Origin of the sequence: Halopseudomonas laoshanensis, assembly GCF_008365385.1 — a bacterium.
In the GTDB taxonomy this organism is placed as follows: domain Bacteria; phylum Pseudomonadota; class Gammaproteobacteria; order Pseudomonadales; family Pseudomonadaceae; genus Halopseudomonas; species Halopseudomonas laoshanensis.
Map to the genome: position 1 here is coordinate 743463 of NZ_QOVF01000001.1, position 57671 is coordinate 801133.

A 57671-nucleotide genomic window follows, 5' to 3' on the forward strand; every position below is an offset into this window, starting at 1 on the left:
ATGATGACCACTGGCAAGATCCAGTTTGCAGAGTCGGAGGGCACCTTTGTCCTTAAATTCGTGGGTGACGTGCGGCTGACACTGTGTGCGGCGTTGGACGCTTATATCGAGAAAATCTTCAGCGTACTGACCTTTAACGCCATTATTATCGATTTGACAGAAACCGATGGCATCGACAGCACCTCCCTGGGGTTGCTTGCCAAGCTGTCGATTCTGTCCAAGCAGAAAGTAGGCTTTCTACCGACGTTGGTCTCCAATCAGGAAGACATGAATCGCCTATTGCAGAGCATGGGTTTCGATCAGGTGTTCAATATCGTCAGTGAAATCACACCGACTGACGCCGAGCTTGAGGATTTGCCTGGGCAGCTGTTATCCGAGAATCTGGTTAAAGACAAAGTACTCGAGGCCCACCGTATTCTGATGAACCTCAATGAGCACAACCGCGACGCCTTCCGTGATCTGGTCAGCGCCCTCGAATCAAGCGGCTGATCTGGCCCGCTTTAGCAGCAGTTCTTCCAGTTTGACTTGATCGGCCGCAAAGGCGCGTATGCCTTCGGCGAGTTTATCCGTGGCCATGGCATCTTCATTGTGCGCCCAACGGAACGCCGCCTCGTCCAGTACTTCACGCTCGTCGCTGCTTGGCTGAGTCAGAACCTCGGAAGGCTTCAACTCGCCTTCCTCCTCGGCCAGCTGTTGCAACAGTGCCGGGCTGATGGTCAGTCGGTCGCAGCCGCTCAGAGCTTCAATCTGCCCAATATTACGGAAACTCGCACCCATCACCACGGTGCTGTATTGGTGCTGTTTGTAGTAGCGATAGATGCGTGCCACCGATTGCACGCCGGGATCTTCCTGACCCTGAAAATCCCGCCCGTCACGCTGTTTGTACCAGTCGTAGATACGACCGACGAAGGGCGATATCAGAAACACCCCTGCATCTGCACAAGCCTGAGCCTGGGCGAAGGAGAAAAGCAGGGTGAGGTTGCATTGAATACCCTGTTTTTCCAGCTCGGCCGCGGCCTGAATGCCTTCCCAGGTGGAAGCGATCTTGATCAGCACCCGATCTCGGGTGACCCCCGCTTCCTCGTAACGCTCTATCAGTCGATGCGCCTTGTCCAGCGTCGCCTGGCGATCAAAAGACAAGCGTGCATCTACCTCAGTGGAAATGCGTCCGGGAATCAGCTTGATGATTTCACTGCCGACGCCGACGGCGAAATGATCGCAGGCATCGGCAATTGGGTTGAAACCGGACGCTGACACGCTCAGGGCGCGGTCCAGAAGCTGGTGATACTCCTCCTGCTGCGCGGCTTTAAGCAGCAGGGAAGGGTTGGTAGTGGCGTCTACCGGCTGCAGGCTGCGAATCGCCTGTATGTCACCGGTATCGGCGACAATCAGTGTGTGCTGTTTGAGGCTGTCTAATTTGCTGGTCATGATCGGGAGCCCGTTAAAGAAGTTACCCCGACCTTACCTTATGCTCGCTGCGCGGAGCAATGCTGCCTGCTGGCGTTCGCTCATATCAGTCAGCAACTGATCGTAGAGCGCTAAAGGATCCGAGGTTTGATGTATGGCACTGCTCAATTGGCGCCTGAAATGCCGCGCGCCGGGCAATCCCTGGAATAACCCGAGCATATGCCGAGTAACATGATTCATGACTCCGCCGCGAGCCATATGCCGGGCAATGTATGGACGCATGGCGGCCATTACCTCAAGCCTGTCGGGAGCAGCATGAGCATCACCGTAGAAGCGCTGATCGACCTCGGCGAGCAGGTAGGGGTTGTGATAAGCCTCGCGGCCGACCATGACGCCATCCAGCGTCTTCAACTGCTCGGACATCACTTCAAGGTCTGTCAGCCCGCCATTGATGATGATTTCCAGCTGGGGAAAGTCGCGCTTGAGCTGCTGCACCACCTCATACCGTAGCGGCGGGATATCACGGTTTTCCTTCGGCGACAGGCCTTCGAGAATAGCAATGCGGGCATGCACGATGAATGTATCGCAGCCTGCCTCCTGTACCTGGCCGACGAAATCGCACAGCTGCGCATAGCTGTCGTGGCCGTTGATACCGATGCGATGCTTGACCGTTACGGGCACACTGCAAGCCTGGTGCATCGCCCGTACGCCCTCGGCGACCAGCCCCGGATGGGCCATTAGACAGGCACCAATCATGTTGTTCTGCACCCGGTCGCTGGGGCAGCCGACATTCAGATTGACCTCCGCAAAGCCGGCTTCTTCAGCCAACGCAGCGCAAGTCGCCAACTCCGCAGGATTACTGCCGCCCAGTTGCAACGCCAGCGGCTGCTCCTCTGCGTTATAACCGAGAAAACGCGAACGCTCGCCATGAATTACTGCGCCGGTGGTGACCATTTCGGTATAGAGCAGAGCGCGGCGGCTGATCAGACGGGCGAAATAGCGGTAATGTCTATCACTCCAGTCCATCATCGGCGCAACGCAGAAACGCCGGCTCGGGCCGGGGCGGGTCAGGGAGGGAGTTGATGGTGAATCTGTATGCATCTTTATTGCCTGTTTGGTGCCTGGGCTTCAGCGTGCCAAGAAGTGCCACTCGGTTACCGCCCAGGTGAGAGACCTGGTGATGTCGTATTAGAGCCTGGTAAGCCCGACGTAGGGCGGACATAACCGCCCGCCTGGCGCACATGGTTGAAACTGGAGTATCGGGGTTCAGAAGGCGTAGTTTATCAGGAAAGCTGCAGCCAGGCAGGTGGGTCAGGCAATCACGCCTCGGCTCGGTTGATCAGGCTTGCTCTGGTTTTTGCAAGCCCCTCTAGAACGGCTGTTTCGGAGAAATGCCATTTATTTGTCGGCATGAAAAAAATGGTGATATTTTTGACGCGATCCTTGGTAGTATGCGATGTCTTTTTAATATCACCCGCACTCATCACAAGGACGAACAGAAGCGACATGGACCAGAAAAAACATGGATGGATCTGGGCTTACAGTAAAGCGCGCAGCTACCATCTCTCATCGCTGCATGCTGGCTATCGCGCCACGCGTTTTTTTCTGACCGGAGATACCGGGGCCTTTTCAAGTCATGGTGGCTGGAGACGCTCGCGTATCACCCGCCATTAATCCATGGACCCCGAGCGTATTTTCAGCTTTGTGAAGTTCGCTTCTAGCGTCGCAATAGACGTTTGAAAAGCCCTGGCGCGGGTGCACTGAACGCCTGCAACAGGCCCCGCGCATCAATCCGCCTTGCTTCCTTGTCAAACGCCAGCGCCTGACGTAGCGCAGGCCAGCAGTGGGCAGGGAGGTTGGCTGGCTTCTGCAGACTTTTATCCTGTTCCATGGTTTTAGCCTGTTTGGCCGTCAGCCGGCTATAGGGATGCAGACCGCTGCTCAGTTCATACAGCACGCAAGCTAGCCCGTAGATATCGGAGGTGCTGGTCAGGCCTTCACCATTGAGTAATTCCAGCGCGGCATAACGCGGAGTCCAGGCGGCAATACGTTTGCGGCTGAGTTTTGGCAGGCCATTGAGCAACCCCTGAACCGGTTGGCCGAGGCCAAAATCAAACAACCTTAGACCGTCCTTGGCGAGCATGACATTGCTCGGCTTGAGGTCGCCGTGCAGCACGCCGCGATCATGGGCACAGGCCAGTGCCTCAAGCAGCGGCAGGGCAATGCCGCGGAAGTCGTCCCAGGGCAGACCATCGGGATGGCTTTCAAGCAGCTGGTCCAGGGTCGGTCCCTTCAAGGGTTCCATGGTAATAAACGCGCGCTGGCTTTGCGGATCGACATCGAATGCAAACAGGCGGATCACGTTGCTGTGACGCAGACGGCTGGTCAAGGCGAACTCGGTATACAGCAGCGCATTGGCATCGGGGTACTCAGCGAACTCCTCGTTCAAGGTCTTGATCGCGACATAGGGGTCGGGATCGCCATACTGCTCGCGTAGCAGATCTCTGGCCCGGTACACCGCGCCCATGCCGCCGACTCCCAGCAGGCGCTCGATCTTGTAACGTTTGCAGAGAATCTCGGGTAGCTCGGTGGCAGCGCTGGTCTGCGTACAGACCAGCGCTGCTGACACCGCCTCTGGACCTTCTGTCGAGCGATCGAGAGACGATGAGGATGGCTGGACGGACGAGGAGATCATCATTGGCTCCGACGAATTCATGGGCGCACCACAACGGCGCTGATATTGTCTCGGGCCGGGCCCTCGAGTGCTTCCTTGAACAGGCGCTGCACAGCGTGTTCGGTGCTGTCTAACGCCAGGGCGTCCCCAATCGCCGTGCGGCTCAGATCCTGATAGAGCCCGTCGCTGCATAACAGCAGGGTGTCGCCCGGGTACACGGTGAAATCCACCACGTCGAGCATCAGCTCATCGTTGGCGCCCACCGCACGGGTTAATGCTCTGGCGGACGGGTGGCTGGCCGCTTCTTCTTCACTCATTTGCTGCTCCTCCATAAGCTCTTGCATCAGGCAATGATCGCGAGACAATTGAAACAGCCGGCCACTGCGCCACAGATAGCAACGGCTGTCTCCGGCCCAGACACAAATGGCCCGCTCGCCTTCGGCCAGCAGCATGACCACGGTGCTGCCCATGATGCTGTCCGGACGGTCGGCGGTGACGGTGATGTCATGGCCCAGCAAGCGATTAACCCGATAAAGGCAATCACGCACGCCTAGCAGGCGTTCATCCAGACTGAGCTGATCCGGCAGTTCCAGCATCTCTTCGATGATCAGGCGGCTGGCCAAAGCGCCGTTCTGGTGACCGCCCATCCCGTCGGCGACCACCCACAGACCGCGCTCGGGCAAGTCCAGCACCGCATCCTCATTGCGTTTGCGTACTTTGCCCTTGTCGGTTCTGGCTGTGCTTTGCCAGAGCATGTCGACCTCCAGCATCAGAGTCGAGCCGGCAGGCTGAAGCCGCGCAGCAGACTGAGGTCGAAAGGGTTGGGTGAGCGTTGACTATGCAGCAGATATTGAGCGCGCATGCCGTCAAGGTTAGCTCGCAGCATCAGCACGTCACGATCACTGTGGTGCTCTACGTCCATCAGATCTAGTAGCCGGAATAGCGACCAGGGCCCGGTATTCTGCTCAATGCCCACGCGTCGCCCGCCGAGGTCCTCGACCATCAGGCTGGTACGTCCTTCGCTGTTCGCCGCTGGCCACCGAAACGCCGTTTGTACGATAGGACCATGGCGATACTCCATGCTCTGACCGCCAAAGCGGAAGCTGGCGCGACCCAGGCTGGAGTCCAGCGAATGCGGCTCCAGTTTGAACAGAATCTGCGGCTCGTCCGGGTTTTCGGCGAAGAAGCTGCGGCGAATGGTTTGCAGGGTGGTCATCTGTTTCAGGAACTCGCGCGACACCGGCAGGCTGCGGCCGTCTACCCGGCGCAACTGGAATGCGCCACTGTTGTCGCTGACGAAGCCGGCGAGGTAGCGCTCGAAGAAACTGTCTGCGGTGCCCTCGGTTTTGAAGAACTCGCGGAAGTCCGCCAGCGCAACATCGCTTTCGCTATTGGCTGCAAACGGGTAGCGCTTGCCTACGGAGTCGGTGTAAGCGCTGTAGAGCTCACTGCGATAGCGTTGATTGAGGTACTGATACGCGTCATTGAGTACCAGCATCCAGCTGTCGGCCGCCAGTGCCTTGAGCCACTCGGCCATGGGCGCAGGAAGGCTGTCCGCGCTACTGCGTAGCTGGTTGATCGCATCATTGCGCCCCTGCATGCGCGAGCGCGCCATATCGAAGGCTGCCTGGCCCGGCACACTGGCGTTGGCCAGACCGCTGAGCTGTAACTTCAGCGCATCCAGCGCCTGAAGCGCACTGGTCATCTCCGGACCCGGACCGCCTTGTTCGTCCAACAGACGGTGCAGCGACTCGAACTGACGTGCCAGATTCTTCCGCGCGGTGGCTGGCAGGCTCTGGGCCACCGCGGCCTGACCCTGCTCGACCGCTGCGGCTGCAAGACGCCCGGTACGGCCGACATGTACTCCGGCTTTCTGCGCGGTCGCGGTGAGATCCTTCGCGGACACATCCGTGTCCAGCATGCCGCCCAGCAGCGTATTGTCGCGCACCTCTGTGAGCAACAGCATCAATGGCGAGTTGGCTGCCGTCAGACCGTTAAGCTGCGAGGCGCCAAGGGCGGCGCTGGCAAGAGGCTCAAGGTGCAGCAGGGCGAGCGCTTCGTTCCAGTGACTGGCGTAGTCCTGAAAGTACATCTGTTCCATCTCGACCATCAGACGGCCAAGATCACTGGCACTGAGGCGCTCACTGTCGCCAAGCACCCAGTTATCCTGCAAGATTTCGCGAACCAGTTCGCCGCCCTCGGCCATGAAGGTTTGTTCGTAGCCGTCGCGGGTGAAAAAACCGGGAATGCTGTTGTCATTACTGCTCAGCAGTCGTGCATGCGGTCCCAGGCGTTGACCCAAACGATACTCAGGCAGACTCGCCGCCTGATCTCGTAGCATCCGATACACCACCGTCGCCAGAGACTCGCTACGCAGTTCCTGGCGGGCGTCCGCTACCAGTTGGTCATTTAACATGTAAGGGGTAAAGGGCTGATTGAGCAGGCGGGCAAAATGCGTGTTCAAGCCGTTCTGTGTTTCGGTGTCGCCGCGGTAGAGAAACGACCACTCGGTGGCCATCCAATCCTGTAGATAAGGAATTTCTCGACGCTCTTCCAGGTTCAGCATCAGATAAGCGCGCAGGCTGCCGAGCAAACTTTCACGATCGGTCAGGCTGGTGCGGATCTGACTTTCCAGTTGCTCGCCAACGCGCGGTAACAACAGGTTTTCCAACTCGTGTCGATACGCCCGCTGGACTACTGGATCTACCTGGTTACCTTGAAACAAGCCGCCGCGTTGCAAGGTGCCGGCTTGGTCCTGTGGCGGGAATACGCGGGTAGCGGCGTAGCTGCTGTCCAATGCGGCGAGCACTTCAGCAGCGTCGTCGTGGAGCCGGATCTGTTGTTTGTCTTCGGTCAGCGCCTGAGCCACTTCGCGCAGGTGCTCCAGCCGCTCGTGATTGTTGGAGAAGCTACTGCCCCAGACAATGCCGAATACCAGCAGACATCCAAGGGCTGCGGTGTACATCAGCCTTTGGCGCCAGTTGATGCGTTTGACCTCGCGCTCGTCCAATCCGGCCAGATCGGCTTCGGGGAAAATGACCCGGCTCAGCAGGTTCTTGATGAAGCGCCCGTGGCTGGCATGGAAGGTCGGCAAGCCGGCTCGGCTGTTCTGACTTAGCGAATGCTGATGCGCCGAGTCCACTACCTGGGGCGCACTGGTCAGGTAAAACCCGCGCAATTGACTGGCCCGCTGATAACGGTTGCCGGAAAAAGCCAGTTCGATAAACAACCCCAGGTGTTCTTCGATCTGACCGAGCTTCAGTGGGAAGTCGAGAATGCGGCCACGGCGCTGGTTGTCGCGCTCCTGATGCATGCGCATGACTACCTGACTGTTGAGCCGCTGCATCAAGGATTCGAACTCGCCGCGCACCACCTGGATGTCAGTACCATCCTGGTTCTTGCGGAAGCTGACACCCAGTACCTGATCGCTTTCCTCGCGCGACAGCTGATCGAAGAACTCATTGAAACCGCTGATGCCATCGGCCTTGCTGATGACCAGATAAACAGGCACATCGGCGCCCAGACGCTGATTGATTTCCTGCAGGCGCAGACGGGTCTGGCGCGCCAGACTTTCCAGTTCCAGTTCGCTGCCACGCAGCAATAGCTCGGCCGGGACGTTGATCAGAACCCCATTCAACGAGCGCGGACGGCGACTGCGCAACAACCCCAGCAGACTGAACCAACCGGCTGCATCCACTTCGGGATCCGGTTGGCTCAGGTAGCGCCCGGCGGTGTCGATGATCACTGCATGCTCGGCGAAATACCAGTCGGCGTAGCGGGTGCTGCTGACGTCGCGGGTCAGGCGCTGCTTGTCGCCCTTGTTCAGCGGGAACTCCAGACCGGAGAAATCCACCAGGCTGGTCTTGCCGCTACCGGTCGGACCAAGCACCAGGTACCACGGCAGTTCGCGCCGCCAACGCTCGCTGCGGCCGCTGTACAGGCTGGAGCGGCGCATGGTGCGCATCGCATCCTTGAAACGGCCGGTCAACTGCAAATGCTCTTCGACGATCAGTTCCTGGCGCTGCTGACGCACCAGATAATCCTCATCTTCGGCATTGGCTTTTTTCTCCACGCCCGCCCGCCAGCTGACATAGACCATGCACAGGCCCCAGATCAGAAACATCAGGCTGATGGTCAGCAAGCGGCTGCTGGCTGATGCCCAGAAACGTTTGTCGCTGATCGCCAGCAACGGGCCGACAAACCAGACCAGCAGGGCTAGCGCAAATACCAGGCACAGGCTCCATACCCAGCTTTTCCGGAAGAACTTTCCGGCTTTGAGGAAAAAGGACTTCATATCAGTTCATCCCTGAAGAGTCGTTTGGTTCATTGATTGCGGTGACAGCCGACGGCGGTTCCATAGTCGTATTCTGGGTCTGGGCAAACGGTTTTAATGCAGCGTCGCGCTGCTCGGTGAGCATCCAGTTGAAAACCCCGAAAATGACGCCCAGACAGATCAGCGTGAACAGGGTGACCAGCCACAACGGCACGATACGGATCAGGCGCCGGCGATTTTCCGTGAGCCCCTGCCAGTGCGGCGAAATATCCCTGGGCACGTCGCCGCGCAGCTGGCGGATCTGGCGGTACAGGCTGTCGCGCAGCGCTTCCAGTTCCAGCGTGCCGCGCGGCAGCACCCGGTATTTGCCCTCGAAGCCGAGCGACATGCAGATGTACATGAGCTCCAGCATCGGCAGATGCTTGACCGGGTCGCGTGACAGGCGCTCAAGCAACTGGAAGAACTTCTCACCGCCGAAGGTTTCGTTGTGGAAGCTGCTCAGCAGGCTCATCTGTGACCATTCACTTTCGTTACCCCAAGGCGTGGTCACCACAGCCTCGTCTAGCGCGGTGCAGAGCACATAACGCGCGGCCATTACCTGGCTGCTTTCGGCGCCGTCCTGCAGGGCTCGGTGTTCGAAGCGTTTAATCTCTGAAGAGAGGCGGTCCTTGAGGGCGAACAGGTCCTCGCGCTCATAGCTCTGCTGCAGGCGTACCATTTCCGAGAGCAATGCCGAGGCCACGGCGACCAGCGGGTTGATGCCCAGATTGAGTGTCTCCGCCGGTCGCAGCCGTGCGGCATACACCATGCGCTCTTCGAGCTTGTCGAATTTTTGCGGTACCACAGAGTCGGTCAGCGGGCTTTGCGCCGCCGAGGTGCCCTGGCGGTTGACGATGACCGTATGATCATCCTGGTGGTAATCCATTTCCCTGATCATGGCGGTCAGCTCCTGATAGCCCAGAATTTCAGCTCAAGCCCGGTGAACTCACCGGACACATGGAAGGCAAAGCCACCGGAGCGCTCCAGTTGCGAGAGCTCTTCGGAGCTAAGCTCCAGCGCAAAATAGGTCTTGCCGGAATGGAACGGGATTTGCCGTGGCGCGACCGGTAGCGGCTTGACCTTGATGCCCGGCAAATGCAGATTGACCAGTTGGCGGATGCGTTCGACCGGGCCGATTTTCAGATGCGACGGCAGGCGTTTACGCAGCTCTTCCGAGTCGCAATCGGCGCTGGCGGCGAGTACGAAGGAGGCGCTGCCGAGCAGTGTGTGGTCCTGCAGCGGCGATACCTGGATGCCGTACTGGCGTTGCTGCAACACCAGTTCGACCGCGTGCTGTTCGAGCACCATTGAGAGTACCTGGCGTATCGCATCCATCAGCTTGCGAAAGCTCTGACCCAGATCGTTGTGTTGATAGCGGCTATCCAGACGTGGGCGCTTGGTCTCGCTGGCAAAGGTCGAAAGCTCGCCGAGCAGCCCCAGCAACTCGCGGTACATCTGTTCGGGATGTACCTGCTCTATGCCCTGGTAATGCCGCAGCACCGGCTCGTGCCGGTTGATTAACTGCAGCATCATGAAGTCACCAACCTCGGCGCCGCCGACTTTGCCAGTAGCGCGAATGCGCTCGGCCAGAATGTCGCCGCGGTGCGTCAGCATGCTGATCACTTCCTTCATGCACGATTGCAGAAAGGGGCTGGCGTGAAAGTGCAGGTAGGCGGGCACAAAATCCGGATCCAGGCTGACCGCGCCGTCAGGGGTGGTATCGAGGATGTCGCAGATCTTCAGTTTCACATAGGCGTGATCGTTATGCTGCTCGCCGAGCAACAGACGAAAGTCCGGCAAGCCGCAGCTGACCTGACTGCTGCTGCTGTCCCCGGCATTGGAATCGGCAACCTGGCTGTCAAAGGCGGTATAGCGCGCCAGTACGTCACGCTGTTCGGGGCGTCGGGTTTCGACATGGTTGCCAGTAACCAGGGGCAGAGCCAGGTACACCGGACTATTGCTGGTATTGGCCGGTACATCCATTGCCAGCGCTTCGCGCTCATTACCCAATTCGAAGAAACTGCCATCGGGTAGCAGGCCGCTGGCCTGGCTGATGACCAGCTTGCCCATATTGAGGAACTGGGTATCAATCTCCAGGTTGAAAAAACCCCAGGCGTAATGGCTCATTCGCCGGGTACGGCTGGTCAGTTGGTGATCCAGGTAGCGGTCGTTCTGCTGGAAGTGTTGCGGGCGCAGCAGCATGCCTTCTTGCCAGACGACTTTTTGGCTCATCATGGCTTAGTCCTTGTCCTTGTCGTCGCTGTCCAGCTCCCGAATCCCTTCGGCATCCAGGCGCAGCTTGATCTGGTTCAGGCCTTTTTCTTCCAGCGGAATAATGAAACGCCAGTTGGTATCGGGCAGATTGCGATAAGCGGCGAGTACGGCTACGTAGCGGCTGCCTTCCTGGACCGCCAGTTTCAGCTCGCGTTTCTCGCCGGGGCGCAGCTCCAGCTCTTCGATGGCGATCAGGTCCGGGGACAGTGCTTCGCGCGGGCGCTGATAGAGGGTGAAAAAATCCGCATTTTCGAAAGCAACCGGATGCTTGAGTTCCATCAGGTGCAGGACGATGGGTGAAGGCCGATCGGTCAGGTCGGGATTGAGCTGGCTGCTGCCTTCCAGCGTCAGATCCAGTTTGGTCAGGTCGGAATAGGGCGACACCGTTGAACAGCCGGTTAACACAAACAGGCTGGTGGCCAGGGCCAGAAGAATAGCTTTATACATGGTGGTCATCCTTGATGATCGGTGTTGAGAGTGGCAATCAGGCGGATCTGCTCTTCATAGGCGACAACGAAATCACGCGCATATAGGCGCTGGCTCCAGTTGTCATCGCGTTGCAGCGCTTGATACAGGTGGGTGTAGGCGCGCCAACGGCTGCCTGCGGTGTTCATCAATGACTTGTTCTCGCGCTCGAAGCGCAGCGTCAGTTGCTCTGGCGACAGGTGCTCAAGAATGCTTTTTACCGCCGCTCGGCTGGCGGCAATCAGCGCTACCTGATGCGCCTGCAGATCCCGGAACGAACGATTGATGGCCTGCTCGGCGGGCATCTCGGTCGCGGCGGGACGCAACAGGCTGCCCATCGCCTGACGGCTTTCGCTGCTGAATTTCAGCGGATTGGTACTGACCTGTTCGACGCTGGTCACTGCCAGTTTCATCTCGGCTTTCAGCTCATTGCGGTTGCGCAGGCTCTGTTGCAGGCTCCCGACGCTTTGCTTGAGAAGGCGCGCGGCCTTGAGTGCCAGCGCCTGGCGCTGCGGTTCATCCAGACCTTCCAGACTGACGCCTAGCGCATCGCCGAAGCTCTGCCAGAACGGCTCAGGTTGGCCGGCAGGAGCGGCTGCCGGCTGGGGCGCAGGCGGTGCCGGGGCGGGGGCGGCGACCAATTCGGGCACCGTCAGATTCTCCATGTTGATGGGGGCGTAGTCGGGTGCTTGCGCGGGCTCGGCATGCGCGCTTTGGCTGAACATCGCCAGGTCGTCACCCGCGGCGTACATGGCTTCCTGTTGGTCCAGCGCGTTGAGCGGATCCAGGTCGAGGAAGGCATCGTCCGGGATGATGCTGCCGGCGTCCTGCGGGCGGCCCAGATCCTCGCTGAAGACGGCGGGGTCCTGCATGACGCGGGCGCGGATCTCGAAGTCGCCGAACGCGTAGAGGGTGCCATGTTCGATGCGCTGCGGTTGCCCCTTGGGCAGCGGCGTGTTGCCGGGTTTGAGCAGAATGCCGTTGCTGCTGGTATCGGTCAGAAAGAAGGCACCGTCCTCGAAGCTCACTTGCGCGTGCCGCCCGGACACTACGCGTTTGCGGTCGGGAATGACCCAGTCGCAATCCTCGGCGCGGCCGATAATGCCTCCCGCCTGGCGGAAGGTCTTGGTGACCGGCATGCCGCTGATAAACTGCTCAGAGCCGACCATATCCAGAATCAGTTCCATGATGCTGTTCTCCTTTGCGGCTACTCGCCGCGGTTTACCGACTGCGGGTCACCCAGGGGGCGGTAATCATCGTCGTTGAACTTGTGGTTGCCCGAGCAGGCGCTCAGGCTGACGGCCAACAGGAGCAGGGCGACGGGCCAGTAGCGACGTGTGTTCATGGGTACTTCCTCGTTTTCGGGCGGCTTGATGCCGGTACTGTTTAAAAAAGGGATGGAGGTTAAAAAATCGGGTTTGCGCGGTTTAGGCATTGTTCTTCCCTCTGCTGGCCTTGAGCTCTGCGGGGCAGATATTCAGCCGCTGCATGCGGTATAACAGCGTGCGGCGGGGTAGCCCGAGTTCGGTGGCGGCGCTGGTCTGATTGCCCTGATTCTTGCGCAGGCAGTCCACCAGCAGGTTGCGTTCCACTCGCTCCATGCGTTCGCGCAGGCTCAACTGACCTTCATTGTTCGGGGAGCCAGGCAGGTTGAAGTGCTCAGGCAGCAGCAGGTTGCCGTCGCACAACAGCAGGGCGCGGGCGATCAGGCCTTTGAGCTCGCGTACGTTGCCGGGAAACTCGTGACTGGCGAGCTGTTCCAGTGCGGCATCGGACCAGCGGCATTGTTCGCGTTGCAGGAATGAACACGCCGCTTCGACGAATTCGCGCGCGAGCAGCAGAATATCCTCGCCGCGTTCACGTAATGGCGGCAGGTGGATGGGGAAGTGCGTCAGACGATAGAACAGGTCTTCGCGAAACAGCCCGGCTTGCACTTGCTCCAGTAATTGATGGTGGGTCGCGGTGACCACGCGCACATCCACTTTGTGCGTTTCGTTGCTGCCAAGCGGGCGCAGCTCGCCTTCCTGCAGCACCCGCAGCAACTTGGCTTGCAGCAGCAGCGGCATATCGCCAATCTCGTCGAGAAACAGCGTGCCGCCATCTGCGGCATCGAACAGTCCCTTGTGATCGCGGTCAGCGCCACTGAAGGCACCTTTGCGGTAGCCGAACAGTTCGCTCTCAAGCAGATTTTCCGGCATTGCCGCGCAGTTCAAGGCGATAAAGGCTTTGCTGCGGCGCAGACCGAAATCATGGATGGCGCGGGCGACCAGTTCCTTGCCGGTGCCGGTCTCGCCAGTGATCAATACCGTAACCGGGTTGTGCAGCACTTTGCTGATCAGGCTGTAGACCTGCTTCATGCCGGCACTTTCGCCAATCAGACCGAAGTGCTCACGGCTTGGTGCAGAGATCTGGGTGGCCACGGCGGCCGGTTCCGCCAATTGACGTGGGCGACCAAGCAGTTGCATTTGCGCAACGGCGAAATTGCCCAGCATTAGCAGCGCCTCATCCATTTGCCCGAGTTCACCAGGAGTGCGGCTGGCGGTGACCAAGAGGCCGCGCACGTGCTGCTGTTCATCGGTCAACGGCAAGCACAGCAAACTACCCCAGGGTTGATCGCCGTCAGGCAGAAACGCAGTACTGTGCAGATCGGCATCCAGGTTGTTCATTAGCAGCGGACGGTTCTGGCACAAGCAGTATTGCAGCAGATGCATGTCGGAATAGTCGCTGGATACGCTGACACTCTCGGGCATCTGCAGTTGCCCCTGGTACCACTGGGCGCAGAGCGAAAGACGCGTCTGGGTGACGTCCAGCAGGTACAGTTGGCTCAGAGTGCAGTCGCTGAGTTGTGCGCAGGCTTCCACCAGAGCGCTGGATAACGCGCTCGGAGTACGCAGCACTGACAAGGCGGCGAAGCGTTCCAGCATTGATTCGGCGAACTGCAAGGGTCGCGGTATCTGGGCAAACATCTGTGCGGTCGGGACGTCAGTCGAATTCACAGGTCACTGCTCCTTCGCTGTCGAGCGTGGCATGTGCGCGGTGCACTGCTTCGCCGCTGGCCATGGCTTCCAACAGGCGATCAACTGCCAGCGGTTGCAGTTGCTGGTCTATCAGCCGGTCGATCAGCCGGGCACCGCTGTCGCTGCGGGCGCACCGCGCAGCGAAATGATCAACCAATGCCGGGCAATGCGTGAAAGTCAGGTCACGACGCTGCAGGCGTTCTCCGAAACGCGCCAACTTCATGTTGATCAGTTGCTGCAGTACTTCACCTGCAATCGGGTAGTAGGGCACCACTTGCATGCGGGCCAGTAGCGCGGGTTTGAAATGCTGACTCAGGCTCGGGCGGATCGCCTCTTCCAACTGCTCCGGGTCCGGCCGTTGCGCGTCCTGGCAAAGGTGAACTATCTGTTCGCTGGCCAGGTTCGAGGTCATCAGGATCAGCGTATTGCGGAAGTTGATTTCCCGGCCTTCGCCGTCATTGGCTACACCCTTGTCGAATATCTGATAAAAAATATTCATCACATCAGGGTCGGCTTTCTCTACTTCATCGAGCAGTATTACCGAGTAAGGCTTCTGCCTGACGGCTTCGGTAAGCATGCCGCCCTCGCCGTAGCCGACGTATCCGGGTGGCGCGCCGATCAGCCGCGATACCGTGTGCTTCTCCTGAAATTCGGACATGTTGATGGTGGTCAGAAAGCGCTCACCGCCATACAGCAGGTCAGCCAGCGACAGGGCGGTTTCGGTTTTGCCGACGCCACTGGGGCCGACCAGCAGGAATACGCCGACTGGCGCGTCAGCTCGGTTCAAGCCGGCGGCGCTGGCGCGCATCGCCCGATCCAGCGCTGCAACTGCCTGCTCCTGGCCACGCACGCGCTGACGCAGGTTATCGGCAAAGTGGCTGACACTGGCGTTGTGCTCCCGGGCCAGTTGCGACAAGGGCACTCCGGTCCAGTGACTGATCACTTCGGCGATCAGCCGGGGGCAGACCTCGTGACTGACCAGGCGCTCTTGCGTTTGCGCCTGCGCCAGCTCGGTTTGAGTCTCGCGCAAGCTAGCTTCCAGCGCTGTAAGATCTTCTCCGTGTGAACTGTCATCAGCGCGCGCGGCAGCGCATTGCTGACGTAGCTCCAGCAAACTCTCGGCGAGTGCTTTTTGTGTCAACCAGCGAGCTTCCATCGCAGTAATGCTGGCATGGTCTTCGTCGAGCGTACTTTGCAGCCCGGCAAGTTCATCAGCATTAATGGCCAGCCCCGCCTGATGGTCGCGGGTGCCTGCCAGCAGTTGGCGTTGATTTTCTGCAATCCGAGTGCGCAACCTTTCCAGCGCGTCTGGGGCGGCTGCGAGGCTGATCCGCACTCTGGCGCAGGCGGTGTCCAGCACATCAACAGCCTTGTCCGGCAACTGCCGGCCTGCCAGATAACGGGCGGATAGTTCGGCGGCGGCCACCACTGCGTCATCGCGCAGGTAGATGCCATGGCTTTTTTCATACACCGGCGCCAGGCCACGCAGGATGGTGACCGCTTCGCTGATGCTGGGTTCGTGCAACTGCACCGGCTGAAAACGTCGGGCCAGGGCCGGGTCTTTCTCAAAATACTGTTTGTATTCGCTCCAGGTAGTAGCGGCGATGGTGCGCAGCTCGCCGCGCGCGAGTGCCGGTTTGAGCAGGTTGGCCGCGTCGCCACTGCCGGCCTGACCGCCGGCACCGATCAGGGTATGGGCCTCATCGACAAACAGAATGATCGGCGTGACCGAGGCTTTGACCTCATCGATCACACCCTGAAGGCGTTTTTCGAATTCGCCCTTGATGCTGGCGCCGGCCTGGAGCAGGCCGAGATCCAGGCAGTGCAGCTCCACCCCTTGCAGCGCAGCGGGCACTTCGCCTTGTACTATGCGTAATGCCAGGCCTTCTACCACGGCGGTCTTGCCGACCCCGGCTTCACCGACGACGATGGGATTGTTCTTGCGCCGGCGGGCGAGGATGTCGATCATCTGCCGAATCGCTGCATCGCGACACAGCACAGGGTCCAAGCGACCGTCGCGTGCCTGCTGGGTAAAGTTGTGGGTGAAGCGGCTTAGCGCGGAATCCGCACCTTTGGACGGTTGCGGCACGGCTTTTGTGGCTTGCTGGGCCAGCGCGTAATCACGCAAGCGTTCAGCATTCAGCTTGCTCAGCAGTGGCTGCAACTGGCTGCCGGCGTAACGCAGCGGGTTACGCAGTAGCGCCAGTACCAGTGCGGCCTGATCAACCTGACTCTGGCCCAGCTCGAGACTGGCTACTAAGAGCGCATCCTGAAGCCATTGCACCAGCTCCAGTGAAAAGGCCGGGTTGCGCGAGGCGCTGTCTTCAGTGCAGGGTTGCAGGATCCGGGCAAATTCACCGGCATCCAGTTGCGCATCCTGCAGCGCGCGGTGCAGCACGCTGTCATTGCGCTCCAGGAGCCCGAGAAGCAAGTCCTCGACCAACACTTTGCTGCCACGCCGCACCACACAGCGCTCGGCGGCGGCTTCCAGGTCCTGCCGGCTTCGGGCATCCAGCGCCTGTACCAGTTGTTGTAAATCTACATCGATCATGAGGTTATCAATCCTTTAATAAGCTTTGCTGCTGAGCGTTACCGCGGGGTCCGCACAGGCGCCCAAGGCATCGGAGCCTAGCCAACTGGTCCAGCCCAACAGGCAGGGGCTGTCGGCTTGCAGGCGCGGTTCGCGAACGGCGTTTTTGCACAACTGCAGGCGGATGTCGTAATCCAGCGGATCACGTAGTGCGAAACGCACCAGCGCGCAGAGCCCGCGAAATTCGGTGCCGGTCGGTAGAAATTCATGAAAGCGCTCCCAATCCAGCTGTTGGATATGGATGCGAAATTTGCCGCTGCGGTCGCGCACCTGGTCACCCAGGACCAGACTCTCGCCGAGCGCACTGTTGGCCAGACCAAGACGGTTGTGCTGTTCGGGCTGAACCTCGACCTGGCGCTCCATGCATTGTTCGATATGCAGCGCCTGATGTCGGAAGTAGTAGCGCAGCACGGATTCGATAACTGCAGCGGATTGCACGCGCAGGCTGAGCAATCCGAGATAGGGCAGTAGACGCTTCCAGTTCAGCTCTGAATTAGAGCGGATCGACTCGCCACCGAGCCCGATAAGCGAGAACAGTTGGGAAGAGAAGGGGTCCAGAGCGCCGCTGGAGAAGCGTGAGTAATAACGATACTTTTGCCAGATCGGCAGCAGCAATCGTTGCAGGCGATTATTGAACAGGTCGAGAAATTCGCGGGTCGGATTGCCCTCGGCGGTATCGCCTAATGCCTGTTCAGCGTAAAACGCCGGCAGGGGCGATCCAGCGCCAAATAGACTGATCAGATTGAGTCGCAGCCGTGCACGGGTTTCGCCGTTCTCACGGAAAAACTCCACCCGTTCTATATCGCTGCCGGGGAAGCCCATACTCGGATTTGCCTGGAACTCGATCAGGTTGTAGAGCGCGTCTTCGTTGTGCTCGGGATACTCGTTGCGCAGCCGCTCCATTACCTGCAGCACACCCTGAAACAGGCTGTACTCGCGGATATTGCGACTCAGCAGGTTCAGAGCAGGGGCTGTTGCCCCATGCGTGGTGTCCATTGGTAAATCTCTCCTTTGCTGCTGCGCACGATCAGCTCGTGATAGGAATTGAGGCTGGCGTACAGCGCGAAAAATTCGTTCAGAATGGAGGCGAACACGAACAGATCGCCTTCACCCAGATAGCCGTCAGTGTCCATCTCCAGTTGGGTGCGCACGCCGCGTATGGGTAGGCCGCGATAGAGCCTGTCGACGCTGCTGTGGCTGATGTTCTTCAGACCGTTGAGCAGGCGCTGGCTGACCTTGGCGGCGTGCTGGTCGTAATGGCGTGGCAGGTCGTAGGTTTCAAGAATCACCTTGAGCGCCTCGACGTTGGCCAACGACAGGTAGTTCAGTGACATATTGCTGATCAGCTTCCAGAGAAAATCCTGCTGCAGCGGCGGTGCATAGCTCGCTGTTACCGCGCTGATGTTGCGAAATCGCAGAAATTCCGGGGTGCCCTCGCTGGAGCGGCAGATTGCGCCGAGTGGCAGCTGTAATGGCAGGTTCTGGTTGGTGCAGGTCAGCTCCACCGACAGCGTCTCGTGCTGCTCGAAGCTGCGCATGCCGAAACTCAGGTAGGTGTCCATGCCGTCATCGAGCAACGAGGGGTTCTGCCGTAGGCTGTAATAGGGGCGCGCCTCGGGAAAGTCGAAGCTGGCGTCATGCTCGAATGACTCGAAGGGTACGTATTCCTCGTAGCCCATGCCGCCGGGCTTCCAGCCGGTCACCCGGTCGACGGAGAACACGCCGCAATGTGCACTTTCATATTCGGCCGGGCGCAGCATGTATCTGTCCTGGCGACCGTCGAGACGAATGGGCGTGGCATCATGGGCGAACAAGTTGACTATGGGTGTGCAATACAGACGAATATTGTCCAGCGTCGGCTTGATCCGCTGCGAGCCCGAGCGATTGAGTTCTATACGCAATTCAAAGCCGCCGGTGCGCTTAAGCAGATCCTCGGAAAAGCCTTGAATGGCTTTCAGCCCGCCGATGTCGACGAACAGGAATTTCTCCTGAAACGCGAAGTACTCCTGTAAGTAGCGGTAGCCGCGAAAGGTATTGACCGGGTAGGGCACCAACGCTTCATCTTCGGCAAAACCGGCCGGCTTGATCAGGCTGCGATCAAGTTTCAGGCCCGGCACAGGGCGGTCAAAGCTGTCTTTCAAGGGTTTGCCGGCGCTGTCCAGCAGCACCAGCTGGATATCCTCGGTGTGCCGCAGCAGGCTGAGATATAACGTCTGGCTGATATAACGTTCACCGGCCAGGTGCAGGCGCAGGTTATCCAGTTGAACATCGGCGAGCTTGCCGCCATTCACACCCAGCCGCAGGCTCAGCAGTGCGCCGTCACCCTTGACCGAATAGTCCACGGCGCGCATCGCCAGGGCGGTCAGCTCGGTATTGGCGGTGGTCCTGAAACGGCAGGCTACGCCCTTGATCGGATTGGATTCCACTGGCGTATCGCGGGGTACGATCACTGCTGCGCCGGGTGCCGACATGGGCTCGAACTGCAACATACTGAAAGCCGGCAGCGGGCGCATATAGTTGGGCCAGAGCAGGTACATCAACGAGTGCGTCAGCTCCGGCAGCTCGTCATCGAGCTTTTGCCGGAGGCGCCCGGTAAGAAAGGCGAAGCCTTCCAGCAGACGCTCGACGTCAGGATCACGGCCGCTCTGGCCCAAAAACGGGGCGAGCGCCGGGCTGCGTTCGGCAAAGCGCTTGCCGAGCTGACGCAATGCGGTCAACTCACCTTGATAGTAATGATTGAATGACATTCAGCCAGTCTCTGGTATTCGCGGTGTTCGAAAATTCTTTGGTGGCAAATCGGTGCCGCGCGACACGCGGCACTGCCTGCTTCTACTGAACCTGCACCTGACCACTGCCGTTAAGCCGTGCGGTAAAGCTGACCGGGCGGCGTTGGCCGTCCAGATCAACCATGCCTTCGAGCGCAAACGCGAGGTTCAGAGGGTCTTGCTCACGGGGCAGGGCAACCACCCTGACCTGAGAAAGACGCGGTTCGTAGGCTTCGATAAAGCTTTCGATGGCGACGCGTGCCTGTTGCAGCGAATCGTGCAGCGACAGGCGCATGTCATTGAGGTCGGGCAGCCCATAATCCGGCAGTGCCTGAACACTGCCGGCGCGAGTGCTGAGCATCTTCGCCAGGTGCGCAGCAATTGAAGCGACTACCGCCTGGTCGACACTCAGGCTACTGCGTTTCGCGGAGTCGCCGGCCAGGCGCTCGAACAGGCTGCCGTAACCCATGGGTTATTCCTTTTCCATCTTGCCGACCAGCGACAGGGTGAAATCCGCGCCCATGTACTTGAAGTGCGGGCGCACACTCAGACCGACCCGATACATGCCTGGCTGACCTTCGATATCGCTGACGGTGATCTGCGCTGCACGCAGCGGGCGACGACCACGCACTTCGGCATTGGGGTTGTCCTGATCGGCCACGTACTGGCGGATCCACTTGTTCAGTTCCAGCTCCAAATCGGTGCGCTCCTTCCAGGAGCCGATCTGTTCACGCTGCAACACCTTCAGGTAATGAGCCAGACGGTTGACGATGAACAGGTAAGGCAGTTGCGTGCCCAGGCGGTAGTTCAACTCGGCTGCCTTGCCTTCTTCACTGTTGCCGAAGAACTTGGCTTTCTGCGTGGAGTTGGCGGAGAAGAACGCCGCGTTGTCGCTGCCCTTGCGCATGGTCAGGGCGATAAAACCCTCGTCGGCCAGTTCATACTCGCGGCGATCGGAGACCAGCACCTCGGTCGGAATCTTGGTCTCAATTTCGCCCATGCTTTCAAAATGATGCAGGGGCAGATCTTCCACCGCGCCACCGCTTTGCGGGCCGATGATGTTCGGGCACCAGCGAAACTTGGCGAAGCTTTCGGTCAGTCGAGTAGCGAAGGTGAACGCCGTGTTACCCCACAAATAGTCTTCGTGGTTGTTCGAAACGTTTTCCTTGTAGACGAAGCTCTTGACCGGGTTGTCTTCCGGGTCATAGGGGTTGCGCAGCAGGAAGCGCGGTAGGGTCAGACCCACGTAGCGTGCGTCTTCCTTCTCGCGGAAGGCCTGCCACTTGGCAAACTGCGGGCCCTCGAAGTGATCTTTAAGATCCTTGATATCCGGCAGGCCGGTAAAGCTCTCCAGACCGAAGAATTTCGGGCCGGCAGCGGCGATAAAGGGCGCGTGTGACATGCTTGCAACGCTGGCCACATGCTGCAGGGTTTTCATGTCCTGAGAGCTGGGGTCGAAGTAGTAGTTGGCAATCAGTGCGCCGACCGGCTGACCACCGAATTGGCCGTACTCTGCAGTGTAAACATGCTTGTAGAGTCCCGATTGCACGATTTCCGGGCTGTCTTCAAAGTCTTCGAGCAGGTCCTGTTTGGACGCGTTGATGACTTCCAGCTTGATGTTTTCGCGGAAATTGGTCCGATCGACCAGTACCTGCAAACCGCGCCAGGACGATTCCAGCGCCTGAAAGCTTGGCTCGTGAAGGATTTCGTCCATCTGCCGGCTCAGTTTGGCGTCGATCTCGGCAAGCATGCGATCGACCATGGCCTTTTTCACCGGCTCCTTGTCATTCTGCGGTTTCAGCAACTCCTCGATAAACGCGGACACGCCGCGTTTGGCGATGCCATACGCCTCGTCGTCCGGGGTCAGACGGGTTTCAGCGATGATGCTGTCGAGAATGCTGACTTCTCCGGCCTTTTGGCCGCTTTCTGCTGCTGCACGGGTACTCATGAATAAGCGTCCTTGTTTGGGGGATCGGTTAGGTGATCAGGCTTTGGGCTGGTCTTGTGAATCCAGGCCCAGTTCGGCGAGTACCCGCTCACGGGAGTCATCGTCGCTGAGCACGCTTTCGATCGCCTTGCGGAACGCGGGTGCGTTACCTAACGGGCCTTTCAGGGCCACCAGCGCGTCACGCAACTCCATCAGTTTCTGCAGTTCCGGTACCTGAGCGACCAGGCTGGCGGGATTGAAATCTTTCATGGAATCAATCTTCAGATGCACATTCAGGCTGTCATCGGCGTTTTCATCGTTGTGCAGGCGGTTAGGCACCACGAAGTCGAGCGTCAGCTCCTGTTTGGCCAGTACCTCATCGAAGTTGCCCTTGTCGATCGCGATGGGCTTGCGCTGTTCGATGCTGCGGTCATCTGGACGCTGGGTAAAATCCCCTAGCACCATCAGTTTCAGCGGCAGTTCGACTTCTTCCTGGGCGCCACCATTGGTGGGGGTGAAAGTGACATTGACGCGTTCTTTGGGCGCTACTGAGCCGTCTTTGGCCATGATCTTCTCCGTTACAGTTATGGCCCTGAGGCCTGGTCGAGTGCCGCTTCAAGGTCGAGGTGGCACAGCCTTTGGTAGATCTCGTTCTTGCGTTCACGCAGGGCAGGGCTGCTGGGCAACTTGTCGCAGCATTCGAGCAGTAGTTGCAGTACGCTCAGGGCGAGATCGGGTTCCCAGCGCTCAAGATCAGAGCCTTGGAGAACCTGGTAGAGGGATTCGAGTTGGTGGCGCGCCAGGTCGTACTGCCGGGCCTGAAAACACAGGCGCGCTTGAGCCAGTTGCCAGTTAAACCGCTCGCGCTCGCCTGCAGTGTTGGGCATCGCCTGCTTGATCAACTGAATGCCGGCCTTCAGCGAGCCTTTGCGCAGTTGCTGGGTTGCCGCTGCGAGGGCTTCTTCCCAGGGCGGCTGTGCGCCTTCAGTGCCACTGTTTGCCTGGCCTTCGGCGCGCGGGTCATTACTGCCGGTATGCGACACGATATGCGCGCTGATCCAGCGGCGGGTTTCGTCATCAGCAAAGGGCGTTTGATCGTGGAAACATAGCTGCTCCAGACCTGGTAGCCGTTTCAGCAACATCGCCAGTTGGATTTCCACTTCATACATGGCCGCCTGTGCATCCAGGGCTTGCAGGCACTGCCAGGCTATAAACTGACCATCGAGCCAAAACGGTGAGCGAGCCAGACTGGCTTCCAGGTCGACCAGCAGTCCGCTGAACTGGGCCTGCGCCAGACGCTCGCGGTAACTTGTCAATCGATCGGCCGGCAGTCCTCTGAGTGTCGTGCAGTTCTGCGCATCGTGTTCCGGTAGGGCGTCGATCGGCAGCCATAACAGGGTGCGGGCAAGGCGGAAAGCGCGAGGATCCGTGGTCATTTCCTGTAGCCACCAGTTGCTCAGAAGCCGCGCCTGGTCCTGAATGCTGCGCAGACACTTGTGCGCGTCCCGGCTGTCGTTCACCGCGTTGGGCATGTCGCTATTGGCGTTAGTGATCGGGATGATTTGTGCGCTGTTGGCCGAGGTTGATGCCGGGGCAAGGTTGCCGTTGGCGCTTTGAATTGGCGGCTCGGGGGCCTTGGTCAATGTTTCGAGCCGTCGGCATGTGGGCATCAACAGAGGCGCCTGGTCGGCAAAGTGGCTGGCCAGGCATTGGTCAAGTTCGCGTAGTTGCTTACCCAGCCGTTCCAGTGTCTCCGGCTGTGCTGCGCCGGGTTGCAGCTCGGAGATTGCTTGGTCGATGCGCGGTATCAGCCAGCTGAATGCAGCCAGGCGGGTTCGCGGCTTGTGCGGGTGCAGGGCAGGCCAATGTTGGCTGCACAAGTAGTTGAGCGCACCGAGTCCCGCTTCCAGCCCGGTGACAGAATCCACCTGGTAAAGGCTCCAGCTGAGCCAGACCGCGGCGCGCAGATCCTTGGATTGGGATTGCAGCAGGGCCTCGCAGCCGTCACGTACCAGCATCCAGTCCGGGCTTTGCTTGTCATGCAGGGAATTGGCTTTGTTCAGCTCGTTTTCCAAGCACTCAAACTCAGTCGAATAGCGCACATCATCGCCGTAAAAATCAGCGTCACTGATGGGCTTCTCAGCCAACTGTCTGTAATGGTTTGCGAGCATAACTGAATCATCAATCCCTGATCTGAGACTCGTTAATCGGGTAACTTGAACGCCAAGTAACCAATTACTAGTCAAGTTGATCGTACAACTTCCATTGAACCAATAAGTTTTATTAACAAGCGCGCAAAAAGTTGCGCACTTTATTAACTGCGCAACTTTCTGCGCACTCTTCTATGTGCAACAAGTTGCGCATAGGTGATGAACGGGGTGTATCCTAGTCGCGGCGAAAGTGAGTAGCAAGGCGATAAACTGTGAACTGTTTTGCTTTCTGGGTAATTAAATATTAACAGCGAAAATGGCGCCAAAATACCATCAATCCCCGTCAGTCCAATTTTCATGGCACGAATAGTCATGTTTTTGTACTTGCCTGGAAAATGAAAAGTTGGCTGTATATTATTGAAATCAATTAAAATATTAGAGTGAGCCTAGGTGGGTGAGAGCGAATTTGTCGCAAATCGAGACGGCTGAGTGACTTTGGTCGAAAATGCGAACTGTATCGCATCGTGAGTGTGGAGTTGTTGATTGTTGGGCGTTTATTGCGGTTGGATTTTCTGCTGCAAAAATACGGACTTCTGCTTTTAATCTATTGATATGCAGAATAATAAGAAATCAAGTTGCGAAGGCGTTTTCAAGATAGGGATTTAAAGTGCATGCAGTAGACTACTGCATGCACTGGATTGCTGGCTAATCAGTACATCTGGGAATAGCACAGCGTCCGCTTTCCGGAACTGCGCTGGATGGGCTAACCGTTTCGCTGGCACAGGCTTGAGCGGCTCTGGCGCTCGCCGCGCAGCCCGTAGCTTCAAGTGCCACAGCGAGATTGTTCCAGCCGGGTTTGAAGTCCGGGAAATCAGTAACCAGCGTACGAAAGTGCTCAACGCTGATATCCGGCTGCTTCTGAGCCCAGGCCACGTTACCCAGGCCAAAGCGGGCAGACGGCTGTTCAGGCCAGGTGCTGAGGGCTGTTGCGTAGGCTTGCCTGGCGCTGTCCAGTCGGCCGGTCTGTTCCAGGTCGCTGGCTGCTTGCAGATACACCAGCGGCTGCGCGTCAGCGGGCAACTGGTGGGGCGGCAGCATGACCCTGGCCCAGCGGTCTGCTCTATCCCAGGTGCGCATAAAGACCTTGAAAGGCTCGCGTTGGGCTTCGCTCAGGCCGCTGTGCACAATCATCTCGCGTTTTTCCAGGTCATAACCGACGACTACCGCATAGTGCCATTGCGGAAACCAGTTAAACGCCAGGTTCTGCATGATCAATACCGGGTTGCCGGCATCCACCTGAGCCATGACGGCCTTGAGCTCGCCTTCTACCGGATACACCAGCAGGTCGCGTTCACGTGAAGCCGAGACCAGTTCCACTTGGAGCGTGCCTTTGCGTTCAGGGATATACACACGATCCTTGAGCTGGTCGGGAGTGTCTGGCAGGCCGCGATGATTCAGCACCATGGCCAGTGCTGCGGGGCCGCATTGGTAAGCGTCCTGCGCATGAAAGGGGACCTGATCCAGATAGGTGCTGGCAGGAAGATCAGCCAGGGATTCAGGTGAAGGGACTGCTGTGGGTCGACTTGCGCAGGCTGACAGCAAAGCTGCCAGCCCGAGCAAAACCACAAGGTGGGTTAAGCGACGCACCTGATTAGCGGTTGATGCAGTTTACAAACTTGTAGATGTTGGTAGCACACAGCAAGTCGGTAATGATGAAGATCACCAGGAACAGCACGATCACACCGAGGATACCGGCACCAGCAGGGGCTTCATCCAATTGCGCATTGAAGTAGGCCAGTTCATCAGCAGTCAGGCTGTTGATGCGCTGCTCTACCTGATCAGGGGAGACACCCATTGAAGCCATTTTCTCTTGAACAGCTTCGTCTGACAGCATGCTTTTCAGCGCTTCGCGGTCAACACTAACCTGTTCGTTGGCGATCACTTCCTGGGTACCGATCATGCTGGCCTGAGCATGTACGCTGGTGACGGTCGTCAACAGGAACAGTGCGGTCAGCATGATGGACATATAACGCTTGGTAGATTGCATGAAAGTCATAGGGCCTACTCCTGATTTTTTTATCTTGAGGCTTCCGTCAACGGTTGCCTTATAAGCGCCGGATGTTCCGACGCTTACCCCGTAGCATAGCCCTATATAAGGGCGGCTACCTTTGGATTGACAACGCAGACGCTGCCGTGTTCCATCTTTTGTTACAAAAACGTGATCCAACACACTGATTTACAACACGGAATTACCAGCCAAGTTTATCTCTGAGGCTGTAGTACAAAGCGCCCATCGCGGTGAAAGGCACGCGTAGCATTCGGCCGCCAGGGAAGGGGTAGTGCGGCAGCGTGGCGAAGGCGTCGAAACGTTCTGCCTGGCCGCGAATGGCCTCGGAAAGAATCTTGCCGGCCAGGTGGGTGTAGGTCACGCCATGGCCACTGCAGCCCTGGGAGTAGTAGATGTTGCTGCCGAGCCGACCGACCTGAGGCAGCCGCGACAGGGTCAGCAGAAAGTTGCCGGTCCAGGCGTAGTCGATCTTTACATCCTTGAGTTGCGGAAAGGTTTTGATCAGATTGGGTCGGACCAGAGCTTCCACGTCCGCCGGGTCGCGGGCACCGTAAACCACGCCACCACCAAAGATCATGCGCTTGTCAGCGGATAGCCGGTAGTAATCCAGCAGATAGTTGCAGTCTTCGACACAGTAATCCTGGGGTAGCAGCGACTTGGCCAGTTCTTCGCCAAGTGGTTCGGTGGTAATCACCTGGGTACCGCAGGGCATTGATTTAGCAGACAGTTGTGGCATCAGATCACCGATGTAGGCATTGCCGGCAACCACGACAAAATCAGCGGTCACCTGGCCTTGCTCGGTATGCACTACTGCTTTGGCGCCTTGATCCACGCGGGTGACGCGAGACTGTTCATGAATGACCCCACCCAGCGATTCCACTGCGTCTGCTTCACCCAGTACCAGATTGAGCGGGTGGATATGACCGCCGCTCATGTCCAGCGAGCCACCCACGTACAGATCGGTATTCACTACCTCGCGTATCGCTTTGGCGTCGAGCAATTGCATCTGCGTGTGGCCGTAGCGTTCCCAGAGTTTCTTCTGCCCCTCCAGGTGGCTCATCTGTTTATCGGTGACCGCCGCAAACACGCCGCCATCCTTGAGGTCACACTGAATCTGGTATTTGGCCACGCGCTCACGGATGATGCGCGCGCCTTCGAACGCCATTTCGCCGAGCATTCGCGCTTGCTCGGCGCCCAAAGTCCGCTCGATGACATCGATATCGCGACTGTAACTGTTGACGATCTGCCCGCCGTTCCGCCCAGAAGCACCGAAGCCGACCTTTGCCGCCTCCAGCACGGTGACACGAAAGCCATGCTCGAGCAGAAACAGTGCGGTGGAAATACCGGTATAGCCTGCGCCGATCACGCATACGTCGGTTTCATGCGCGCCTTGCAACGCCGGGCGATCCACCTTGTTGTTGGCGGAGGCGGCGTAATAGGAAGAGGTATGCGATGTATAGGCCATAAGGTACCTGCCATGTTTGATATTTTTTACAAGATCGGCTGATGCTACCTACGGCAGGGCTTTAATTCCAGAGGGTGATCAAAAAAAATGACAGCATCAAGGGGCTGCTGGCGGGTTCTTGGGAAGTGGACGAACCAGCAGAATAAATATCATGGAGCAAGCCAGCAGAATGCCGATCAGGTGGAAGGCATCGTTGTAGGCCATGATCTGTGCCTGCTGATGGACCTGGTTGTTGAGCATCATCAATGCGGCCTGGGGGTCGCCCAGTTGCTCGGTCAGAATGCCCAAGCGTTCCTCGACCGCCGGATTGCCTGGCACTATGTGTTCACGCAGGAAATCGAAGTAGTGCTTGGCGCGGCTGTCGAGGATGGTCGCCAGCGCGGCAATACCCACGGCACCACCCAGGTTGCGCAGGATATTGTACAAACTGGAGGCGGAGCCAGCTTGCGAGGGCGGAATCATCGCGGTGGCCAGGATCGACATGGGTACCAGCACCATAGGCTGACCCAGGGCGCGGAAGATCTGTATGCCGATAAACTGATCGCCGGCGAAATCCAGGCTTAAACTGCCGCTGAAAAAGCTGGCGAAGGCAAATAGAAAGAAGCCGGTAGCGCAGATAAAGCGCGCATCCACGTAGCGCATCAGAATCGGCACCAACGGAATGATCAACAACTGCGGCACGCCCATCCACATGATGACCTGACCAATCTGCAGCGCATTGTATTGCTGGATTTGCGCCAGGTAGACCGGCAGCACGAACACGGTGCCGTAAAGCCCCACACCCAAACCGATATTGGCCAGGCTGCCGAACAGAAAATTACGATCCTTGAACAGGCGCAGGTTGATCAGCGGGTTGTCCCGTGAGAGCTGCAATATGACGAAGCTGACCAGACTGACAAAGGCAATGACCGCCAGCACCACCATCCAACGCGATTCGAGCCAGTCCTCGCGATGACCTTCCTCAAGAAACACCTGCAGGCAACCCAGACCCAGGGCCATGGTCACAATGCCAGCGTAGTCGCCCTGTTTCAGCAGTTCCCAACGCGGGGCGGATTTCTCCAGGCCGTAGAGCAAGCCGCTGATCATCAGTAAGCCGGGCACTACATTGATGTAGAAAATGTACTCCCAGCCATAATTTTCGGTCAGCCAGCCACCAATAGTCGGCCCGATCGAAGGCGCGAAAACCGCGGTAATGGCGAACATGGCCATGCCTTTCGGGCGGTCGCGGGCCGGCAGCTTGGTGAGGATCAGCATAAATGCGAAGGGTATCAGGGCGCCGCCGGCCAGACCCTGGAATACCCGGAAAATGATCATGCTCTCCAGACTCCAAGCTATGGAGCAGAGTAAGGAGGCGATCACGAATAACGATGACATCGTCACGGCGAAGCGTCGCGGCGACATCACCACGGCTAGCCAGGCGGCCAGCGGAATAATGATGATCTCGGCGACCAGGTAGGCGGTGGATATCCACGAGCCTTCCTCCACCGTCGCGGACAGGGCGCCCTGGATATCCTTGAGCGACGAGTTGATGATCTGGATATCCAGAATCGCCATGAACGCGCCGAGAATGGCGCTGAGCAAAGCTATCCAGTCACGCCGGCTGGGCGGCGGGATAATCTGTTCCGCGACGCCTTCAGCCACGCAGATCGACCTTGACGTTAACCGACATGCCCGGCCGCAGCTTGGGGCTGAGGGGGTGCTCGTCATCAATCAGTATCTTCACCGGGATGCGCTGAACCACCTTGGTGAAGTTGCCCGTAGCGTTGTCTGGCGGTAACAGGCTGAACTGGGCGCCGGAGGCAGGGAACAGGCTGTCGATAACGCCCGGCACCTCTTCGCCCGGAAAGGCATCAAATTCCAGTGTGGCTTTCTGACCTTCACGCAGGCCTTGCAGCTGGGTTTCCTTGAAGTTGGCCTGGACCCAGAGCTGTTGTTGCGGCACCAGCGCCAGCAGGTGTGCGCCGGGCTGCACGTTCAGGCCGATGCGCACAGAGCGCTGGCCCACCCGGCCGGCAACCGGCGCAACGATATTGGTGCGTTCGAGGTCCAGTTCGGCGCGCACGATGTCCGCCTGGGCGGCCTTCACCAGGGCGCTCAAACGATCGATATCCGCGCGCAGCGCATCTTTATTCAGGGTCTGGGTTTTGCTGTCAGCGTCAGCGCGGCGCACCTGCGCCTTGGCGACATCGAGCTGAGCGCGGAAGTTACTCACCTGTTCTTCCGAGGCATAACCGGACTTTCGCAGCGGTGCGATGCGTTTTATGTCCAGGCTAATGCGCCGTTGCTCTGCCTGGCGGGCTTCCACATCGGCCTGCGCAGCGGCAATCAGGCTGTCTTGTTGCAACAGGCGGGATTCAGCTTCGGCTTTTTCCGCCATCCGCATGGCCAGACTGGCCCGGGCATGGCTCAAGGCAATTTCGAAATCGCGCGGATCCAGGCGCACGAGGGGATCGCCGGCAGCTACAACCTGGTTGTCGCTGACCAGTACCTCCGTGACCTGCGCGCTCAACTGGCTGCTGACACGGGCGATTTCAGCATGCACATAGGCGTTATCGGTTTGTTGGTAAAATCGCCCGATAAACCACCAATGGGCAAAGAAACCCGCGGCCACCAGGGCGACGAGAAGAAAGAAGATGAAGAGACGGGCGCGGACTCGGGACGACATGATTGATCCTGTTTTTGTTCTTGCCCGCACTCTAGCACTGTTCCGCTCAGGTAAAGAGGGGTTAGAATCTGGACACTTTGTTGCATCACAGGAACAGTTGAAATGGGTTTGGATGACGCGCTTATTTTCACTCGGGTAGTCGAATGTCATAGCTTTACCAGTGCCGCACTGACGTTGAGTATGCAGAAGTCCACAGTGAGCCGCCGGATTGCGCAGTTGGAGGAGCGGCTAGGGGTACGCTTGCTTAACCGCACCACACGCAAGTTGCGGCTGACCGAGGTTGGCCAGGCCTATTACGAACGCTGCCGACAGATCATGCAGGAATTTGCCGAGGCCGAGCAGGCGATCATGCAATTGCAGCGTGAACCCACCGGCCTGTTGCGAGTCAGCTCGCCCATCGAGTTCGGTCAGTTATTCCTCGGCGGTGTGGTCGGGGAATTCATGCGTTGCTACCCGGCGATTCAGGTGGAAGTGGAGCTGACCACGCGGATGATTGATCCGGTGGAGGAGGGCATCGATGTGGTGATTCACCGCGGCCGCCCACAGGATTCCAGCCTGGTTGCGCGGCCGATGATGTCGAGCCCGCGTCAGCTGTTTGCCAGCCCGGATTATATCGCCCAGTACGGCATGCCGCAGAAGCCCGAGGAGTTATCCAAGCATCGGTGTATCTATACCCTGATGGATGGCGGTCGCAAATGGCACTTTCTGGATCCGCATGTCAGCGTGCAGGTCAGCCCGGTATTGACCGTCAACAACATCACCTTTGCCCGTGAGGCGGCCATCGCCGGTGCCGGCATCATCAACGTACCAGCGTTTATTGCCGAGCCCTATGTCGAGCAGGGCCAGCTGGTACGCGTGCTCGAGCATGTCAGGCTGCCGTCCAGCGAACTCTATGCGCTGTATCCATCCCGGCGTTTCCAGGCGATGAAGGTCAAGGCGTTTATCGACTTCATGATTGAAAGCCTGGAGCGATTCGTTGGCCTGGGTGTGGAGACGGATGTGGAGGCGCTGCTATCATCCATCCCTGCGCAACCAGAACTGCATGATCCAGATCTGCACGATAAGTAACCGCCGCTTCCCATCACGAGAGATTCCATGACTGTCCGTACGCGTATTGCTCCTTCTCCTACCGGTGACCCCCATGTGGGCACCGCTTACGTTGCCTTGTTCAACCAGTGCTTTGCCCGTCAGCACGGCGGGCAGTTCATCCTGCGCATTGAAGATACCGACCAGGTACGCTCCACCGCCGAGTCCGAGCAGCAGATTCTCGACTCGCTGCGCTGGTTGGGGCTGGAATGGGACGAGGGTCCGGATGTCGGCGGCCCGCATGGCCCCTATCGTCAGAGCGAGCGCAGTGCGATCTATTATGAACATAGCGAACAGCTGATCAGCAAGGGCCATGCCTTCCGCTGTTTCTGTAGCAGCGAGCGCCTGGATATTCTGCGGGCCGAGCAGACGGCGAACAAGCAGACGCCGGGTTACGACGGCCACTGCTTGTCGTTGAGCGAGCAGGAGATTACCGAGCGCGTGGCTGCTGGCGAATCCCATGTCGTGCGTATGAAAGTGCCTGAGACAGGTATCTGCCAGGTGCAAGATATGCTCCGCGGCGAGATCGACATACCCTGGGAGCAGGTGGACATGCAGGTGTTGATGAAGGCCGATGGCTTGCCGACCTACCACCTGGCGAATGTCGTCGACGACCATCTGATGGGCATCACCCACGTATTGCGTGGCGAAGAATGGATCAATTCGGCGCCCAAGCACATGCTGCTGTATCAGTATTTTGGCTGGGACATGCCGCAGCTGTGCCATATGCCGCTGCTGCGCAACCCGGACAAGAGCAAGTTGTCCAAGCGCAAGAACCCGACCAGTATTACTTTCTATGAGCGTATGGGCTACCTGCCGCAGGGCGTTATCAACTATCTGGGGCGTATGGGCTGGTCGATGCCGGATGAGCGTGAGAAATTCTCTCTGGACGAGATGGTCGCGCATTTTGATATTCAGCGTGTGTCGCTCGGCGGTCCGATTTTCGACGTGGAAAAGCTTGCCTGGTTGAATGGTCAGTGGATACGCGAGCTCTCGGTTGATCAATTCGCTGCGGCCGTACAGACCTGGGCACTGAATGCCGAGTATCTCAAACCGATGATTCCGCTGGTGCAGAGCCGGGTGGAAACCTTCAGCGAGCTGGTTCCGCTGGCTGGGTTCTTTATGACCGGTCAGGTCAATCCGGATGTCAGCCTGTTTGAACACAAGAAGCTGTCGCCGGATCAGGTGCGTCAGGCTCTCCAGTTGCTGCTGTGGAAGCTCGAGGCGACCCGCCAGTGGGACAAGGACAGCATCACCGCGAGCATCCAGCAGATTGCCGAATTACTCGAACTGAAGCTGCGTGATCTGATGCCGCTGCTGTTTGCCGCCATTACCGGGCAGGCCAGCTCGGTATCGGTGTTGGACGCAATGGCGCATCTGGGGCCGGATCTGACCCGCTTCCGTCTGCGTCAGGCGCTTGAGCTGCTGGGCGGCAGCTCGAAGAAGGAGGTCAAGGCGTGGGAAAAGTTGTTAGTCTAGGGGCTCGGCAGCAAGCTTAAGTACCTGTTCTAGATAAAATTCTGTTGACAGTTCAGGGCTCGAATCATAATATGCGCCCCGTCCTAGAGACGGGGCTATAGCTCAGCTGGGAGAGCGCCTGCATGGCATGCAGGAGGTCTGCGGTTCGATCCCGCATAGCTCCACCATTTTTTGGTCACCGCTCTGCGTTGGCCTGTTTTATCACTGCACCGGAGTTCCAGCTCCAGTGAGAAGGGTTTGCGTCCCCTTCGTCTAGTGGCCTAGGACACCGCCCTTTCACGGCGGTAACAGGGGTTCGAGTCCCCTAGGGGACGCCATTGTTTGACCGGTACACATTGTGTATCGGGGTCGCGAGACCACGGGGCTATAGCTCAGCTGGGAGAGCGCCTGCATGGCATGCAGGAGGTCTGCGGTTCGATCCCGCATAGCTCCACCATTACCAAGGGCCGACATTCGTTGTCGGCCCTTTTTTTTGCTTTTTTCGCGTGTTTCGGTCCGGCTTTTACGCAATGTTTACGCCCGGCCAGTCATTTGCGCCTCGTTTGTTTATGCCGCGCGCCAGTAGCCTGTGCTCCATCATTTCAGGAGTCAGGTCATGCTCAAGTTCCTCCGTCCGATCATCTATGTGTGCGGCATTCTCATGTTGATCATGGCAGGGTTGATGTTGTCGGTAGCCTTGTTTGCGTGGATCCGCCAAGACCCGGAAATGTCGGTCTTTCTTATCAGCGCCGGTCTGGTCTCGGCATTGGGCCTGATTATGGTGATTGGCGGCCGTACTCAACATTTTCATTTGATTGCCCGGCAGTTGTACCTGCTGACCAGCTTGAGCTGGGTGATGATGTCGCTGGCCGGCGCCTTGCCGCTGTTCTTCAGTCATTTTGAGCTGACCTTTGTCAATGCGGTGTTTGAGGCGGTGTCCGGCATCACCACTACCGGCTCCACGATTCTGGTCAAAATCGAAACGCTGCCGCCGAGCTTGCTGCTCTGGCGCTCCCTGTTGCAATGGCTGGGCGGGCTGGGCGTGGTGGGCATGGCGGTGTCCATTCTGCCTTTTCTGCGGGTCGGCGGTATGCGGTTGTTCCATACCGAATCGTCGGACTGGTCGGACAAATCCATGCCGCGGATTCAGACGCTGGCGCGGATGCTGCTGGGTACTTACCTGACCATCAGCTTGGCCTGCATGCTGAGCTACTGGTGGGCGGGGATGAGCCTGTTCGATGCGATCAATCACGCGATGAGCACCGTATCCACCGGCGGTTACGCTACAGATGATCGCTCCATGGGGCGTTTTGACGCGCCGGTACTGTGGATCTCGATAGCCTTTATGCTCCTGGGAGCGATGCCATTCACCATGCTGATCGGATTCGCCCGGCGCCCCAGCCTGGCTGCGCTGAATAATCAGCAGGTCAAAGGATTACTGCTGATTGTCGCTGCGGTGTCGCTAGCGCTGACCGCCTACTTGATCGAGCAGGGCTCGCATGCTCCCTTCGACGCGCTGACCCATGCGACCTTCAACCTGGTATCGGTGATTACCACAACCGGCTACGCTTCCGGTGATTACACCCTGTGGGGCGCCTTCAGCGTGGCGCTGTTTTTTGTAGTGATGTTTATCGGTGGCTGTTCCGGGTCTACCAGTGGCGGCATGAAGGTCTTCCGTTTTCAGCTGAGCTATCTGTTTTTGCGCAGTCAGGTGCGCAAGCTGGTGCATCCCAATGGCATTTTTGTTACCCAGTACAACGGCAAGCCGGTCAGCGATGACATCATCCTCTCGGCGATTGCCTTTTCATTTCTGTTTTTCCTCTGTCTGGCTGGCTTCACCCTGCTATTGTCGATGATGGGGCTTGATCTGGTTACCAGTCTGACCGCTACGGCCACGGCATTGACCAACGTAGGCCCCGGGCTCGGACCCATTGTCGGACCTGCCGGTAATTTCGCAGGCTTACCGGATGCGGCCAAATGGCTGCTATCCTTTGCGATGCTTCTCGGCCGTCTGGAGTTGCTGACGATGATGGTTCTGTTCACACCGATGTTCTGGCGCAGTTGATGACTAAAAAAACCTGGGGCGTGGCCTCTCTCAAATCGCTGATCCTGCCAGTGCTGTTACCCGCGCTGGCGACGCTGCTGGCGGTTCTTCTGTCGCCGTTGCTGGCAGTGGCCAATCTGGCCTTGCTGTACCTGGCGGCGGTGTTACTCACGGCGATCAATACCAGTGTGCGGCCAGCGTTGGTCTCGGCTGTTCTGAGTTTTCTGGCGTATAACTTCTTTCTCACCGAGCCCCACTTTTCCCTGCGCATGCTGCACCGCGAGGACATCCTCACCGGCGTTCTGTTAATCATGGTTGCCATTGTGACCGGGCATCTGGCCGCCAGGCTCAGCGAGCAAGTGGCGGCGCTAAGGGATAGTGAACGTTGGAATGCACAGCAGATGGCCTGCGCCCGAGCACTATCGGTGTGCGTGGCGGCAGAGGAGGTGATCAAGGTTTTTTCGGCGCAGCTGGAAGAAGCTCTGGGTTGGTATGCCCGCCCATCGGACAACGTAATGACCACTCAGCATCCCGTGCACCAGGCGCGGGAGGTCAGTTGGTTTGAGGACGCAGGCGGCGTCAGCCTGATCTTTACCAACGCCAAGGCCGAGCAGGTAGGGGCGATACGCTTGTCTGCCACCGAGCCGTTGCAGAGCAGCCATCGGCAGCGTCTGGAGATGCTGGTGAATTTGGCCCGTCTGGCCTGGGGGCGAGTACAGCTGGAAGCCTCCCTGCGCGATGAGACCCTCGGCAAGGAGCGTGAGCAGTTGCGATCCGCACTGTTATCATCGGTCTCGCATGATTTGCGCACACCGCTGGCGACGATGATTGGCTCGGTCTCCAGTCTGATTGACCTGAGCGACTCGCTCGATGCAGCACAACGCGCCGAGCTGCTGGACAATACCCTGAGTGAAGCCCGGCGCCTGGATCGCTACATCCAGAAGCTGCTGGATATGACTCGGCTGGGGCACGGCGAATTGACCCTGGATCGAGACTGGATTGGCCTCGACGATATCGTCAGCGTAGTGATGCGCCGCAGCAAACCCCTGGTTGGCGATCTGGAGGTGAAACTCGATATACCGACGGGCCTGCCCTTGTTGCATGTGCATCCAGCGCTGATCGAGCAGGCGCTGTTCAACGTGCTGGAGAATGCCATTCGTTTTTCGCCGCCACGCGGCAGGATCTGGCTTAGCGCCGTAGAGGATGACGGCTGGCTGCATGTTGATGTGCGCGATAGCGGGCCGGGCATTTCAGCGGACAAGCGCGATCAGGTCTTCGATATGTTTCATACCTTCAGTCACGGTGATCAGTATGCTGCTGGCACGGGCCTGGGTCTGGCCATCTGTCGCAGTATTCTGGCGGCGCATGGCGGCACGGTGTCTGTGCTTGAGAGCGCTACACGCACGGGCGCGACGCTGCGCCTGAGCATACCATTGCCGAAGGCGGTCGATTCGACAGCAGGCGAGCCATTATGAACCGCGTCTTGATCATCGATGATGAACCGCAGATCCGGCGCTTTCTGACTATCTGCCTGGGTTCCCAGGGCTATCAGTTACTCGAGGCTGAAGACGGGCGGCGCGGCCTGCAGCAGGCAGCATTGCACGAGCCGGACCTGGTGATCATGGATCTCGGCTTGCCGGATATGGACGGTCAGCAGTTGTTGCAGAGTCTGCGCGATTTCTATCTCGGCCCGGTGATTGTCCTGTCCGTGCGCAATGGTGAGCGGGACAAGGTCATGGCACTGGACAACGGGGCCAACGATTACGTTGAGAAGCCTTTCGGTGCAAACGAGCTCTTGGCCCGCATTCGCGCGGTTTTGCGAACTTTTACAGGGGTGAGCGTTCCGCCGGTCGGTTATGAGGACGGCTACCTGAAAGTCGATCTGCTGGATCGTCGCGTCAGTGTGGCCGGGGAAGATGTGCACCTGTCGAAGAAAGAGTTTGAGCTGCTGCGTTCGCTGATCGCGTATCCCGGGCGAATTATCACTCAGCAGCAACTACTCAAGGACATCTGGGGGCCGCACCATACTCACGACACCCACTACTTGCGCATATTTATCGGAAGACTGCGCGCCAAGCTCGGCGATGACCCCACCGCGCCTCGCTATATCGAAACCGAAGCGGGCGTCGGCTATCGCTTTCTTGGCCAGCAGGACTAAGCGTATACGCATTGTTTACGCCTTGCCCCGTAGCTGAGCATCGTTTTTTTACAGGCTGGTCAGCAACACTGAACGCATGCACATAACCGGGAGTTACGCATGCGTATCATCATTCTGGGCGCCGGCCAGGTCGGCGGCACCCTGGCCGAACATCTGGCTGGCGAAGCCAACGATATTACCGTAGTCGACCACGACCTCCGGCGCCTCAGGGAGCTGGAGGATCGGCTGGACTTGCGTACGCTTTGCGGCTCCGCTTCGCTTCCACATATCCTCGCCCAGGCCGGGGCAGAGGATGCCGATATGCTGGTGGCGGTCACCAGTAGCGATGAAATCAACATGATTGCCTGCCAGGTAGCCCAAAGCCTGTTCAACCTGCCGCGCAAGATCGCCAGAGTGCGTGAGCACGATTATCTGACCCACGGCGACGCGTTATTCAGCCGTGAAGCGATCCCGGTGGATGTGCTGATCAGCCCGGAAGCGCTGGTGACCCGCAGCCTCAAACGGCTGCTGCAGTACCCAGGAGCATTGCAGGTGCTGGATTTTGCTGGCGGCAAGGCACAACTGGTGGCTGTAAAGGCGCGTTACGGTGGCGCCCTGGTGGGCCAGCAGATTGCGTCGCTGCGGGAACATCTGCCCGGTGTGGAAATTCGTGTGGCGGCGATCTTCCGGCGCGAGTGCGCAGTAATCCCCCGCGGTGATACGGTGATCGAAGCTGACGATGAAGTGTTCTTTATCGCGGCGCGGGAGGATATCCGCCAGGTGATGGGCGAGCTGCGCCGCCAGGATAATCCTTATAAGCGCGTGGTCATCGCCGGTGGCGGGCATATCGGTGCGCGGCTGGCGGCAAGCATCGAGGACCGCTATCGAGTCAAGGTCATCGAGTTGAATCTGGAGCGCTGCGAGCTGTTGTCGCAGGAATTGAAGCAAAGCACCATTTTGCACGGTAGCGCCTCCAATCGTGACATGCTGATTGAGGAAAATATCGAGGCGACGGATGTATTCCTGGCACTGACCAATGACGACGAGGCGAATGTGATGGCCTCGATGCTGGCGAAAAAGCTGGGCGCGCGTACGGTGATTACCTTGATCAATAATCCCGCCTACGTTGATCTGGTGCAGGGCGGCCTGATTGATATTGCTCTTTCCCCCCAGCAGTCGACTATCAGTGCGCTGCTTAGTCATGTAAGGCGTGGTGACGTCGTAGCCGTGCACTCGCTGCGCCGAGGGGCTGCGGAGGCATTGGAAGCCATTGCCCACGGTGACCAGCATAGCTCCAAGGTGGTCGGGCGCCGGATAGACCAGCTGGACCTCCCGGAGGGCACCACGGTGGGTGCCCTGGTCAGAGACGATGTGGTCTCCATCGCCCATGATCACAGTGTCATCGAGGACGGCGATCATGTGATTCTGTTCGTGGCCGACAAGCGTGCGGTGAAGCAGGTCGAGCGCTTGTTTCAGGTGGGCATCGGTTTTCTCTGAAGCCAGCCAGCCGGTCAGTCGCCTTTCAGGCAGTCGACACAGTACAGCAGGCTGCCGTCATCCTGCTGGGCACTGCGCAGGCCATGAATGTCGCTTTCAAAGCCGGGAAAGCGCTGGTCCTGGCGGCCGGCAATCTGCAGAAAGTCAGTGATCGCCGAACCGTCTGCAGGAAAGCGTTCACCGGGCATGATTACCGGAATACCGGGCGGGTAGGGCACCAGCATCACCGCGCTGATGCGGCCGGCCAATTGCTCGACCGGCACCATCTCCACCTGACCGCGCACCATGTGCTGATAAGCGTCGGCAGGGCGCACGACCATTTCCGGCAGCTCGGTGTAAATCTGTCGCAAGGTGCGCACCATGCGCTGCTCCTTGTAGAAAGCGTGCAACTGCTGGCAGATATCCTGCAAGCCCAGGCCGCGATAATGGCCGGTGGCGGCAACCCCCGGGAGTGTCGCCTCCAAAGGCGCGTTGGCATCGTACAGCCGCTTGAATTCCTGCAGCTCGGATACCAGGGTGCTCCACTTGCCCTTGGTGATACCCAGGGAAAACAGAATAAGGAAGGAATACAGGCCGGTTTTTTCCACCACCAGGCCGCGTTCGGCAAGAAAGCGTGTCACCACCGCCGCGGGTATGCCGCTCTTCGCCAGGCGCCCCTGTTCTTCGACACCAGGGGTCAGCAGGGTGACCTTGATGGGGTCAAGCAGCGCGTAGTCATCGGCCATGGGGCCAAAGCCGTGCCAGTCTTCGTGGTCATCCAGCGTCCAGTCGCGGGGCTGAACCTGCTCTGCCTCCAATGCATCCTCCGGTTCCCAGACGTCAAACCACCATTGGTCCTCATGCAGCCGCGCGGCAGTCTGTTGCATTGCGCGGCGGAAAGAGAGTGCTTCGTCCAGAGTTTCCTGCACCAGCGAGCGGCCGGGTTCGCCGGCCATCATCCCGGTGGCGACGTCGATCGAGGCGATGATGCCGTAGTGCGGCGAAGTGGAGGTATGCATCATGAAGGCTTCGTTGAAGCGCTCTAGATCAAGCTGCTGCTCCAGGCTGTTCTCGGCCAGAATAATCGATGCCTGAGATAGCGCGGCCAGGACCTTATGCGGGGATTGGGTGGCAAACACCAGAGGGTGCTTGGCACGCTCAAAGCCACGCTTGCTGCCCATGCCATGACGGCCAGCGTAGAACTCGTGAAAGGCCGCGTAGCCGTACCAGGCTTCATCAAAATGCAATATGTCGACCGCATCTTCCAGCTCGTCCTTGATCAGTTCGGCGTTGTAGCACAGCCCGTCGTAGGTCGAGTTGGTCAGTACCGCCAGGCGGATCTTGGCGTCGCGGCCCTGAAGCAGCGGATGCTCGGCCAGCCGCTGGCGCAGATTGGCCGGGGCGAAGGAATCCAGGCTGATCGGTCCGATAATGCCGTAGTCGTTACGCGAGCCGGTCAGATACACCGGAATAGCGCCGGTCATGATGATCGCGTGCAATATCGACTTGTGACAATTGCGGTCGACCAGCACCACATCATCACGACTGACAAAGGCGTGCCAGATGATCTTGTTGGCGGTCGAGGTGCCATTGACTACATAGAAACTGTGATCGGCGCCGAAGGTGCGCGCGGTATTGGCCTCAGCCTCGGCAATGGGCCCGTTGTGATCGAGCAGCGAGCCCAGACCAGGCACTGATACGGAGAGATCCGAGCGCAGTGTGTTTTCGCCGAAAAAGTCATGAAACGCGCGACCCACCGGGCTTTTGCGAAAGGCTACGCCACCGCCATGGCCGGGCGAGTGCCAGGAGTAGCTGGCGCGGCCGGTGTAATCGAGCAGCGCCTTGAAAAACGGTGGCAGCAGTTGCGCCAGGTAGGCCTGGGCGGTACGCGCGATCTGCCCGGCAATAAACGGCAGCGTATCCTCGAACAGATAGATGATCCCCCGCAACTGGTGCAGGTCACGCAGTGCGCTGAGCTTGTCGTTATCCAGACTCTGGCGGGTGGTCAGGGCCATGATCGGCAGTTCTGGTGAGCGGCAATGGGCAGCCTGGAACAGCGCTCTGACCTGCTCAAGATCATCCTCCTGGTCGGCGGTGAAGAGAATGCAGGACAACCCGCGGTGCGCCTCGGCGATCAAGCGGCCTTCGTCGATCGAGGCAGTGGCCAACACTTCAAGGCCTTCCTGCTTTAGCGCTTTAAACAGTTCGGCAAGTTGGCTGCCGGCCACATCCTGGCGGCCAATGTGCGGGTTGATGACCAGAATGGGGAAGTGCAAGTGCTTGAACATGAAAGCCGATTCCTTGAAAGACCTGCTTCCAGACTACACCACAGACGCGTGTGCTGCTTGGTCCGCTAAGCAGACCGACGGGTCAGAAACAGCTTGAGCAGTGGTATGCTTTGGACCTTACAAACGATATGGATGGGAGTTAGCGACAGTGAAATGGGATCTGGACAATCCGCACACCCTGGAAATTACCGTGCAGCCGGAGGATATCGATGGCCTTGGTCACGCGAATAATATCGTTTACGTTGGTTGGTTAGAACGCTGCGCCTGGCAACATTCCAGCTCTCTGGGTCTGGGGGTGGAGGAATACCGCAAACTGGATAGAGCCATGGCGGTGTTTCGTCACGAGATTGATTACCTGAGCGCCGCATACGAGGGCGATCAACTGGTCATGGCGACCTGGATTATCAGTTGGGACAAAAAGCTGCGCATGACCCGTCACTTTCAGTTATGCCGCAAGTCGGATGGAGCCACACTGTTGCGTGCCCGCACGACATTCGTTTGCATAGAGGTGTCCACGGGCAAACCCAAGCGTATGCCGCCGATTTTTATCGAAGTCTACGCCAAGGGTATGTCTGCCGATGCCGAGACCGGAGAAGTTACAAGGGATTGAAGCGGGGATGACGGCGCGGAATTAATACTTGCGGCTGGAGCGCAAGCAAAGCGGCAGGTGTTGGCCTGCCGCTGCTATGGTTTTAGCGGTACTCGCACAGGTAGGCGGTATCTTCCTCTACTACCAGTTTGAACTTGCTATGCGCGGCTACTACAAACTGGCTGCCAGCAGCATATTCTTCCCACTCATCGCCACCCGGCAATTGCACGGTGAGCTTGCCAGTAATCACCTGCATGATTTCCAGCTGATTGGTGCCGAATTCGTACTCACCCGGTGCCATAACGCCCACAGTGGCGGTACCGTCGGGCTGCTGAAAGCCGATTGACGCGACCTTGCCATCAAAATACTCGTTGATCTTGAACATCTGCGGGCTCCTCGAGAGCGTAATTGAGAGCCGCCTAGTATGCCTAAGCCGGCTATATACCGGCAATCGAAATCAGACTGCCGCCGGTCTACCGGTCAATTTAGTTGTTGCACATTCTGCCAAGCCATTAATGATCATATACAGGCAGGGCACCACGAACAGCGTCAGCAGCATCGAGACCATCAGCCCGCCGACCACCGTCAAGGCCAGCGGGCGCATGATCTCTGCGCCTTCACCTATGCCGATCGCCAAGGGCAGCATGCCGAGTACGGTGGTTAGCGTGGTCATCAGAATCGGCCGCAAGCGCACGCTGCCAGCTCGGGCAATCGCTTCGATCACGCTAAGACCGTCCTGCCTGCGCCCCTGCTCGATATATTCCACCAACAGGATGGCGTTGTTGACCACAATGCCTATCAGCAGTATCAGACCAATCATCACTGGCGAGGAAACCGGCGTGCTGGTTGCCCACAGGGCGAGACTGACGCCCACCATAGACAGGGGCGCTGCGGCCATGATAATCAGCGGGTTGCTCAGCCGTTCGTACTGAACGGCCAGCACCACGAACACCAGGAAAATCGACAGCATGACCACCAGAATGATTTCCTGATTGGTTTCCTGGATGGTTTCCCATTGCCCGCCGGTAAGCAAACTGTAGCGTTCCGGTATTTCCAGATCCGCCAGACGCTCCTCAACGGCCATCATCACGGTACCAACATCGGAAATACTGGTGTTGATATCACCCACCACGCGCATGATCCGCGTCTGGTTCTCGCGATAGATCACCGCCGGACCTTCACCCAGCTCCAGCCGGGCGACGTCGCGCAGCAATACCGGTTCATCGTCAATACGAAACAGCAGTAGGCTGCCCAGGTCTTCAGCATTGGTGATCGTATCGTAGGGCAGGCGTACGCGCATGTCGTACTCCTGATTACCGTCGATGTACTGGGTAGCCACCTGGCCGTCCACTGCATGGCGGATAGCTTCGCCTACGTCGCTGACGCGCAGACCAAACTGCGCCGCTCGCTGACGATCAACGAACAGCCTGAGCAGGGGCGTTTGATCCTCGGCACCGGTCTCCAGCCCAATCAACCCTGGAATGCCCTCCAGGCGCTGCTTGATGTCGTCTGATATGCGTTGCAGTTCGTCCAGCTCAGGACCGGTCACGCCAATCGCCAGATCGTTGCCGTCGCTGGTGAAACGCAGGCCGCGAATCTGCGGCGGCCGTGCGGTAATGCTGACGCCGGGCAAGCCCAGGTCACGCACCGCCCGCTGCGCCTCGTTGATCCAGATGCCCGCGGGCATGTCCGGGCGTTCGCTGGCTGGCACCAGTTGAATCTGAAAGATACCCGAGCCAGCCCGCTCACTGATGACGCCGCCCCACAGGGCCCCGCCTGCCAGGGTAAAGACGTTATCGACGTGGTCGCGCTCAAGCAGTAATTGTTCAATTTGCCTGGACACGCGCTGGGTCTCATCCGGGGGCGTGCCCGCCGGCATGGTAATGCGTATCTGTACCGCCCCGTCATCCAGCTGCGGCAGAAACTCGCTGCCCAACTGAGTGAACAGCCATGCCGAGCCTGCCAGCAACAGCGTAGCCAGGCCCATCACGCCCCAGCGCCAGCGAAGAACGCCGGGCAATACGCGGGCATAGCCATTGCGCAGACGTAATATGCCCGCGCTGAAACCGCGTACCGGCGCGCTGTTAACCAGGCCACTGTTGAAACTGATGCGCCCCATCAGGGCGGCCAACGAGGGCACCAGGGTAAGGCCGGCAAGCAGCGTGGCGAGGATGGCGAAGGAAATGGTCACGATCATTTCGCGGAATACCAACGCGGCAATGCCACTGACCAGTAGAAAAGGTAATACCGCCGCCAGGTTGGTCATGGTTCCGGCCGTTATAGCTGACACCACCTCGCTGGCGCCGTCGCGCGCGGCATCATCAGGTGATTTGCCCAGGGTTTCGCGATGTCGATAGATGTTTTCCAGCATGACGATGGCGTTGTCCAGCAGCAGGCCGACACCCAACGCCAGCCCGCCCATACTGATGATGTTCAGCGTCAGGCCGCTCATGCCCATCAGACTGAAAGTTGCCATTATGGCGATGGGGATGGAAATGCCGATGACGAAGCCTTTGCGCAGGCTGCCGAGGAACAGCAGCACGATAATCATTGCCAAAGTGCCGCCCAGCAGCGCGGCAGAGGTCACGCTGGACAGCGCACCACGGATGAAATAGGTCGGGTCTTGGGTCGGCCGATAACTGATATCGGCAGGAATGAAGTCGCTGCGCTCAAGCCTTTTCAGCGTGTCGCGCACGGCATCCGCGACCGCGACGGTGTTGGCCTCCGGCAGTTTGTAAATGGATACCTGCGATGCGGGAGTGCCATCCAGACGGGCAAAGACTCGTTGCCGGCGGTTGCCGTCGATCACTTCGGCAACATCTGCCAGGCGGATATTCTGCCCGTAGCGGGACACTTCGCGGGGGAGTGGCAGAAGCAGGTTCTCGATCTGCTTCAGGGAGGTAAACAGGCCCTCGGTCTTGGCCGCGACATCAAAGGTGTCGGAGGTCACGCGGCCAATCGCCAGATCGCGGTTCTCGGCAGCGAGGATGCGGCTTACGTCAGCCATACCCATGCCGTAGGACAGCAGCCGCTGCTGATCAATAATCACCTCGATCTCGCGGACCATGCCGCCAGCGGCTTCCACCGAAGACACCCCGGGAATGCCGATCAGTTGCGGCGTCAGCGTATTCTCAATCCAGTCGTTGACCGCAGCCTCATTGCGCACGGTCGAGCTGAATCCGCCTTGCCAGACAGCTTGCTGGCCGGGATCGAACTTGCGCACACGTGGTGGATCAACGTCCGGCAAAAGAGGTCTGGCCTGTTCCAGGCCACGTGCGGTGTCCTGCAATGCCAGGTCGAGATCGGTACCGAATTCGAAAGTCAGATCCAGATCGGTCTGGCTGTCTTCTACTTCACTGCTGATCTTGGTGAGGTTCTCGGTGGCGGCGAGGTTGCGCTCGAGCACCCGGGTGACCTGTTCTTCAATTACCTCAGCGGAGACCCCAGGGTATTCAACACTGACGCGGATCTGCGGGTAATCGATACTGGGCAGCAGGTCGATCGGCAGGCGTTGCAGAAAGTACAAGCCCATGATCAGTACCACTGACGCCAGGGCCAGGGTGCCAACCGGGCGGCCGATGGCAAGTGTAGTCAGGCCGAAACGTGGGCGCTCGGGATCAGTCATGGTTGATCACAATGCGTACCTGCTGATCTTCCAGCATATCTATCGGGTTGCTGGCCAATATGGTTTCGCCGGGCTCAAGGCCGTTGACGATTTCCGTCCAGCGGCCGCGACTGATGCCTTTGCTGATCTCGCGCTGAACCAGTCTGTCGTTCTCTATCACGTACACGTAATGACCATTGTCCAGGCTGCCGACCGCCGCTCCTGGTACCACGAGCGTATTCGGCCGCGGATCAATAGCCGCGTCTATGCGAGCTAGAAAGCCCGGTCGCACGCCCTGATCCCAGGCGCTGCTGGGGAGTAATACTTCAACGGTAATCAGTCGGCTGCTTCCCTGTGCTGCGGGAAAGATCCGTCTTACTCTGCCTTCCAGACGCAGCTCGGGCAGGGCGTCCAGTGTGACGGGCAGTATCTGGTCCTGGTTGATATGCACCACATCCAGTTCCGATACGCCCAGACGCAGTACCAGTTGGTCCAGGTCTGCCAGTTCGAACAGCGTACTCTGGATTTCCACGGCTTCACCGGTCTCGATATGCCGGGCGATAATGGTACTGGCCTGAGGTGCTTCAATACGTCCGTAGGCGACTCTGCTGAGCCATAGATCACGCTGACTGCGGGCCACCTGCAGGGCGACATCGGCGGCCTGATATTCTATCTGGGTTGCGACACCGCGCCGGCGCAGTTCGATGGCGCGCTCAAAATCCAGTTTGGCCGAGGCCATTTGTGCCTCTGAGCGCGCGAGCTCGGCGGCGGCCTCGGCGACATCCAGTTGGGCGAGGAGTTGCCCGGCCTTGACGCGATCGCCTTCCTCGACCGCTACGCTCTTTACTGTGCCTTCGGTGCGGGCGGCCAGACTGATCAGCGCGCGGGGCTCTACGGTCGCTGCAAGCCGCAGCGGGCGGGAAAGGTCACGTGTGTTTACCTGGTGCGCGGCTACGGGTGTAGCGTCACGCTTCGCCTGAGGCGGGTCCGCTTCCTGCTGGCAGCCGACGAGCAGTGCGAGTGCGAGAAGGGCCGACAGCGGACGGGGGGAATCGGACTTGTACCTCAGCATGCGTTTGAACATTCCTTTAATGGCGCACATGTACTCGCATATCGGTAAAGGCGAGCATGGCCCGCTGACATGGATTAAGCGCGGTCGGGTAGCTGTATGCTAACCGTTACTGATGACAGAATCAGCGCAAGCTGATAATCATTCTTGATATTTCTTGGCAAAAGGTTTCAAGAAAAAGCCACTGTCGCCAGGTTAGGCTATGGTGCACGCAATGAAAGTCCGGTGCGTACCGGGTGGGTGTGATCTAACCAGCGAGGCTGCTATGGCAGCCTCCTTCTTGAGGAGATACTGATGGCGAACCTAGCTTTTATCGGACTGGGAGTGATGGGTTACCCTATGGCGGGCCATTTGCGCTCCGCCGGCCATGACGTAACGGTTTACAACCGTACTGAGTCCAGAGCCAAGGCCTGGGTTAATGAGTTTGGTGGTCGCGCTTGTTCGACCCCGGCTGAAGCCGCGGCAGACCAGGATCTGGTGATGATCTGCGTGGGTAATGACGATGATCTGCGCGAAGTGGTCTGCGGAGAGCAGGGTGTGCTTCAGGGTATTCGTTCTGGCGCAGTGATTATCGACCATACCACTGCGTCTGCAGGCGTGGCCCGCGAGCTGTTCCAGCGCTGTGCGGAAAAGGGCGTGGGTTTTCTCGATGCGCCGGTATCCGGCGGTCAGGCGGGTGCGGAAAATGGTCAACTGACCATCATGGTCGGCGGTGACGAGTCCGTATTCGACTTCAGCCGGCCGGTGATGAATTGCTATGCCAAGATGCTCAAATTGATGGGGCCGGCGGGGTCGGGTCAATTGACCAAGATGGTCAACCAGATCTGCATCGGCGGCCTGGTCCAGGGGCTTGCGGAAGCGCTGCATTTTGCCAAGAGCGCGGGGCTGGATGGCGAGGCGGCGATGTCAGTGATCAGCAAAGGCGCGGCACAATCCTGGCAGCTGGAAAACCGCCACAAGACCATGCTCGCCGGTGAGTTCGAGTTTGGTTTCGCGGTGGACTGGATGCGCAAGGATCTGGGTATCGTGCTGGATGAGGCGCGTCGCAATGGCGCACAACTGCCGGTTACTGCGCTGGTCGATCAGTTTTACGCAGATGTTCAGGCCATGGGTGGCAACCGCTGGGACACCTCCAGCCTGATCGCGCGGCTGGAGCGCAAGCGCGACAAGTAACTGCGGTCCGGTCCGCGACCTCAGATCGACAGCTGCTGCTCTCCTGTGGATAATACCGCGCCTTGGTCATGTCGCGTCCACAGGAGGGCAACGTTCATGTCATTGACTAGTTGCCGCTCCGGCTGCGGCGCTTGCTGCATAGCACCTTCAATAAGCTCACCGATCCCGGGCATGCCGCAGGGCAAGCCTGCCGGGGTGCGTTGTATTCATCTGGATGCGGACGCCCGCTGCGCGATTTTTTTCTCTCCGGATCGCCCCCGGGTCTGTGCAGAATTCCACCCGGCTGCGGACGTGTGCGGTGACAACGCTGCGGATGCCCTGCGGATTATCGGTTGGTGGGAAGCGCAGACGGGTTAGGGGCGAGCTTCAAGCCGCAAGGAATAGAGCTCAAGGCCACCCAACAAAAAACCCGCCGAAGCGGGTTTTTTTGTTGCGGACTGCTTAGTGCGGATAGTCGCGCTTGGGCGAGCCGGTGTACAGCTGGCGCGGACGGCCGATCTTGTACGGGCCGCTGATCATCTCGTTCCAGTGCGCGATCCAGCCTGGCGTGCGGCCGGTGGCAAAGATCACGGTGAACATCGAGGCCGGGATACCGATGGCCTTGAGAATGATGCCGGAGTAGAAGTCGACGTTCGGGTACAGGTTGCGCTCGACGAAGTAGGGGTCGTTGCGGGCGATTTCTTCCAGCTTCATCGCCAGCTCCAGCTGCGGATCATTGATACCCAGTTCGGCCAGTACTTCATCACAGGTCTGCTTCATCACTTTGGCGCGTGGGTCAAAGTTCTTGTAAACGCGGTGACCGAAGCCCATCAACTTGAACGGATCGTCCTTGTCCTTGGCCTTGGCCACGAACTTCTCGATGTTGGACACATCGCCGATTTCGTCGAGCATGCGCAGTACCGCTTCGTTGGCACCGCCGTGCGCCGGTCCCCACAGGGCAGCGATGCCTGCAGCGATACAGGCAAAGGGGTTGGCACCGGAAGAACCGGCCAGGCGTACAGTAGAGGTGGAGGCGTTCTGCTCGTGATCGGCATGCAATACGAAGATGCGATCCATGGCCTTGGCCAGTACCGGGTTGACCTTCTTCTCGTCACAGGGCGTATTGAACATCATGTGCAGGAAGTTTTCGGAATAGCTCAGATCGTTGCGCGGGTACATCATGGGCTGACCCATGGAATACTTGTACACCATGGCTGCCAGCGTCGGCATCTTGGCGATCAGGCGAACAGCCGAGATCTCCCGGTGATGCGCGTCGTTGATGTCCAGTGAATCATGGTAGAACGCAGACAGCGCACCGACCACGCCACACATGATGGCCATCGGGTGGGCGTCGCGGCGGAAGCCGTTGAAGAACGTCTTGAGTTGTTCGTGCACCATGGTGTGGTTCTTGATGGTGCTGACAAACTCTTCCTTCTCGCTGTCGTTGGGCAGTTCACCCTTGAGCAGCAGAAAGCAGGTTTCCAGGAAGTCGGCTTTCTCAGCCAGTTGCTCGATGGGGTAGCCGCGGTGCAACAGCACGCCTTTGTCGCCATCGATATAGGTAATCTTGGATTCGCAGGAAGAGGTGGCCATAAAGCCGGGGTCGAAGGTGAAGAAACCTTCTGCGGTCAGACCGCGTACATCGATAACATCCGGGCCAAGAGTGCCTGAATACATTGGCAGGTCAATGGGGGTATTCCCCTCGATGATCAACTGCGCCTTTTTATCAGCCATTGATGGCCTCCTGTCTGCTGGAATCGAACTGGAATCGAAAAGAGCCCCCACGCAGGGCCCGCATCACTATAAGGTGATAAATCGGTTTGTCAATTCTACCGATAGTGAATGGATATCACTCAGATAAAAAGCTTTTATTTGCACCCTGAACGAGTCTTGTAAACGCCCTGTACGGTTGTAACAAGGGCATTCCAAAGGCTTGGTTGCATTGTAATCAGGGGGTCAAGTCTCTATACTCCATGACCGGCAAAGTGGCATATCGGCCTTCCTGCAAGGTCAAGTAGTTATGCTGCTGGGGTACCCACAATAGTGCACCTTCCTATAATCCAGCCCTGAACCACAAAAAGGGCAACGAGTGTGAATATAGCCGTGAATAGCAAAAGACCTGTCAATCTAGATCTCAGGACAATCAAGCAACCTGTCACAGCGCTGACTTCAATTGCTCATCGCATTTCGGGAATCATTCTGTTCATTTCCATCGCAGGCCTGCTTTGGATGCTGGACGTCTCATTGAGTTCCGAAAGTGGTTTCGAGCGAGTGCAGTCGGTTCTGCAGAATCCGCTGGCCAAACTGATCCTCTGGGGTGTGCTGTCTGCCCTGCTGTATCACCTGGTTGCCGGTATTCGTCACCTGATCATGGACGCCGGAGTAGGTGAGGGTCTCGAGAGCGGTAAGCGTGGCTCGCAGATCGTGATTGTCGTATCCGTCATTCTGATTGTTCTTCTGGGGGTTTGGATATGGTAACCAACGTCACCAACCTGTCGCGCAGCGGTCTTTACGACTGGATGGCGCAACGCGTCTCTGCCGTATTGCTGGCAGCCTATGTGCTGTTCCTGCTTGGTTATCTGATATTCAATCCGGGCCTCACTTATACGGATTGGCAGGGTCTATTCAGCCAGAACTGGATGCGTATATTCAGTCTGCTCACACTGGTGGCCTTGAGTGTTCACTCCTGGGTCGGAATGTGGACCATTTCTACTGACTACCTGACTCCTATGGCAGTTGGCAAATCCGCTACGGTTGTGCGCTTCCTGTTCCAGGCAGTGTGCGGTCTGACGATGTTTGTCCTGTTTGTCTGGGGCGTGCAGATTCTTTGGGGTATCTAAATGTCTAACATTCGTACTTTGACTTTCGACGCCATCATTGTAGGTGGTGGTGGTGCAGGCATGCGCGCGGCGCTGCAGCTGGCCCAGGGTGGTCACAAGACTGCCGTGGTCACCAAGGTATTCCCGACCCGTTCACACACAGTGTCTGCTCAGGGCGGCATCACCTGCGCTATCGCGTCGGCTGATCCGAACGATGACTGGCGCTGGCACATGTATGACACCGTCAAGGGCTCCGACTATATCGGTGACCAGGACGCAATCGAATACATGTGTTCCGTTGGTCCGGAAGCTATTTTCGAGCTGGAGCACATGGGTCTGCCGTTCTCCCGTACCGAGCAGGGCCGCATCTATCAGCGTCCGTTCGGCGGCCAGTCCAAGGGCCCGGATAACCCCACTCAGGCAGCGCGTACCTGCGCCGCAGCCGACCGTACCGGCCATGCTCTGTTGCACACGCTGTATCAGAACAACGTCAAGCACAACACCACCTTCCTTAACGAATGGTATGCAGTCGATCTGGTAAAAAACCAGGACGGTACTGTGGTGGGCGTGATTGCGATCTGCATTGAGACCGGCGAGACCGCCTATATCCGCTCCAAGGCAACTGTATTGGCGACCGGTGGGGCAGGGCGTATCTATGCCTCGACTACCAACGCGCTGATCAACACCGGCGACGGTATCGGTATGGCGCTGCGCGCTGGCGTACCGGTACAGGATATTGAAATGTGGCAGTTCCACCCGACCGGTATTGCCGGCGCGGGTACCCTGGTGACCGAAGGTTGCCGTGGTGAAGGTGGTTATTTGATCAACAAGCATGGCGAGCGGTTCATGGAGCGTTATGCGCCCAACGCCAAAGACCTTGCTGGTCGTGACGTGGTAGCTCGTTCCATGGTCAAGGAAATCATTGCCGGTAACGGCTGTGGCCCAGATGGCGACCATGTAATGCTCAAACTTGATCACCTGGGCGAGGAAGTGCTGCATAGCCGTCTGCCGGGTATCTGTGAGTTGTCCAAGACTTTTGCTCACGTTGATCCGGTTACTGCACCGATTCCAGTAGTCCCGACCTGCCACTACATGATGGGCGGTATCCCGACCAACATTCATGGTCAGGCGATTACCCAGGACGCCAACGGCCAGGACAAGATCGTTGATGGTCTGTTCGCTGTAGGTGAGGTTGCCTGCGTATCGGTACACGGTGCCAACCGTCTGGGCGGCAACTCGCTGCTCGATCTGGTGGTATTCGGCCGTGCTGCTGGCCTGCACCTGGAGTCTTCGCTGAAAGATGGAGTTGAGCATCGCTCGGCATCCGAGTCTGACATCGAAGCGTCGCTGAGCCGTCTGGATTCGCTGAACAAGCGTACCGCCGGCGAAGACGTAGCGCCGCTGCGCAAGGAACTGCAGAACTGCATGCAGAACTACTTCGGTGTGTTCCGTACTGGCGAGTTCATGGAAAAAGGTATCAAACAGCTGGCCGATCTGCGCGAGCGCATTGCGACCGTTAAGATTGATGACAAGAGCCAGGCGTTTAACACTGCGCGTATCGAAGCACTGGAATTGCAAAACCTTCTGGAAGTGGCCGAAGCAACTGCGGTAGCCGCAAACCTGCGTACCGAAAGCCGTGGTGCGCATGCCCGTGAAGATTTTGAAGATCGTGACGATGAAAACTGGCTGTGCCACAGCCTGTACATGCCCGCTACCAAAGAATTGCGTAAGCGAGCAGTCAACTTCGCGCCGAAAACAGTGCCTGTTTTTGAACCCAAGGTTCGTACTTATTAATAGGGTGACCGATATGCTGCAAGTAAGCGTTTACCGTTACAACCCGGAGAGCGACAACGCTCCCTACATGCAGGACTTCCAGGTCGACACTGGCGGCAAGGACATCATGGTTCTTGACGTACTGGCCCTGGTCAAGGAACAGGACGTGGGCATGGCCTATCGTCGCTCCTGCCGTGAGGGTGTATGTGGCTCTGACGGGATGAACATCAACGGCAAGAACGGGTTGGCCTGTATCACCCCGTTGTCCGATGTGGTCAAAAAGAACAAGTTGGTGCTGCGTCCGCTGCCGGGTTTGCCAGTCATACGTGACTTGGTTGTGGATATGAGCATCTTCTACAAGCAATACGAAAAGGTTCAGCCGTATTTGCAGAACGACACGCCGGCGCCGGCTATCGAGCGCCTGCAGTCGCCGGAAGAGCGGGAAAAACTGGACGGCCTCTACGAGTGTATTCTCTGTGCCTGCTGTTCTACCTCCTGCCCTTCCTTCTGGTGGAATCCGGACAAGTTCATCGGTCCTGCTGGTTTGTTGCAGGCTTACCGCTTTCTCGCGGACAGCCGTGACACCCAAACCGTTGAGCGTCTGGCTGCACTGGACGACCCGTTCAGCGTATTCCGCTGCCGCGGCATCATGAACTGCGTGAATGTGTGCCCCAAGGGTCTCAATCCGACCCGTGCGATTGGCCACATCCGCAACATGTTGCTGCAGAGCGGTACCTGATCGGTCGAAGTCTGCATCACGTTGGCCTGCGCCGGCTCCTGCTACAGGGAGCCGGTCAGTATTTTAATCGAGCCGCAGCCCACAAAGCCGCGGTTTGTATGTACCTAAACCAACAGGGGCAATCGGGTAACACCCGAACTATCTGTCGGGGCCGGCAATATTCCGGTTTCGCAGAACATGACAAGACAGGGTGAGTGGCAGAGACAATGCCATGGTTCACCACATGTTTTGCGCGGATGGCAGTGTTTTTGCCAATTAATGGTCTTTGCGCCAGATGGTGTCCCCTTATAGAGGGTGACCAAGCATGCCAGACAGCGAAATGCAGCAGCTGTGGAGCACATCTCATCTTGACGGTGGGAATGCCTCCTATGTTGAAGAGCTATACGAGCTCTATCTGCACGACCCAAACAGTATCGCCGATGAATGGCGCAGCTATTTCCAGAAGCTGCCGCAAGCCAACGGCCATGCCGGGTCGGATGTTTCTCATTCGACGATTCGTGAACACTTCCAACTGTTGGCCAAGAACCAGCGCCGTACCGCTACAGTTAACGGCGGCGGTGTTGTCAGCAGTGAGCACGAGAAAAAGCAGGTTGATGTGTTGCGCCTTATCCAGGCGTTCCGCATGCGCGGGCATCAAAGCTCCAGCCTGGATCCGCTTGGCCTTTGGCAACGCGAAGAAATCGCTGACCTGACGTTGGCTGACTACGGCCTGACCGATGCAGACCTGGACACTCCCTTCCGTACCGGCGAACTGCATATCGGCAAGGAAGAAGCTCCCCTCAAAGACATTCTTGACGCGCTGAGTTCGACCTATTGCTCGACCTACGGTGCGGAATACATGCACATTGTCGACTCTACCCAGCGTCGCTGGTTTCAACAGCGTCTGGAAAGTGTGCGTGGCAAACCCCAGCATTCAGTACCCACCAAGCGGCATTTGCTCGAACGCCTGACCGCTGCCGAAGGCCTGGAAAAATACCTGGGCACCAAGTTCCCCGGTACCAAGCGTTTCGGTGTGGAAGGCGGCGAAAGCCTGATTCCAATGCTCGATGAGATCATTCAGCGCGCCGGTTCCTACGGCACTCAGGAAGCCGTGCTGGGCATGGCCCACCGTGGCCGCCTGAACGTACTGGTGAACATCCTCGGCAAGAACCCCCGCGAGCTGTTCGACGAGTTCGAAGGCAAGAAGAAGAATGACCTGAGCTCCGGTGACGTCAAGTATCACCAGGGCTTCTCGTCCAACGTGATGACGTCCGGTGGCGAGATGCACCTGGCGCTGGCGTTCAACCCGTCACACCTTGAGATTGTTTCCCCGGTGGTGGAAGGTTCGGTGCGTGCCCGTCAGGATCGCCGCAACGACTTTTCCGGTGATCGGGTATTGCCGATCAATATCCACGGTGATGCTGCCTTTGCAGGGCAGGGCGTTGTCATGGAAACCTTCCAGATGTCGCAGACTCGTGCCTACAAGACTGGCGGCACCATCCACATCATCGTCAACAACCAGGTAGGCTTCACCACCAGCCGCCAGGATGATGCGCGCTCTACCGAGTATTGCACCGACGTGGCGAAGATGATCCAGGCGCCGATCTTCCACGTTAATGGCGACGACCCTGAAGCAGTCCTGTTCGTGACGCAGCTGGCGGTAGACTATCGCATGCAGTTCAAGCGTGACGTGGTCATCGACCTGGTCTGCTACCGCCGTCGTGGTCACAACGAAGCTGACGAGCCATCCGGCACGCAGCCGTTGATGTACGAAAAGATCACCAAACACCCGACTACTCGCGAGATCTATGCGGATCGCCTGGTGGCGGAGGAGGTGATCTCCAGTGACGACGTGCAGGGCATGATGGAGGAATACCGCAATGCTCTGGACAACGGCGATCACGTGGTTAAAAGCCTGGTCAAGGAGCCGGACACCAGCTCCTTCGTCGACTGGGCTCCGTACTTGGGCCACAAGTGGACAGCGCGCCACGATACCCGCTTTGACCTGAAGACTCTCCAGGAGTTGGCCAATCGGATGAACGATCTGCCTGACGGGCTGGTGATTCAGCGCCAGGTCAACAAGATCGTTGAGGATCGCCGGAAGATGTCGGCCGGGGCGTTGGCACTGAACTGGGGCTTCGCCGAAACAATGGCGTATGCCACCTTGTTGCACGAGGGTCATCCGGTGCGTATTACCGGTCAGGACGTCGGCCGCGGAACCTTCTCTCACCGTCACGCGGTACTGCACAATCAAAAAGATGGCAGCACCCATATTCCTTTGGCCAAACTGGCTGAAAGCCAGCCACGTTTCGACATCTATGATTCATTGTTGTCAGAAGAAGCGGTTCTTGCCTTTGAATATGGCTATGCCACTACCACGCCGAACGCACTGGTGGTTTGGGAAGCGCAGTTCGGCGACTTCTTCAACGGTGCCCAGGTAGTGGTGGATCAGTTCATCACCAGTGGTGAGCACAAGTGGGGTCGTCTTTGCGGCCTGACCATGTTGCTGCCGCACGGTTACGAAGGGCAGGGGCCGGAGCATTCTTCCGCACGCCTGGAGCGATTCCTGCAGTTGAGCGCCGAGCACAACATTCAGGTTTGTGTGCCGTCTACACCCGCGCAGATGTACCACATGCTGCGTCGTCAGGTGATTCGTCCGTTGCGTAAGCCATTGGTCGCGTTGACACCCAAATCCCTGTTGCGTCATAAACTTGCCATATCCTCACTGGAAGATCTGGCCGAGGGCTCGTTCCAGACCGTGATTCCTGAGGTGGATGCGCTGGATCCGAAGAAGGTCGAGCGCGTCATCATGTGCAGCGGCAAGGTGTATTACGACCTGTTGGAGAAGCGCCGCAAGGATGAGATCGAGAATGCGGCGATTATCCGAATCGAACAGCTGTATCCCTTCCCCGAGGATGATCTGGCAGATGTACTGGCCAGCTACAAATCCTTGAAGAAGGTCGTCTGGTGCCAGGAAGAACCGATGAACCAGGGCGCCTGGTACTGCAGCCAACACCATATGCGACGCGTGATTGCCCAGCATAAGGTCAAGAACCTGTACTTGGACTACGCTGGACGGGAGGCCTCTGCATCACCTGCCTGTGGTTATCCGTCCATGCACGCCGAGCAACAGGAAAAACTATTGCAAGACGCACTCACCGCTTGAGCATCTGGCAGACACCACAGCATTAATTTAAGGATCGACAATGGCTATTGAAATCAAGGCCCCTACATTTCCCGAATCGGTTGCCGACGGCACCGTGGCTACCTGGCACAAGCAACCTGGCGATGCCGTCAAGCGTGATGACCTGATCGTCGACATTGAAACCGACAAGGTCGTCCTCGAAGTGTTGGCGGAAGCCGATGGCGTACTCGGCGATATCGTCAAGGCTGAAGGCGACACCGTACTGAGCGGTGAAGTGCTCGGCAGCCTGAAGGATGGCGAAACTGCTTCTGCCAAGCCGGAAGCCAAAACCGAAGCCAAGGCTGAGACCAAGTCCGAGGCCAAGACTGAAGACAAGACCGCTGCCAGCGCCGCATCCGGCGAAGAGCCTTTGCTCTCGCCAGCCGCGCGCAAGATGGCCGAAGAAAATGGTCTGGCTGCAGGCGATATCGCCGGTACCGGCAAAGGTGGTCGCGTTACCAAAGAAGACGTAATGAACGCTGTCGAAGCTAAGAAAAACGCTCCGGCCAAGCCGGCTGCTGCCGCCAAGCCTGCCGCCGCTGAAGCAGCGCCAAGCCTGGGTGAAGGCGATCGGGTAGAGAAGCGTGTGCCAATGACTCGCCTGCGCGCGCGCATCGCCGAGCGTCTGGTAGATGCTCAGTCGACCATGGCCATGTTGACGACCTTCAACGAAGTCGACATGAAGCCGATCATGGATCTGCGCAAGAAGTACAAGGATCTGTTCGAGAAGAAGCACAACGGCGTGCGTCTGGGCTTTATGTCCTTCTTCGTCAAAGCCGCTACTGAAGCGTTGAAGCGCTACCCGGCAGTGAACGCTTCCATCGACGGTTCAGATGTCGTCTACCACGGTTATCAGGATATCGGTGTAGCTGTTTCCAGTGATCGCGGTCTGGTTGTGCCGATTCTGCGTAACACCGAGCACATGAGCCTGGCTCAGGTGGAAGGCACCATCGCTGACTTCGGGCGTAAGGCCAAAGACGGCAAGCTGTCCATGGAAGACATGACCGGCGGCACCTTCACCATTTCCAACGGCGGCGTATTCGGCTCGCTGCTGTCTTCCCCGATTGTCAATCCGCCGCAAGCGGCAATTCTGGGTATGCACAAAATCCAGGAGCGCCCAATGGCGGTCAATGGTCAGGTCGTGATTCTGCCGATGATGTATCTGGCACTGTCCTACGATCACCGTCTGATCGACGGCAAGGAAGCGGTCAGCTTCCTGGTGGCCATCAAGGAACTGCTGGAAGATCCAGCGCGTCTGCTGCTGGACATCTGATAAACAGCTGCAAGCTTAAAGCGGCACGTGGCGCGCGGCTAGCGGTGAGCTGCTCCTGGACGCCACAAGCGTTGGAGCAGCTTTTCCCACACAGCTGCAAATAGAGGAATTGGGTTATGAGTGATAAATACGATGTAGTGGTAATTGGTGCCGGCCCTGGCGGCTATGTAGCTGCCATTCGCGCTGCGCAATTGGGTTTGAAAACCGCCTGTGTTGAAAAATACGTAGGCAAGGACGGCAAGCAGGCCCTCGGCGGCACCTGTCTGAACGTGGGTTGCATTCCCTCCAAGGCGCTGCTGGACAGTTCCTGGAAATTCCATGAAGCCCAGGATGGTTTTCAGATCCACGGCATCAGCACCAAGGGTCTGAGCATCGACATCCCGGCCATGCTGGAGCGCAAGGACAAGATCGTCAAACAGTTCACTGGCGGCGTTACCGCGCTGTTCAAAGCCAATGGCGTGACCAACATCGAAGGTCACGGCAAGCTGCTGGCGGGCAAAAAGGTTGAAGTGACCGATTCCGAAGGCAAGACCACTATCATTGAAGCCGAGAACGTGATTCTCGCCTCTGGTTCACGGCCAATCGATATTCCGCCAGCGCCGTTGACTGAAGACGTTATCGTCGATTCGACCGGTGCGCTGGAATTCCAGTCCGTACCGAAGAAGCTGGGTGTCATTGGCGCCGGCGTCATCGGCCTGGAGCTGGGTTCGGTATGGCGTCGTCTGGGCGCTGAAGTGGTTGTGTTCGAAGCACTGGACAAGTTCCTCGGTCTGGCCGATGAGCAGATATCCAAGGAAGCGCTGAAGACCTTTACCAAGCAGGGTATGCAGATCCGTCTGGGTGCTCGCGTTACCGGTACTGATATCAAGCGCAAGCAAGTCACTGTGTCTTTCACCGACGCAGATGGTGAGCAGCAATTGAGCTTCGACAAGCTGATTGTCGCCGTAGGCCGTCGCCCCTATACCGAAAACCTGCTGGCCAGTGATTCCGGTGTCGATATGGACGAGCGTGGCGTGATCTTTGTTGATGACTACTGCGCTACCAGCGTGCCGGGCGTATACGCCGTCGGCGACGCGGTACGTGGCGCCATGCTGGCACACAAGGCGTCGGAAGAGGGCGTCATGGTTGCCGAGCGCATCGCTGGTCACAAGACCGCAATGAACTACGACCTGGTGCCTTCGGTTATCTATACTCACCCGGAGATTGCATGGGTGGGCAAGAA

General features: G+C 58.2%; 47 protein-coding genes and 3 tRNA genes (2 of these 50 cut by a window edge). 21 read left to right on the forward strand and 29 right to left on the reverse strand.

What is annotated here, in order from left to right:
- Both DT594_RS03465 and rssC read left to right on the forward strand, forming a co-directional pair.
- Nucleotides 1–4: the end of a PP2C family protein-serine/threonine phosphatase gene (locus DT594_RS03465; RefSeq protein ID WP_149331382.1), read on the forward strand. It extends 1187 nt beyond the left edge of the window; 4 of the gene's 1191 nt are visible here — the last part of the coding sequence; its start codon lies off the left edge, out of view; its stop codon occupies nucleotides 2–4.
- Nucleotides 4–489, forward strand: coding sequence for an anti-sigma factor antagonist RssC (rssC, locus tag DT594_RS03470; RefSeq protein ID WP_149331936.1), 486 nt, complete (start codon nucleotides 4–6; stop codon nucleotides 487–489). Before DT594_RS03465 ends, rssC begins: the two co-directional genes overlap by 1 nt.
- On the opposite strand, the gene tal is transcribed toward rssC, so the two are convergent.
- The 24 genes from tal to DT594_RS03590 all read right to left on the reverse strand — a co-directional run bounded on the left by tal (nucleotide 478) and on the right by DT594_RS03590 (nucleotide 29779).
- A complete protein-coding gene (gene tal, locus DT594_RS03475) occupies nucleotides 478–1428 on the reverse strand; it encodes a transaldolase (RefSeq protein ID WP_149331383.1) in 951 nt (316 codons plus the stop codon). The two genes, rssC and tal, sit on opposite strands and share 12 nt — an antisense overlap.
- A 33-nt stretch (nucleotides 1429–1461) precedes the next feature.
- Nucleotides 1462–2508, reverse strand: coding sequence for a tRNA dihydrouridine(20/20a) synthase DusA (gene dusA, locus DT594_RS03480; RefSeq protein WP_149331384.1), 1047 nt, complete (start codon nucleotides 2506–2508; stop codon nucleotides 1462–1464).
- A 218-nt stretch (nucleotides 2509–2726) separates the two neighbouring features.
- Nucleotides 2727–2915 carry a hypothetical protein gene (locus DT594_RS18915; RefSeq protein ID WP_178091394.1) on the reverse strand — a complete coding sequence of 63 codons (189 nt, stop codon included), beginning with the start codon at nucleotides 2913–2915 and terminating at the stop codon, nucleotides 2727–2729.
- 209 nt (nucleotides 2916–3124) lie between these two features.
- Nucleotides 3125–4123 (reverse strand): serine/threonine-protein kinase, encoded by a 999-nt coding sequence (locus DT594_RS03490; RefSeq protein ID WP_246164541.1) that lies wholly within the window; start codon nucleotides 4121–4123, stop codon nucleotides 3125–3127.
- Nucleotides 4120–4836, reverse strand: coding sequence for a PP2C family protein-serine/threonine phosphatase (locus tag DT594_RS03495; protein ID WP_096347279.1), 717 nt, complete (start codon nucleotides 4834–4836; stop codon nucleotides 4120–4122). The genes DT594_RS03490 and DT594_RS03495 overlap by 4 nt, the downstream gene beginning before the upstream one ends.
- A gap of 14 nt (nucleotides 4837–4850) precedes the next feature.
- Nucleotides 4851–8375, reverse strand: a complete 3525-nt coding sequence (gene tssM / locus DT594_RS03500) for a type VI secretion system membrane subunit TssM (protein ID WP_149331386.1) — start codon at nucleotides 8373–8375, stop codon at nucleotides 4851–4853.
- Between the two features lies 1 nt (nucleotide 8376).
- Complete coding sequence (gene icmH / locus DT594_RS03505) at nucleotides 8377–9291, reverse strand: type IVB secretion system protein IcmH/DotU (protein WP_149331387.1); 915 nt, start codon at nucleotides 9289–9291, stop codon at nucleotides 8377–8379.
- A gap of 5 nt (nucleotides 9292–9296) precedes the next feature.
- Entirely contained in the window at nucleotides 9297–10628 is a 1332-nt protein-coding gene (gene tssK / locus DT594_RS03510; protein ID WP_149331388.1) for a type VI secretion system baseplate subunit TssK, read from the reverse strand.
- Between the two features lie 3 nt (nucleotides 10629–10631).
- Nucleotides 10632–11114 carry a type VI secretion system lipoprotein TssJ gene (tssJ, locus tag DT594_RS03515; RefSeq protein ID WP_149331389.1) on the reverse strand — a complete coding sequence of 161 codons (483 nt, stop codon included), beginning with the start codon at nucleotides 11112–11114 and terminating at the stop codon, nucleotides 10632–10634.
- 5 nt (nucleotides 11115–11119) lie between these two features.
- Nucleotides 11120–12319, reverse strand: coding sequence for a type VI secretion system-associated FHA domain protein TagH (tagH, locus tag DT594_RS03520; protein WP_149331390.1), 1200 nt, complete (start codon nucleotides 12317–12319; stop codon nucleotides 11120–11122).
- 20 nt (nucleotides 12320–12339) lie between these two features.
- Nucleotides 12340–12477, reverse strand: coding sequence for a type VI secretion protein (locus DT594_RS03525; RefSeq protein ID WP_149331391.1), 138 nt, complete (start codon nucleotides 12475–12477; stop codon nucleotides 12340–12342).
- An 82-nt stretch (nucleotides 12478–12559) separates the two neighbouring features.
- Nucleotides 12560–14098, reverse strand: a complete 1539-nt coding sequence (locus tag DT594_RS03530) for a sigma-54-dependent Fis family transcriptional regulator (protein ID WP_149331938.1) — start codon at nucleotides 14096–14098, stop codon at nucleotides 12560–12562.
- A gap of 16 nt (nucleotides 14099–14114) precedes the next feature.
- Nucleotides 14115–16700, reverse strand: coding sequence for a type VI secretion system ATPase TssH (tssH, locus tag DT594_RS03535; RefSeq protein WP_149331392.1), 2586 nt, complete (start codon nucleotides 16698–16700; stop codon nucleotides 14115–14117).
- A gap of 15 nt (nucleotides 16701–16715) precedes the next feature.
- The gene (gene tssG / locus DT594_RS03540) at nucleotides 16716–17735 is read right to left on the reverse strand and encodes a type VI secretion system baseplate subunit TssG (protein WP_149331393.1); all 1020 of its coding nucleotides are present in this window, start codon (nucleotides 17733–17735) and stop codon (nucleotides 16716–16718) included.
- A complete protein-coding gene (tssF, locus tag DT594_RS03545; protein ID WP_149331394.1) occupies nucleotides 17699–19486 on the reverse strand; it encodes a type VI secretion system baseplate subunit TssF in 1788 nt (595 codons plus the stop codon). Before tssF ends, tssG begins: the two co-directional genes overlap by 37 nt.
- Before the next feature lie 82 nt (nucleotides 19487–19568).
- Nucleotides 19569–19973 (reverse strand): type VI secretion system baseplate subunit TssE, encoded by a 405-nt coding sequence (tssE, locus tag DT594_RS03550; RefSeq protein ID WP_149331395.1) that lies wholly within the window; start codon nucleotides 19971–19973, stop codon nucleotides 19569–19571.
- A 3-nt stretch (nucleotides 19974–19976) separates the two neighbouring features.
- Nucleotides 19977–21452 (reverse strand): type VI secretion system contractile sheath large subunit, encoded by a 1476-nt coding sequence (tssC, locus tag DT594_RS03555; protein WP_096347260.1) that lies wholly within the window; start codon nucleotides 21450–21452, stop codon nucleotides 19977–19979.
- Between the two features lie 36 nt (nucleotides 21453–21488).
- Complete coding sequence (tssB, locus tag DT594_RS03560; protein WP_096347261.1) at nucleotides 21489–21998, reverse strand: type VI secretion system contractile sheath small subunit; 510 nt, start codon at nucleotides 21996–21998, stop codon at nucleotides 21489–21491.
- 17 nt (nucleotides 21999–22015) lie between these two features.
- Nucleotides 22016–23602 carry a type VI secretion system protein TssA gene (gene tssA / locus DT594_RS03565; protein ID WP_149331396.1) on the reverse strand — a complete coding sequence of 529 codons (1587 nt, stop codon included), beginning with the start codon at nucleotides 23600–23602 and terminating at the stop codon, nucleotides 22016–22018.
- Between the two features lie 684 nt (nucleotides 23603–24286).
- Nucleotides 24287–25183 carry a PA2778 family cysteine peptidase gene (locus DT594_RS03570; RefSeq protein WP_178091396.1) on the reverse strand — a complete coding sequence of 299 codons (897 nt, stop codon included), beginning with the start codon at nucleotides 25181–25183 and terminating at the stop codon, nucleotides 24287–24289.
- A gap of 49 nt (nucleotides 25184–25232) precedes the next feature.
- Nucleotides 25233–25607, reverse strand: a complete 375-nt coding sequence (locus DT594_RS03575) for a PA2779 family protein (protein ID WP_246164570.1) — start codon at nucleotides 25605–25607, stop codon at nucleotides 25233–25235.
- A gap of 223 nt (nucleotides 25608–25830) precedes the next feature.
- Entirely contained in the window at nucleotides 25831–27114 is a 1284-nt protein-coding gene (locus tag DT594_RS03580; protein WP_149331398.1) for an NAD(P)/FAD-dependent oxidoreductase, read from the reverse strand.
- Between the two features lie 96 nt (nucleotides 27115–27210).
- Nucleotides 27211–28755 carry a DHA2 family efflux MFS transporter permease subunit gene (locus tag DT594_RS03585; protein WP_246164543.1) on the reverse strand — a complete coding sequence of 515 codons (1545 nt, stop codon included), beginning with the start codon at nucleotides 28753–28755 and terminating at the stop codon, nucleotides 27211–27213.
- Nucleotides 28748–29779, reverse strand: a complete 1032-nt coding sequence (locus tag DT594_RS03590; protein WP_149331400.1) for an HlyD family secretion protein — start codon at nucleotides 29777–29779, stop codon at nucleotides 28748–28750. Before DT594_RS03590 ends, DT594_RS03585 begins: the two co-directional genes overlap by 8 nt.
- Nucleotides 29780–29881: 102 nt before the next feature.
- Between DT594_RS03590 and DT594_RS03595 the strand changes: the two genes are divergently transcribed.
- From DT594_RS03595 to trkA, 9 genes are all read left to right on the forward strand, one after another.
- Nucleotides 29882–30847 carry a LysR family transcriptional regulator gene (locus DT594_RS03595; RefSeq protein ID WP_149331401.1) on the forward strand — a complete coding sequence of 322 codons (966 nt, stop codon included), beginning with the start codon at nucleotides 29882–29884 and terminating at the stop codon, nucleotides 30845–30847.
- A 27-nt stretch (nucleotides 30848–30874) separates the two neighbouring features.
- On the forward strand, nucleotides 30875–32344 hold the full coding sequence (gene gltX, locus DT594_RS03600) for a glutamate--tRNA ligase (protein ID WP_149331402.1): 1470 nt from the start codon (nucleotides 30875–30877) through the stop codon (nucleotides 32342–32344).
- 91 nt (nucleotides 32345–32435) lie between these two features.
- Nucleotides 32436–32511 (forward strand) — tRNA-Ala (locus DT594_RS03605).
- Between the two features lie 74 nt (nucleotides 32512–32585).
- Nucleotides 32586–32661, forward strand: a tRNA-Glu gene (locus DT594_RS03610).
- A 43-nt stretch (nucleotides 32662–32704) separates the two neighbouring features.
- A tRNA-Ala gene (locus DT594_RS03615) sits at nucleotides 32705–32780 on the forward strand.
- Nucleotides 32781–32939: 159 nt separating this feature from the next.
- Nucleotides 32940–34388, forward strand: a complete 1449-nt coding sequence (locus DT594_RS03620; protein WP_149331403.1) for a TrkH family potassium uptake protein — start codon at nucleotides 32940–32942, stop codon at nucleotides 34386–34388.
- Nucleotides 34388–35842: a sensor histidine kinase gene (locus tag DT594_RS03625; RefSeq protein WP_178091398.1), complete on the forward strand. Its 1455-nt coding sequence runs from the start codon at nucleotides 34388–34390 to the stop codon at nucleotides 35840–35842. Before DT594_RS03620 ends, DT594_RS03625 begins: the two co-directional genes overlap by 1 nt.
- Nucleotides 35839–36525: a response regulator gene (locus tag DT594_RS03630; RefSeq protein ID WP_149331405.1), complete on the forward strand. Its 687-nt coding sequence runs from the start codon at nucleotides 35839–35841 to the stop codon at nucleotides 36523–36525. Before DT594_RS03625 ends, DT594_RS03630 begins: the two co-directional genes overlap by 4 nt.
- Before the next feature lie 99 nt (nucleotides 36526–36624).
- Complete coding sequence (gene trkA / locus DT594_RS03635) at nucleotides 36625–38001, forward strand: Trk system potassium transporter TrkA (protein ID WP_149331406.1); 1377 nt, start codon at nucleotides 36625–36627, stop codon at nucleotides 37999–38001.
- Between the two features lie 14 nt (nucleotides 38002–38015).
- Here trkA and DT594_RS03640 read toward each other — a convergent pair whose 3' ends face one another.
- Nucleotides 38016–40268: an Orn/Lys/Arg family decarboxylase gene (locus tag DT594_RS03640; RefSeq protein WP_149331407.1), complete on the reverse strand. Its 2253-nt coding sequence runs from the start codon at nucleotides 40266–40268 to the stop codon at nucleotides 38016–38018.
- 148 nt (nucleotides 40269–40416) lie between these two features.
- Here DT594_RS03640 and DT594_RS03645 point away from each other — a divergent pair, with 148 nt between their 5' ends.
- Entirely contained in the window at nucleotides 40417–40878 is a 462-nt protein-coding gene (locus tag DT594_RS03645; protein WP_149331408.1) for an acyl-CoA thioesterase, read from the forward strand.
- Nucleotides 40879–40960: 82 nt separating this feature from the next.
- Here the strand turns inward: DT594_RS03645 and ppnP are convergent, their stop codons facing one another.
- The 3 genes from ppnP to DT594_RS03660 all read right to left on the reverse strand — a co-directional run bounded on the left by ppnP (nucleotide 40961) and on the right by DT594_RS03660 (nucleotide 45533).
- Nucleotides 40961–41242 carry a pyrimidine/purine nucleoside phosphorylase gene (gene ppnP / locus DT594_RS03650; RefSeq protein WP_149331409.1) on the reverse strand — a complete coding sequence of 94 codons (282 nt, stop codon included), beginning with the start codon at nucleotides 41240–41242 and terminating at the stop codon, nucleotides 40961–40963.
- Nucleotides 41243–41314: 72 nt separating this feature from the next.
- Entirely contained in the window at nucleotides 41315–44482 is a 3168-nt protein-coding gene (locus DT594_RS03655; protein ID WP_149331410.1) for an efflux RND transporter permease subunit, read from the reverse strand.
- On the reverse strand, nucleotides 44475–45533 hold the full coding sequence (locus DT594_RS03660) for an efflux RND transporter periplasmic adaptor subunit (protein WP_149331411.1): 1059 nt from the start codon (nucleotides 45531–45533) through the stop codon (nucleotides 44475–44477). The genes DT594_RS03655 and DT594_RS03660 overlap by 8 nt, the downstream gene beginning before the upstream one ends.
- A 291-nt stretch (nucleotides 45534–45824) precedes the next feature.
- On the opposite strand from DT594_RS03660, the gene DT594_RS03665 reads away from it, so the two are divergent.
- Nucleotides 45825–46703, forward strand: coding sequence for an NAD(P)-dependent oxidoreductase (locus tag DT594_RS03665; RefSeq protein ID WP_149331412.1), 879 nt, complete (start codon nucleotides 45825–45827; stop codon nucleotides 46701–46703).
- 96 nt (nucleotides 46704–46799) lie between these two features.
- On the forward strand, nucleotides 46800–47060 hold the full coding sequence (locus tag DT594_RS03670; protein ID WP_149331413.1) for a YkgJ family cysteine cluster protein: 261 nt from the start codon (nucleotides 46800–46802) through the stop codon (nucleotides 47058–47060).
- A gap of 84 nt (nucleotides 47061–47144) precedes the next feature.
- Here DT594_RS03670 and gltA read toward each other — a convergent pair whose 3' ends face one another.
- Nucleotides 47145–48416, reverse strand: coding sequence for a citrate synthase (gltA, locus tag DT594_RS03675; RefSeq protein WP_149331414.1), 1272 nt, complete (start codon nucleotides 48414–48416; stop codon nucleotides 47145–47147).
- Between the two features lie 369 nt (nucleotides 48417–48785).
- Here gltA and sdhC point away from each other — a divergent pair, with 369 nt between their 5' ends.
- From sdhC to lpdA, 7 genes are all read left to right on the forward strand, one after another.
- Nucleotides 48786–49160, forward strand: a complete 375-nt coding sequence (gene sdhC, locus DT594_RS03680; protein ID WP_149331415.1) for a succinate dehydrogenase, cytochrome b556 subunit — start codon at nucleotides 48786–48788, stop codon at nucleotides 49158–49160.
- Nucleotides 49154–49522, forward strand: a complete 369-nt coding sequence (gene sdhD / locus DT594_RS03685; RefSeq protein WP_149331416.1) for a succinate dehydrogenase, hydrophobic membrane anchor protein — start codon at nucleotides 49154–49156, stop codon at nucleotides 49520–49522. The genes sdhC and sdhD overlap by 7 nt, the downstream gene beginning before the upstream one ends.
- Nucleotides 49523–51295, forward strand: coding sequence for a succinate dehydrogenase flavoprotein subunit (gene sdhA, locus DT594_RS03690; protein ID WP_149331417.1), 1773 nt, complete (start codon nucleotides 49523–49525; stop codon nucleotides 51293–51295).
- Between the two features lie 13 nt (nucleotides 51296–51308).
- On the forward strand, nucleotides 51309–52013 hold the full coding sequence (locus DT594_RS03695; RefSeq protein ID WP_149331418.1) for a succinate dehydrogenase iron-sulfur subunit: 705 nt from the start codon (nucleotides 51309–51311) through the stop codon (nucleotides 52011–52013).
- A 304-nt stretch (nucleotides 52014–52317) separates the two neighbouring features.
- A complete protein-coding gene (locus DT594_RS03700) occupies nucleotides 52318–55158 on the forward strand; it encodes a 2-oxoglutarate dehydrogenase E1 component (RefSeq protein WP_149331419.1) in 2841 nt (946 codons plus the stop codon).
- Between the two features lie 40 nt (nucleotides 55159–55198).
- Complete coding sequence (gene odhB, locus DT594_RS03705; protein WP_149331420.1) at nucleotides 55199–56449, forward strand: 2-oxoglutarate dehydrogenase complex dihydrolipoyllysine-residue succinyltransferase; 1251 nt, start codon at nucleotides 55199–55201, stop codon at nucleotides 56447–56449.
- 116 nt (nucleotides 56450–56565) lie between these two features.
- Nucleotides 56566–57671, forward strand: partial view of a dihydrolipoyl dehydrogenase gene (gene lpdA / locus DT594_RS03710; protein WP_149331421.1) — the 5' portion only. The gene runs 331 nt beyond the window's last position; only the first 1106 of its 1437 coding nucleotides appear in the window; the start codon lies at nucleotides 56566–56568; the stop codon falls past the right edge of the window.

Coding starts and splice junctions, on each gene's coding strand:
- dusA (WP_149331384.1), bottom strand. CDS start 2,508: ATGCATACAGATTCACCATCAACTCCCTCCCTGACCCGCCCCGGCCCG.
- odhB (WP_149331420.1), top strand. CDS start 55,199: ATGGCTATTGAAATCAAGGCCCCTACATTTCCCGAATCGGTTGCCGAC.
- gltX (WP_149331402.1), top strand. CDS start 30,875: ATGACTGTCCGTACGCGTATTGCTCCTTCTCCTACCGGTGACCCCCAT.
- DT594_RS03665 (WP_149331412.1), top strand. CDS start 45,825: ATGGCGAACCTAGCTTTTATCGGACTGGGAGTGATGGGTTACCCTATG.
- DT594_RS03620 (WP_149331403.1), top strand. CDS start 32,940: ATGCTCAAGTTCCTCCGTCCGATCATCTATGTGTGCGGCATTCTCATG.
- tssM (WP_149331386.1), bottom strand. CDS start 8,375: ATGAAGTCCTTTTTCCTCAAAGCCGGAAAGTTCTTCCGGAAAAGCTGG.
- DT594_RS03695 (WP_149331418.1), top strand. CDS start 51,309: ATGCTGCAAGTAAGCGTTTACCGTTACAACCCGGAGAGCGACAACGCT.
- tssG (WP_149331393.1), bottom strand. CDS start 17,735: ATGGACACCACGCATGGGGCAACAGCCCCTGCTCTGAACCTGCTGAGT.
- DT594_RS03670 (WP_149331413.1), top strand. CDS start 46,800: ATGTCATTGACTAGTTGCCGCTCCGGCTGCGGCGCTTGCTGCATAGCA.
- DT594_RS03625 (WP_178091398.1), top strand. CDS start 34,388: ATGACTAAAAAAACCTGGGGCGTGGCCTCTCTCAAATCGCTGATCCTG.
- trkA (WP_149331406.1), top strand. CDS start 36,625: ATGCGTATCATCATTCTGGGCGCCGGCCAGGTCGGCGGCACCCTGGCC.
- tssH (WP_149331392.1), bottom strand. CDS start 16,700: ATGATCGATGTAGATTTACAACAACTGGTACAGGCGCTGGATGCCCGA.
- DT594_RS03525 (WP_149331391.1), bottom strand. CDS start 12,477: ATGAACACACGTCGCTACTGGCCCGTCGCCCTGCTCCTGTTGGCCGTC.
- DT594_RS03630 (WP_149331405.1), top strand. CDS start 35,839: ATGAACCGCGTCTTGATCATCGATGATGAACCGCAGATCCGGCGCTTT.
- DT594_RS03490 (WP_246164541.1), bottom strand. CDS start 4,123: ATGAATTCGTCGGAGCCAATGATGATCTCCTCGTCCGTCCAGCCATCC.
- ppnP (WP_149331409.1), bottom strand. CDS start 41,242: ATGTTCAAGATCAACGAGTATTTTGATGGCAAGGTCGCGTCAATCGGC.
- tssA (WP_149331396.1), bottom strand. CDS start 23,602: ATGCTCGCAAACCATTACAGACAGTTGGCTGAGAAGCCCATCAGTGAC.
- DT594_RS03700 (WP_149331419.1), top strand. CDS start 52,318: ATGCCAGACAGCGAAATGCAGCAGCTGTGGAGCACATCTCATCTTGAC.
- DT594_RS03590 (WP_149331400.1), bottom strand. CDS start 29,779: ATGTCGTCCCGAGTCCGCGCCCGTCTCTTCATCTTCTTTCTTCTCGTC.
- DT594_RS03580 (WP_149331398.1), bottom strand. CDS start 27,114: ATGGCCTATACATCGCATACCTCTTCCTATTACGCCGCCTCCGCCAAC.
- tssC (WP_096347260.1), bottom strand. CDS start 21,452: ATGAGTACCCGTGCAGCAGCAGAAAGCGGCCAAAAGGCCGGAGAAGTC.
- tssJ (WP_149331389.1), bottom strand. CDS start 11,114: ATGTATAAAGCTATTCTTCTGGCCCTGGCCACCAGCCTGTTTGTGTTA.
- tssE (WP_149331395.1), bottom strand. CDS start 19,973: ATGGGTTACGGCAGCCTGTTCGAGCGCCTGGCCGGCGACTCCGCGAAA.
- gltA (WP_149331414.1), bottom strand. CDS start 48,416: ATGGCTGATAAAAAGGCGCAGTTGATCATCGAGGGGAATACCCCCATT.
- icmH (WP_149331387.1), bottom strand. CDS start 9,291: ATGATCAGGGAAATGGATTACCACCAGGATGATCATACGGTCATCGTC.
- DT594_RS03595 (WP_149331401.1), top strand. CDS start 29,882: ATGGGTTTGGATGACGCGCTTATTTTCACTCGGGTAGTCGAATGTCAT.
- tssK (WP_149331388.1), bottom strand. CDS start 10,628: ATGATGAGCCAAAAAGTCGTCTGGCAAGAAGGCATGCTGCTGCGCCCG.
- DT594_RS03575 (WP_246164570.1), bottom strand. CDS start 25,607: ATGTCCATCATGCTGACCGCACTGTTCCTGTTGACGACCGTCACCAGC.
- DT594_RS18915 (WP_178091394.1), bottom strand. CDS start 2,915: ATGTCGCTTCTGTTCGTCCTTGTGATGAGTGCGGGTGATATTAAAAAG.
- sdhD (WP_149331416.1), top strand. CDS start 49,154: ATGGTAACCAACGTCACCAACCTGTCGCGCAGCGGTCTTTACGACTGG.
- DT594_RS03655 (WP_149331410.1), bottom strand. CDS start 44,482: ATGACTGATCCCGAGCGCCCACGTTTCGGCCTGACTACACTTGCCATC.
- DT594_RS03640 (WP_149331407.1), bottom strand. CDS start 40,268: ATGTTCAAGCACTTGCACTTCCCCATTCTGGTCATCAACCCGCACATT.
- rssC (WP_149331936.1), top strand. CDS start 4: ATGACCACTGGCAAGATCCAGTTTGCAGAGTCGGAGGGCACCTTTGTC.
- DT594_RS03495 (WP_096347279.1), bottom strand. CDS start 4,836: ATGCTCTGGCAAAGCACAGCCAGAACCGACAAGGGCAAAGTACGCAAA.
- sdhA (WP_149331417.1), top strand. CDS start 49,523: ATGTCTAACATTCGTACTTTGACTTTCGACGCCATCATTGTAGGTGGT.
- tal (WP_149331383.1), bottom strand. CDS start 1,428: ATGACCAGCAAATTAGACAGCCTCAAACAGCACACACTGATTGTCGCC.
- tssB (WP_096347261.1), bottom strand. CDS start 21,998: ATGGCCAAAGACGGCTCAGTAGCGCCCAAAGAACGCGTCAATGTCACT.
- tagH (WP_149331390.1), bottom strand. CDS start 12,319: ATGGAACTGATTCTGGATATGGTCGGCTCTGAGCAGTTTATCAGCGGC.
- DT594_RS03660 (WP_149331411.1), bottom strand. CDS start 45,533: ATGCTGAGGTACAAGTCCGATTCCCCCCGTCCGCTGTCGGCCCTTCTC.
- tssF (WP_149331394.1), bottom strand. CDS start 19,486: ATGTCATTCAATCATTACTATCAAGGTGAGTTGACCGCATTGCGTCAG.
- DT594_RS03530 (WP_149331938.1), bottom strand. CDS start 14,098: ATGTTTGCCCAGATACCGCGACCCTTGCAGTTCGCCGAATCAATGCTG.